Below are 57,671 nucleotides of genomic sequence, written 5' to 3'. Positions count from 1 at the left end.
TTGTTGCTTCATCCGGGCGGCATGGTCCATTACAGAGGCGAACCCCACCTCGATACCTATCTGGTATCCGCCCTTGATGGTCGATTCCAGCTCCGCCTCGCTTTCGATCAGGGATTCCGAATCATCGGCATAAAGCCTGTACAGGGAGAATACGTCTGCCTCCCATAGCTTCCGGGCATTTTCCGCCGATACAAGCAGCCACACGAAACCGTCCTCACGGGTTACCTTGACGGCGGCTTCGCTATGGCTCAGAGTCCGCCACTCCTTGATGTCCAGTGCCACCCTCCACACGATATACATCAGCGTATCGTGGCGGCTTTTAATATCAGGGGAATCGCACAGGCGGCTGGCCACATCTTTGAGTGTCCGGAAAGAGTCCGCCATGAACTGCTCCACGACATACGGCTTTTCGGCAATGGCGGAACAGGCATCGTCCGCCCTGCCTGATTCCGGAACGGTCTGAATATCCTCCTCTTCAAGGAAGATTTCACGGTGCAGGTAGTCCAAGTAGTAATATGATTTCATTCCGCTTATTCTTTGGGGGTGAAAGTGATTCTCGTGTGCCCGTCATAACCGAAGGACGGTTTCAGGCCGAAGGCTTCGGCATCACTGCTGATGCAGCAGATGTCCCAAATCTCCAACCCTCCGGCGCAGGTTATGACGGTATTGTTTTCAGATATTTGCGGCGACTTGTCTTTCAATGCAGCCCCGCCGCAGATGCCGCGTAGAATAACACCACGCTGGTGGGTAGTAAGTTCTTTCGTTTCCATAGACCTAATCTTTTGCTTTTACACCGAACATGTTCTCCATTGTACTGGCGAGGGCTTCCTTGAAACCGTCGCTTACGCCCCAGTATTCAAGTAACCCGTTGCCGATGACCTGCATCTGTTTGTCGGTGGGCATATCGCCATCATACCCGTATTCCTTGAGCAGGGCACGGCTGATGATGACACCTTTTATCTCGTTGATTCTATGTTCCTCTCCCATAGCCGTTAATACATCTTTACCCGCAGACCAGATATCTGCTTTCTCGTTATTTCTGTCATTTTCTTTATCCGTTTATAAAAGCATAGGGGCATTCCGCCCCCATAGTTGTTATTAATTCATATTATTTTGCATGATTTTTTCCGGAACACCTATCCGGCATAGATGTACTTGAGCTTGGGCACTCCGTTCTGGAGCACGGTGAAGGCGTTTTCTTCCACCTGCACGTCCTTTGCCTTTGGCCACCATAGCCACGAGAGTTTCCCGTCGGGTTTGAGGAATGCCACGGCATTACCCTGCACTTTCCCGACCTCACGCACGCCGAGGTCTTTTCCGCCCTCGAACAGCCGGACACACCGCCACTTCGAGCCAAGCGTCATTTTCCGTTTCACGTCTGCTAATGTTTTCATACTCATTGCGTTTTTATTATTGCATATAAATTCTGCATTTCCGGTTGCACCGTCTCAGGCTGTCCGCCGAGAGCGGATAACTGCGGTTCAAATGGTCGGGAAACCCTTCTCGGAACATCAGCTCCGCCGTAGCGTACTCCTTGCACCATTTCCGCCGACGTCTCCCACGGGCAGGTCTCGTTTCCGGCATCCGCCTTTTCGGAGATTTCGGCACACGCCATTTCCCACCGACAAACACCGCTTCATATTCCCGTTGTAACACGCCGCTGCAATACGCCGCCACGCTGACAGCGGGCACACTTCCGAGCTGTCCCGTCGCGGCAAGGCTGTCAAGCGTATCGGTGGCAGCCTTGAAACTGGCAAAGCACCCGTAACTGCGGGTGCGCTTTGCGTCAAACACTTCTATCATATTTATTCGTTTTATTATTGGCACATCCGTTCTCCGCTTCCCCGCACAGGATAACAGCGGAAGCACGGCAGGCGGTTCCGCAGAACGCCAGACCGTGCTTAACCGTGTTATATACAAGGTAGGCACAACGCCTCACGGCGCAAGGAAGTCATATCGGAGGGAATTTTAGAAAAGTGCGGGCATTTCAGGGTGCAATCCTGACACAGTGTATATCAATGCCCGAAAAAGCGCGCACGCCCCGCAGTTTCCGCAGCACGTGTGCGCGTCATGTCACTCGCCATCGTCCCCGCTGTCAATTCCTGCGGTGATGTTGCATATCTCCTGCAATGCCGATTCTATCTGCACAAGGTCGTCGATGTCGAACTTCACGGCATCGCAGTCCTTCTCCCACACTTGGCGGGCTATGAAGACGGCATCATGCAGCGACCGCTCGGACTCTTCCAGAGCGGTCTTCAGGTCGTCCACGGTGTACTCCCCGTCCTGCGGCGGAGGTACAGTCCCGGCACCGTTTTTTGCCGGGAAATTCTTTTCGCCTATCACGTTACAGTTGCTTTCGCCCGAAATGAAAAGCGCGTATCCGTGGCATACGTCACAAGAACACGCGCTTACGACGGCAGATACGAAAAGGGCAGGCAGTCCCACACGTTCAGCGGGCTGCCTGCCGTCCTTTTGCCTTTTTCGGGCAGGTTTCAGTTACTCCGTTGCCCTTATGCCGCCTTTTTGCTTTCGTCGGCAACCGTTCCGGCAGGCTGTTCCGCCACCTTTTCAGCCTTGCCGGTCTTGGTCGTTTTCTCGGCAGGCTTTTCGAGGCTGGCGAGGTTCGGGGCGAAATTCATGGCGTTGCGGATAGCCTTTGCAGCGGCATGGATTGTCTTTTGGAAATCACGGTTTGACTTCTCGAGGTCTACTTTGGTCGGCACAAGACCGATACGCGCCCAAACGCTGTCGGTAAGGTCGTACTTCTTGATACGATTTCCCGACTTCTCGCAGATGATGATTTCCGCAGGGGTTGTGGCACGGAATTTCGAGCGTATGCCGTCGGCATCGGCACGCAGTTTCTTTTCCTCCGCAATGGTGTGCCACATAGTTGCGACCATGTTTTTAATCACACGGAAAATCTCGTTGTCCGACATGTCGGCAGGCTCAAAGTCCGCACCGAAAAAGTGCTGTGCCGTCTGCACGAGTTCACCGTCCTTGTTGGTAGAGTTGTAAACCAACATGATACCTGCAAACGAACCGATGTTTGCATACTGTTCCTTGTTCAATTTAGAAGTTGCCATAATGATAAAATTTTAGAAACACTGCGCAAAATCACGCATTGCGGGCACTCGGGGAGTCGAACCCCGAACTCTGCACCATAGCGCAAAGTGTGGCATTTCCTGCCACGCGCCCAAAAATTTGCCGTGCATTTCACCCTGCACGGCAAAATTTTTCGTAACTTTGTCGCACTTAAAACGTACCCCATAGCAGAGCTATCCAAATGAGCGCATTTTCGGCATATCGTATCTTTGCACGAGTTCTACTCATCGTGTCGTGGCTCTGCGCTGCTTTACTCCAATTTCGGCAAGACGCTTCTCTGGCACGTTCCGGATCTTTTCCAATCCGGCAGCTAACAGTAAGGCGGTGGGCGGCTGGTGATTATGGGCATAACATTGGCAATGCTCTTTTCTCAAGCTCCGTGCGGACTGTTTTTCCGCTACCGTGCATTTTATCTCCGTGCGCACAAGGGCGCAATTATGGCATTATTCTTGCACGTCCTTTTCAGTGGCGGTATTCTCAATACTCCCAGCGACTTGCAAAAGTCTTGACGTATTTCCGGCACTCGGAATAAATACGATTTATCCCGTTCCATAAATTTCCCTACTTTCGTAGGTTGGCAATACTGGTATTATTGCCCCGTGCGAAGCGTGGTTATTTAACGCACTCTTTAAGCGTACCTAAACGCACACGGTGTTGTTTCGGGTGTTACCCTTTGACGGCTCAACAACTCACTTTCGTGTAAACGCCGTTTTTGTTTCTCGCTCTCGGCGGTCTTTGCTTTTCTGTTTTTTAATTCTGTTTTTTACTATCTATTTTTTTATTCGTTTTTCTCCGTACTTGTTTGCCGTTTGTTTGGCTTTCGAGTACATGACTATTATAAAACCGTTTTTCAGAACTGCAAAACTTTTTGAGAAAAAAAATTTGGAACGTTCCAAAAACAGCCTTTTTGCGAATATGGAACGCACGCGCGCGAAGTAAATTTGTAAATAGCTGAATATCAATAAAATAGAAAAAATGATTTTCTTTGAAAAAAATTTTTCCTTTGCAAAAATCAAAAAAGCCCCGTTTCAACGTATGTATAAAATCAAAATCAGTTTTGTCTATTGATTATCAGATTATTAGCTGCTTAAAATGGATAAAATAGGACTGAAAAGATTTTTTTACTTTCAATTTGTAAGCAAAGATAATGTAAAAGACGTTTTTAGGCTTACTTTATACAAAAGTAAACCTAATAAATTATTGATATTCAATGGTGTAATAAAAATAAAAAGATTAGGGAGGGTGTACCCTCGGGTGCGGATTCGGTCTCTGTCCTCGGGCCGTTTTTTCAAGTCCGGTTTTCCAAAATGGCTCAAAATGCGGCTTTCGGATTGAAACTGTAAGCAGGTATCAAAAAATATACAGTAAAGTACTTGTATTTATCATGGTTGCTTAAGGTGCTGGTGTTCACCATGTCCCATATTTTTGAAATATTCTCATTTGTGGATGCCTGTCCTTTCAATTTTCACGGGTGTACAGACTTTCTGCACGATTTCCGGGTTCCGGCTTGAAGTTGTTTTTTAGATACGCTGAAAACGCATCAAAAAATATATAGAGACACGTCGGTATATTGACTGTTCTTAACCGGATTGGACGACGGAAAAGGAGGATGTGTATTCCTGTCATTCAGTATGTTCGGATATGCTTTTCACAATCGGACAATCTTGTAATGTTTTGTTCCTTAATCATATAGAATATACAGAACGAAGCTATCCACATGGATTCCGACTTATTTGTACGGTTTTTGTGACTTTATACAGGAAACCGTGGAAATGCAGAAGAAATGGGGTTCAGTCACCTGCCTTTTTGGTGAATTATACGTATATTTGCCGTATTGTATCCACTTATGTATGAAGTATGGCATTTTGCTGTTACAGGAAATATCTGGATAAAGAATCGAAAGAATGGAATCATATCATAAGAAGAAAATCGGGAGTATTCCGAAAGACAGCACGGGTGGGTCGTCCATTCGCAAGGGAATGGTCGTCTTCAACGGTGGGACATCGGAAACCGGACTTGTGGGAGATGTCACGGGTAATTGCGTGTCGGTTCCGGTAAGGATGACTGCGGGCAGAGAACTCGTTACCGATGACGCGGTCATGTTTCTGAATGATTGCCGGGAAGCGAGCGCAGAGCAAAAGATTGCCCTCCAACGCCTGCTGAACGAAGGCCATCTTGCATGGGACAAGCGCCGGGGTGTATGTTCGGAATCTCTCTATGCTCCCAAAGACGGACAGTTGGTAAAACTCAGTATCCTGGATGAGCATGTAATACTGGGGGCTTTCAAGGAAATCGACGCAAAAGGACGTGTTGTGCTGTATTGCCTGCTGGACGAAGACGGGAGCCTGCGCTATTCCCTGCATGAAACAGTCGGGTACGCGGTGAATCTCCAGATACTGCCTATCGGAACCAGTGGCCGTAGCAGGCTTTCCGATGCTCTACGCCAGAAAGGGCTTGCATGGAACGGACGGCTGAAGGAACTCGAACGGCTGGCAACACGTGTCAGACGCGGTGACAAGTACTATTACCTGAATGACATACTGGAAATCCGTGAATGCAGGGACAACAACAGGCCGGCGGACAGGAAACGGTTGGAATGCGGGAACTATTTCATGGAGCGGAGGGATGCCGAACTGGTACGTGACTGCGTGCGCTCTGTCGTAAGGCTGAACCGCGACAAGGATGCCAGACGGTAAGAGGGTGACGGTATAAGGTATTCGTTCTGTTTCTCTCTCTTGTATCTGGGGAGGAAGTGGTCCTTTAATCCTCATCTTATCCGTTTTCAACACTTTCCGATTCAAAAAAACAAAAAAACAGACGGCGTGCCGTCTGTCATGATTTGTTTCTTTTTTGGTATCTTTTTTCTTTGCGTCAAAGAAAAAAGTACATCTTTCTTCTTTCTTCTTGTATAATACTACTTATAGTATTGTTGCTACATTTGTAACACCCCTCCTGTCAGATACACGGTACATTTGTACCACATTGAGGGGAAAGATGTGGCGAATTTCGCGTCTTTCCACCCAAATTCCACTATCGGGAGCATGAATCGCAAGCCGATGTTGCCGCTTCGGAAAATTGCAGTCGCCTTTTGCAGGGCAGCATTGCAAGAACGAAAACGGTCTGATTTTCACGTGCAGGAAAATAACCGCAAAAAGAGATCCGATAAAACATCTATATATGAAAAATATCCCCTATATTTGCATAAAATTTACATATAACTGCGATATAATATGATTATTCAGTTCACAGTCGAAAATTTCCTTTCGTTCAAGGAGCCGGCGACCTTGTCTTTGGCTGCTTCCGCGCTGAAAGAAAAACAGACCCGGTCCGATGAGATTGTTTTTGAGCTTGAAGGTACGAACCTCTCTTTGCTGAAGAGTGCGGTCATCTACGGGGCCAATGCCAGCGGGAAATCGAATCTGGTCAAAGCACTCGATTTCTTCAAATGGTTTGTCATCAATTCCTCCAAAGGCGTGCAGTCCGGCGAAAGCATACGGGTGGAAAGTTTCCGTCTCAACCGGAGGACGGAACAGGAGCCCAGTTATTTTGAGGCGGTCTTTGCCGACGAAACGGTCCAATACCGCTATGGGTTCGAAGTCGATGAAAAACGTGTACACCGGGAGTGGCTTTATCAAAAGGGCAACAAGCGCAAGGCAAAGGAGGTGGAACTGTTCCTGCGTGACGGCGATGAGTATGAACTGCATCCCAAATTTTCGGTCGGCAAAGAGGTTGTCGCCAAAAAAATGGTGCGCGACAATGCGCTGCTTCTTTCCGTGGCAGCACAGTTCAACGAAAGCGTCTCGGTGGAAATCATGGGATGGTTGGCCAACACCACGATTGTTCTTGGCAGCAGCGACGAGCGGATTTGGGAAATGGCGATAGCCCAGATCGATGATCCGTCCATGAAAAGGCGTATTGTGGAGTTTGCCCGGTTTGCAGACTTCGGAATCGACGACATACGCAAGGTTGACAATACAGTCATCAGTTCACACCAGCAATATGACGAGGAGGGCAACGCCACGAAGACGGTCACTTTCCCGTTCCGCGTAAACGAGTCGGAGGGTACGATCAAATACTTCTCGCTGGCTTATCCTATAATCGACGCGTTGGATCATGGCAAAAGGCTGGTTGTCGACGAGTTCGACTCGAAAATGCACCCTCTGTTGACCAGTCGCATCATCGGGCTGTTCAATTCCAGAGTGACAAATCCCAGGAATGCACAGTTGATTTTCACGACACATGACACCAACCTGCTTAATGCAAGCCTGTTCCGCAGGGATCAGATCTGGTTTACACAGAAAGATTCGTTTGGAGCCTCGGAACTCTATTCGTTGGCGGAATACAAGGTTCGCAACAGTGCACCTTTCGAAAAGGAGTACCTGATGGGGAAATATGGCGGTATCCCTGTCATCGGCCAGTTTGAACGGTTATTTGACCTGAGGGAGGAAGAATATGGCAGCACGGACGAACAAGCGTGATCCACGCGCGGCACGGACACTCAGGCGTATCAGTTTTGTCCGTGAGGTCAAACAATCCTTCCTGATCATCTGCGAGGGGGTAAATACGGAACCGGATTATTTCAATGCATTTCGCCTGACTTCCGCCAATATTAAAGCGGTAGGCCAGGGACTCAATACGGTAGGTCTTGTCCAAAAGGCTTTACGGATGAAAGAAGAAGAGCGGAAGAAAGGACGCGAGTATGACCAGTGCTGGGTGGTATTTGACAAGGATGACTTTCCCGATCGGGATTTCAACCGGGCTATCGGTATGGCGGAAGCCGGTGGCATGAGGGTGGCATACAGCAACCAGGCTTTCGAGTATTGGTTCTTGCTGCACTATAACCTGGTACAAGGCCCGATGCACAGAAATCAATATGAAACAAAGCTATCCGGCTTGTTGGGCTTCTCCTACAACAAGGAAGCCGGTACAGGCGGTCGTGTTTTCAGGGAGCTGGGCGGTAAACAGGCTCAGGCCATCACGAACGCAAAAGCCGTATTGCGCCGAATGGAGGGAATACCGCCGGCACAGGCGGAATCTTCGACAACGGTGCATCTTCTTGTGGAAGAACTGAATAAGTATATTTAGCATATTCTGTCGTTTGCCCGGATAATATTGTACCCGGCTACCACCTCCTTCCGGTTTTATCGGATTTTATGTCGCAAAAACACAAAAACAGACGGCAAATCACAACGATGCCGTCTGTTTTTATTCATTTACGTTCCGTGGACAGATACGCTCAAACTTTTCGGTGTCTCTCTTTCCATTGGCTGACCTCTTCGTCAGAGACGGATGCCACGGTCCTTTTTTCCACATCGAACATCCGATGACAGAATGCCCTGGTAGAAAAAGGATTTCCAAGTTCCGCCAATATCCCTACAAGCCGGTTGTAGGAATCCATGTGCCACAGGTAATCGTACATCCCGCTGACCGGCACCCGTTCAAGCAATCCCATACGCGTTGTCTTTTCCACGCACTTGTCGAAAATCCGCGAACCCATCTCCATGTTCTCCATGTAGTACCGCTTGCTGCGCAAGGTGTCGTAACCTTTTTCACGCAGGCGTGTACGGTCTGCCATGTACAGCATGAAGATGACCTCTTCCGGGGTGAACGCGCCGACCAGCCCGGTGAAGCATTTCATAAACGGTATCACGTGTTGCCTTTTGTCGTCATTCCCTTTCATGTCCGTTTTCGCGTTCGTTCGTCCGTAATGTTTCCGCTTCCCCGTCATCCTTAATCGACGGATTGACATAGAACTGGCATATCCTGCCGTTTATCATCGGTTTATACACGGCGTATCCCAGTTTTTTGGCGTAACGCCCCACGGATACGCGGTTGGCGAACTTGCCGGTATGTTCCGTCAGGTGTTCCGACATCTCCCCGACGGTCATTCTGCTTTTCAGTTTCATATCATTCGCGTTTAAATGTTTTCCTGATAAAGGATAGCCGCGACTAATACGAACTGTTTGCAAATGGTATGAATTAATAAGAGGCGGTTCCATGAAATCGGCAAAGGAGGAATCAACCGGTTATACTGATACTTCATTCATGAAACCGTCCCTCATCTATTTTCCCATTATCCGGACAATCTCCCGTATCGTGTCGAAGTTCCGCTCGTCCAGCCATTCTTTGGCCACGTTCCACGAGAGCGACATTCCGAACTTCAGGTTCTCCATGGTGATGGTATGGTGCGACAACCTGCCTTCAGTGGGCTTGAGCCCTGCCGCATGCAGTTCACACAGTCCGTCCTGAAAGAATGTGCACCCGCCTGCTTCCTGTTTCGCCTGTACCATCGGCACGATATACGGGATTTTTCCTAACAGCAGGCCTACCGCCCACCGAGTGGGTGCAAGACGCTCCCTGTATCCGGCTTTCAGCAACCGGAGGATGTCTTCCGGCGTACCGAGGCACGGTATCCGGCATTGCTGCCTGCACAGACGGCAACGGCACTCTACCGGCCGTCTTCCTGTCTTGCGGATGATCCGCTGTAATGCCGTTTCCATCGCTATGCACCCGGTGGGCAGTATTCAGGGTTCCTCTTGCGCCACAGTTCTATGATACACTCCCGTCCGGCCTGTGTCCATCGTTTGGTGGATCCGAAAGTATATACCTTGCCCCGGCTGTTCTCCCACGTGTAAGGCACATCGCATTGCCAGGCCCGGCAGGAAGGAAAGACCACCCATTGCCGCTTCTCGTACTTGCAGATGCCCTCTTCGGCAAGGAACTGGTGCAACTGTCGCGGCGATATGCCGAGTTCGTCAGCGATGCGCGTGCTCTTGAACCAGTCCCTGTTCTCGATAAACTCCTCGTAGAATACGATTTTCGGCAGGGATTCACTCACCACCTTCCGCAGTTCCAGAATCAGTCTCGTCGCCGATTCCATATCCTGCGGCATGGGACAATCCATACAGGGCAGACCGGGTGCCGCCACCCTGGGGCGTTCGCGTACGATTGTCTTCCCTCGTTTCACGGAGAGTTTGCCGATAGCCTCGCCCAACCATTCCGCCAAAGACAGGTCAGGGGCGATCCATCTGGCCAACGGTATGACAAGCGGTGATTCCAACCAGGTCGCACCGTGCCCCCGCCCCCGTGTGGTGAAGACTTGCGACTCGTATTTCCCGGTATGTCCGTTGCCGGCCATTTCCCTGCGGAGCATATCCGTGGAAGCGATGCGTAGCCATTCAGACGGGATTTTCCCGAAGTGCATCGTGATCTGCGTGGCGTTGACCATCAGCTTGTCGCCGACACGCCGGAACGTGACGGGGAACCCTTCCTCGAAGTGCATGACGATGTCGTCCTGCGGGACGGCGTGCAGCTCCCCGGCTTCCAGTTCCAGAAGCTTGTTGCCCCACACTTCCAATTCATCAAGCAGGTCACGGGGTATAATAGTCTCCTTGCGTACCAGTTGTAAAAGCCGGCGCATATCGATGGGACGGAAACCCCACTGTTCCCTGCCGTTTTTCCGGAAACTGATTTTCAATGCCGTCGGGCAAACACGGGCGATGGCGCCGTTTTCAAGCAGTTCGTCCCGCTTGAGTATATCGCATATATCCACGGCGCAGATATGGAGCTGGCCGTTATGGTTCCGGGAAACCCTTATGTTCCAGTCCCGGAACGGAACATTCCTATTTTCCCTCATAGGTATTTCCTCCTTTCTTTTGGTTATCAGACTTACGTTTGTTTTCAAGCAAGGCTCTCTTATGTGCCATCTTGCGCACCGGATAGTACGTGCGTTTCTCGCCGCAAAGGGCGTCATAATCTTTCAGCATCAGTGTGCCGAGGTCGGCCAGCTCGATTTCCACATCCGGATGCAGATGCCTGAAATAGAGTCCGCCGCTGCATACATACTTGCCCGTGCAACAGAATGAGATAGCCTGCAAGTTGCCTTTTGTCAATTCCGCCGCGCTGTGCAGCGAGCGCGTGACCGCTACAAGAACCTGTGCCCCGTTGAAGATGAGCACCATCTTGGGTCGTTTAAATGTGCTGCGTCTCATGTTGTTCTAAAATTTGCGTTAATTCCTCCTTTGTAAATCTAAGACCGGCAGCCTGTACCAGCCAAGTGTCTGAAACCGTAAATCCACCGGACAGCAGTTCGTCCACGCGCTCCAGAAGGTAGACACCGAACGCGGGATCGATGTAAACGACAAATAATAGAGCCAGACATTCATCAATTAACAGGTGTCCCGACGCCTCGTCACGGATGATCATCTTTTCCCTGTCTATTCCGTAGGCGTCTGCCAACGCCGTTGCCCAGTGATGGAAAGCGACACGGAAATCACGGACATTATGCCGGCGTGCATCTCCTTTGGCCTGGATGAAGCGTGTCGCGTCGAAATAGACCGGTCCGTCTTCCCGTAACGTTCCGAAAAGCAGATCGGGGAACTCCCTGTACCGGATTATCCGGCAGGGAATCTTTTCTTCTTTCATGTTCTCTTTTTCATTGTTCTTGGATTTGTATCTAACGTGGTGCAAAGATATATCTTTTTAATATGAAATACACTATAAATATATACATAAATTACACTTTTAATAAATTGTTAATCACTGATAATAAGATATTTACAACATAAATAAAACCGAAATATCTATATGTTTAAGTTGTATATTTCGGTTTGTAAATCAAGCATTAAGAGTCCCGTTCTCCATATATTCTTTTAGCCGTAAAAACCTCTCTTGAGGATTGTCTCTACTCTTTGAACAAGAAACAAAAAAATTATGGCTACATCGGACAAATCATTTAACGGGGAACTCTTGGAGAGTATTTTTAAGACCTCCAAAAAGACAATTCAGGAGTATGTCCGCGAAATCGAGCGCAACAACCGCTACCGTTCATGCCGTCAGGATACCGGCTCGGGATATATTCTCGATGACCGCGCCCGGCTCATTGACCTGTATGAAGCCTGCCTGCAACAGGACGCTCATATACGTTCCGTTGTCGAGACACTGGAAAGCCAGATTCTCGGCGACCGCTATATGCTTGCCCGTGTAAACGAAAAGGGAAAATACATCAAGGACGTGGCGAACTCCCTGAAGATACAGGGTTCGCAGTTCGACAAGATAATCAAGGGCATAGTGGAATCCAAGCTCTACGGGTACACCCTGCTTGAAATCATGCCGCATACTGACCCCAGAACGGGCAGGCTGGCGGAAGTCAACATCATCGAACGGCGTAATGTGTTGCCGGACCAGAAAACGGTACTGAAGCGGCAGGGACTGTGGGAGCCGCATTGGGATTTACATGACCCGGCATATTACCGTTGTTATGTACTGGTAAACTCCGGCGACTTGGGACTTTTTTCCGCCACGACCCCTTTGATACTGGCCAAGAAATTCACGGTGGCCAACTATGTGAACTTTTCCCATACTTACGGACAGCCGATTATCCACGGAAAGACGGTCAGCGAGAGCAACGCCGACCGCAAGAGGCTGGCTAACGAGATAGCCAACGCGGCACAGAACAAGGTGGTGGTTACCGGCATTGAGGACGAGGTCGATATCAAGACATTCACCATGTCCAACTCGGAAAAGATATATACCGGGCTTATCGAGTTTGTGAACAAGGAAGTTGCCAACCTCGTGCTCGGCTCCGAGTCGATGGCCGGAGGGATGCAGTCGTACGTGGGTTCCACGAAAGCACACCAGGACATTTTCCGCGACCGTATCGAAGTCTACCGTCGGTATATCGAAAACGTCATGAACGAGGAGATAATCCCCCGCCTGGTGGCTATCGGGTATATCCCCGGAGGATTGGAGTTCCGGTATTCGAACCGGATAGAGATGAGCAACGAGGACCGCATCAAGCTCTATTCGCTGATCACGGACAAATATGAAGTGGCGGCCGATGAGATCGAGAAAGAGTTCGGTATCAATGTGGGCCGGCAGCTCAATGTTATCCCGGGATTAGGTTTCGGAGCCGAAGGCGGCTCATCCGGTCTCAGCCACAACGACCGGGGCATCATGTCGGACGAGGAGTATTTCCGGCGTTACGGACGCCCCCGGGGGGCGAAGGTCGGAAATTTTCTGCGGGGAGCGGAATAGAAGCCCGTCTTCCGCTCCCGGACAACGCTCCGTTCAGGGCTGTCAGGGCATCTGCAACCACGGAATCCGATACGGAAAAGGAGTATCGTGTCATTTTCGATGCATTCCGCAGGCTGATCCTCTATTGGGAGAACAGCGCGGAACGTCTCGACATTATAGAGGACATCATCACCCTGCGTGCCTCTTTCCTCATAGACCGTGCGCTGACAGGTCTGCGAATCGATATGGACCGGGCATTGGAGATACTGAAAAATCACAACTCCTTTACAACAGAGAGGGAACGGCAGCAGCGTGACATCCTGATTGCAGCTATAGACAACCTGGTGGATTTTGCCGCGGCAGAGGAGTATGCCATGCTCGGGGAACTGCCCGAGACAGCGGATGAACAGGACATGGAAGCATACGAAAAGATATGCCGCAGGTATAACCTCGTCCATGCGGAGGAAGAGAACAACCAGGTATTCTTCGCGGCCTCGATGGCCGCATGGTGGATGGCGGTGGATATGGATACCGTGCTTACCTACATGACACAAGGCGATGAACGGGTACGTGCCTGGCATCTTTCATTGGAAGGGATTTCCTTCCGCAAATCCGAGTTTCCTCCGGAGCTGATACCGCCGATCGAATGGGGATGCCGCTGCTTTCTGGTCGCGGAGGGGTTCGCCGCTGTCCGGGCGGCTTTGCCGGATAAGGGAGACTATCTGGAAAAGGTGGATCCGGTCTTCCGGGAGAGCCTGGCAACCGGCGGGCGTATCTTTTCCGATGCGCACCGCTATTTCTCCGTCCCGCTTCCGGGTTACATGAATGATATTGTGAAACGCATTAAAGGAAAGTTCGCCTATGCCCAAGATAACGCTTGATGAGTTTTGCAGCCACTGGGTAAGCAGGACCAGTACGCGCGTCATGGCCAGCCGGCTGGAGTTCAACGTATTCGACTTCGCAACTGCTGCCGGTGACTATACCAGGCAGCAGTTCGTGTCCTCATTCGCTTCGGGGGGATTCAACGGTAGCAAATGGGCGCCTCGTACCTCCAAATGGGGAAAGAGGTTCACCCATCCTCTCATGAACGATACGGGGACTCTGGCCCGGAGCATACAGTCGGAAGCCGGCCGGACAGACATAGTGGGACGGCGTTCGGACCGTACGCGCATCTTCCGGAAAGGCGCCAGGTATTGCATGTGGACTACGGAAAAGAGCTTTCCAGTCAAGGGCAAGCGGGGACGCAGCAAGGAGCGTTACGGGCATTATGCCGCCATACACAATACCGATCCGAAGTTCGGGCTGTACACGGTAAACCAGTATTCCACGCGCCGTCCCGTACACCGGCAGTTCATCGGATTCTCACCGAAGACGGACGACTATATCGCCGCCCATTTCATAGATATGATTTTTAAAGGATTTCCACACCAGCCGTTATGATAAAAGACAAACACCCAGCACCACAGCCCGCACAACCGTCGGCACCGGCGGAGAGCCTGCCTGAAGAAGTTTCCGCGAACCCTTTCGTGGAGATATACCGGGCCGTTAAGCGGGCTGTCCTGACCCTGCGGGAGAATCCGGACGACCCGTTGTCGCCGCCCCTGTTCAAAACCGTCGCTATCGACAACGGCCAGTTCGCCCGCATTGTCCGTGACGATAACACGGAGTATGAGACTGTGTTCCCTGCCGTGTTCATCCACTTTATCAACGTGAGGTACCTGGTACAGCAACAGCGTATCGGTGAGGGACGCGCCACCATGCGCGTGCGGTTTATCTTGAATACGCTCAACAATGCGGACGAAGACAAGGAATGCGAGGCGTTTCTGGTCTTCCAGCGGCTCAATGTAGCCATACAGGATGCCAAGAACCATGAGCCGGCGCTGAGCGAGCGGTGCAACCTGACCTATTTCGACATGCCGCTTTCAACCAATATGTTGCAGGCGTACTGGATAGACTACGAGGTATGGTTCAGGGAATCTTCCGCGTGGAAATACAGGGACTGGGTAAAAAGGTATGTGGTCATGCCCCCGTTCACCCAACACAGCGATGCGCCGCAACATGACAGCGGCGGACACGGCTTCCATCCGCGTCCGGAACATGACGAAGTATCTGGTTTTTCGGATACCGGATCGGAAAATTGAAATCCATGCAGGAGATTTATCCGCACTGCGTATAAACAGACATGAATCAGCAGATAATACAAGACTCATGATACATTTTCTGTACTTGCTGAATTTAGAATGTTCAGCATGCCGGTCTTGATACAAATAGTTGCAACCGGTCTGTAATTTGAACAATCTATTATACTGTAAAGATAATCGCATTTCCATAAATGGATGGATTCTCATATTTCCACTTCCATAAATAGCAGTGCAAAACCTTTTCTTTTTCCACCGCCTACTCTTGTTCAAATAACCCTTGCATATGGATATGAACACACTTCAATATGTCGTCGGAGAGGCGAAGGCAGGCCAGCCGGCTGTTATCCGTTTCTTCGGTCGCGTGACGGAAGAGACGACCTCACGTTTCAATGACGAGTTCGACTTTTTGGAAAATATCATCCGTCCCTCCTGTATCCGCGTGTTGATCAACTCGGAGGGCGGCAGTGTCCTTTACGGCATGTCCACCTATTCCACCATCGCCAATGCCACGGTGGATACGGAATGTATCATCGAAGGGGTCGCGGCATCGATGGCCTCCATCATCTGGGCGGCGGGCAAGCGTTCTCTCATGCGTGATTATGCCATACTGATGATTCATAACCCGATGTTGCCGGACGATGACGGAGGGGAACCGTCGGACATGGTAACGGCTTTTACCAAACAGATCGAGACGATTTACCGGAAACGGTTCGGCCTGAAAGCGGAGCATGTGCGGGCCATCATGGACGGACAGGCAGGAAAGGACGGGACCTATTTCGACGCACAGGCTGCCGTCAAGGCCGGCATCATACCTGCGGAGCATGTCATCCATACCTCGAAGCAGCTTTGCCGTAAAGTGCATGACGAGATAGAAGGATTGACCGATACGGCCGCCATCCAGGAACTGATGAGCCGTGTCAGCGCGGGAAATAAACCTTTCAAAGGCATTGAACCTACTCTTACAGAAACGGAAAACGATATGGCAAACGAAAACAAGACACAAGGCTTTGAGTACGGGGCGATTGCAGCCTCGCTGGGCATGAAGGACGGTGAGGTCAAGGACGTGATGGCACGTATCTCTGAACTGGCCGCGATGGAACCCAAATACAGAGAAATACAGAAATCACTGAGCGACGCGCAGACCGTCATCGCCGGAAAAGACGCCTCCATCCGGAACTTGCAGACAGACCTGGCCGCAGCGACGGCACGCCTTTCCGCCTACGAGCAGAAAGAGAAGGACGAGCAGGCTTCCCGTATCGAGACATTGGTGGAGAATGCCATTGCAGAAGGCAAGATTGACCGTGAGGCGAAAACGCAGTGGGTGGAGATGGCCGGTTCCAACTTCGAGTTGGCGGAAAGCACGCTGGCTTCCATTCCCGCGCGGGAGAAAATCTCGAAGGAAATCGCCGATGACCCTGCCAACATCCAGGCCACGGCGGAAGCGACAAAGACCGCCGAACAGCTGATGGCCGAGAAGGTGGCGGAAGTGGTCGGTGCGGATTTCAAGTTCCGAAAGCTCTGACAGACTATCCGCGGGCGTCCGCCCGATTTTAACTGACATGCCGGAGACCGCAGTGTCTCGCGCGGAAACAGCAGGTATCCGCCAGTCGGCCGAGTTTCATTCTTCAACGGAAAACTTAAAACGACAATGGCTGATACAGTAAACTTTCTTCAAAACGGGTATAGCGGCGAAGTACTTGAGGACTTGCTGACCTATACCGTGCAGGGCAATGATACGGTCCGCGAGGGACTGATTCATATCAAGACGGGCATCCAGCACCGCTATACGCTTCCTGCCATCAAGCTGGGCAACATTATCCAGGACAACGTGCCGACCCCACAACCCATCCACGGAGCCAAGGGCGATGACGGCACGAACGAGTACCAGTTCACCGAACGCCATCTTGAGCCGTCCGATTTTATGGTCTATCTCGAGTTTAACCCGAGGGACTACGAGAAGTACTGGCGTTTCGCGCAGCCGGAAGGCAATCTCGTGTTCCGCGAGCTCGACCCGAAAATCCAGGCGACGATGCTCCGTCTCCTTATGGACAAGAAAAACGAGTATATCGGAAACGCCATCTGGACTTCCGCCCGCGGAGGAGAGACGGTGGCCAAGATTACCGCACCGGAAGGCTGCACGAAAATCGGAGCCAACAAGGAGAAATATTTTGACGGGGTCATCAAACGGATCCTCGACAATGTGAACTCCTCCGATGCCGAGGTGGTTGCCGGAGGGCAGTGCATCATTTCGGGAACGACCGAGCTGACGGACGGGGCCGCGGTGGAGGCGGCGCTCTATGCGATGTGGAGGAAATGTCCGAAGCAGATCCGAAAGAAGACATCTCTGACCTTTGTGGTCGGATGGGACGCCTGGGACGCGTATGACCAATATATCTCGGACAAGCAGGTCAAGTATTCCGAGAATACCGAGGTCAACCGCTATCGCTTCAAGGGCAAGCGCATCGTCCCGGTCGTGGGAATCCCCGAACACACGATGGTGCTCGGCGAGTTCTCCACCGGCATGGACTCCAACCTGTGGATGGGGTGGATTACGCGAACGACACGGACATCCTGAAAATCGACCGTCTGCAGGCCAACTCCGAGCTGTTCTTTTTCCAGATGCGCATGAAAATGGACGTGAACATCGTCCGCCCGGCGGAGATCGTGGTCCATACCGCCTACAAGAAGAGCGAATAACACACCTTTCTTCATTCTCAATATCCACCCGGGGAGCGGAGGCAAGGCCCCGTTCCCCATTTTCATTCTACTGTTATGGCAAAGAAAATCAACACGGAGGAAACTCCGCAGACAGACAACAATAATATTCCTGCACCGGAGGCTCAGGCGGTGCCCGTTCCGGAAACGGCATCGGAAAACCTCGGGACAGGCGGCGAGACTGAAGACAGGCTGCCGGCCAAGACCGCGGGGAAAGGGAATGCAGGGTCGGAGGAGACGACAGAGCCTCACATCCTGTCCCTGTTGAAAAAGTTCCCGGCATATCCGTCGCTGTACATCGACACGCACGGAGGAACCTATGCGCCGGACACGGCGGCCGCCATCAGGGGCAAGGCCGTACTCTACAGGAATCCTTTCTACAACGAACTTAAAAAGAAATCATAATGGCACTCGGTAATGTATTTATCAAGGATGTGGACGGCAATATTCCTTACGATACCGGCTCGTCGGGCGAGAAGGTGACGGGACTGCTGTTCGACGTGTCCCTCCAGCCGACGCTTTTCACGGAGGGGTATGGTAAAACCAATGAGACCAGGCTCAAGCCTGGCGATGTCTGCTACATCACCTCGTTCAAGTCCGCCGTGAACGACTTCGGTATCATCGAACGTGTGGAGGCAACCGACGAGGAGGAGATGAATGTCAATTTCCTGCACGGCATCCCGGCATACCATATCCGTGAATTTTTCCGCATGTCCGGCAATCCGGGCGGTTCAGGAAAACTCTACGTGATGTTCGCGGACTGTTCGGCGAACTGGGATGCGCTGGAAATCATGCAGCGTGCTGCCGGGGGTATGATCAACCAGATAGGCATATGGACGGAACAGCCGCTGTGGAAAGCGAACGGCGCATCGGAACAATACAACCTCAATCTGGTAAAGGGGCTCAACGACGTGGCCGTGGGGCTTGCGGAGCAGAACCAGCCGCTCTCGCTCATCCTTTCCGCCAATCCTTCCAATACGGGGGCGGATACGACTGAGGGGCGTCAGATTGACCTGAATAAAATACCTTCATGCATCTGTGAATCAAGCCGTATCAGCTGTATATTCGGCCAGGCGCATCACGAAAAGATCTCCACGATGCAGATGTGCAACAGGAACCATACGCCCGTGGGATTTTTGGGAGCGGTTATGGGAGCCATAGCAAAGGCCAACGTGCACGAATCCATCGCATGGGTCAAGCAGTTCAATCTCTTCGCGGACGATTTCCAGGAAATAGAGTTGGGGTTCGGGGACATCAACCTCGACGAGGCAGAGGAGAACTTCCTCAGCCTGAACCGGTACGAGTCACTCTCCCCGTCACTGCTGGACGAACTCGACGATAAGGGGTATATTTTTCCCATCAAGTATGCCGGCCGCGAGAACGGGATCTACATCTCGAAAGACCAGACATGCTCACATGGGGATTTCCGTACCATTGCCCGGAACCGCACCATCAACAAGAGCCGCCGTGCCGTGCGTGCAGCCCTGCTGCCGTATGTGAACTCACCGCTGATGGTCAATCCTTCAACCGGGTTCCTCGCCCCGTCGAAGATTACAGCTTTCAAGACACTCATCGGGGATATACTGGCCAAGATGCAGGCGGCGCAGGAAATTTCAGGATACGCCGTCACTATCGACCCGAACCAGAACGTGTTGGTGGACGACACGCTGCGCATCTCCTATGTCCTTGTCCCGGTGGGCGTGGCCGTGAAGATTTATGTAGAGGAAGGACTGTCATTAACCGCAAATAAGACATAGCATATGGCAATAATCAACAATGTAGCATACTCGTGGTCGATGATAACCCTGTCATCGACCGCCCTGGGAATCGATGAAGGTTCCACGACCCTTGAAGGCGTGTCGGCCATCAAATGGTCGAAGAAGCGCAAGGTCGAAAGTAACTACGGCATGGGAGGACGGCCGGTGTCGAGGGGGTTCGGGAACATTACCTATACGGCGAGCATCACGATGGACTATGCCACGCAACAGCTGTTGCGTTCGGTGTACGGCTCGCTGCTCGAAATCGGCGAGTTCGACCTGATTATCAGCTTTGCCAACCCGATGGCCGGCGAGGACTGGACAACGACGACCGTAACGCTCAAAGGTTGCATCTTCACGGAGGATTGTCTCGAGTCACAGCAGGATGATACCAATATCACCCATGAATTCGATCTCAACCCGTTCGATATCCAAATCGGCTCGGGTGATACAATCTAAGCTGTCATGGATGTAACTTTCGAGGGGAAATCTTCTACCGGAAAGAACGAATGGCTCACGCCTCCCTGCCTGCTTCGGAGGCTGGGGCCGTTCGATTTGGATCCGTGTTCGCCCGTAAACCGCCCATGGGATACGGCGCGACATCACTATACCATTGAGGATGACGGCCTGCAACAACCCTGGTTCGGACGTGTGTTCTGCAATCCTCCCTATGACACTGCACTGATTGTCCGGTTTATCCGCAGGTGTGTCGAACACAGGAATGCCGTCGCGCTCACTTTTGCCCGCACGGACACGCGCCTGTTCCACGAACTGATATTCCCAAACGCCGATTCAATACTCTTTATCAAGGGACGGCTCAGTTTTTACCATGTTACGGGGGAACAGGGTGGTACGGCCGGAGCGCCGTCATGCCTGATCGCCTTCAACAAAGAAAATACCGCGGTTCTGGAAACATGCGGTATCGACGGGAAGTTGGTGAAGCCACGACTTCAATAGTCAACCATAAATTTGTTACATAATAACCCGTCTGTTTGCCGGATATTGACCTTGGCTGACAGACGGGATTTATGTATGGCAGACTTAAATCGAAATATGCGCTTCCTTATCGAATGACGTATGCTCGTTACTGAACACATAGCCCAACTGGTTGCATATGCACCGGGTGTTTCCGATGACCTTATTGATATTGCGGTGCGAGTGGCCATATATCCAGTATTCAATCGGGCTGTCTGCAATGAAACCGCCAAGCTCCACGGTAAATGCCCCATTGAGCGGACTGCCCTTGAACTCCGGCGCCATCAGTTCGAATGACGGTACATGATGAGTGGCGACAATGAGATGTCTGGCAGTACTTTGTTTTACGCTCTGTTCCAGAAAACGGAAACAGCGCGAATGTTCGTCATTGAACCTTGTCCAGTCCAGCGGTTCGCTGCCGTAACGCATCCTGCGGAAATCTGTGATGGCTGCCTCAGTTTCATAGGCATCCTGCAACAGGATATGTGACCACAGTGTGGTAGCGATCAATTCTATATCGTTACCCAATGGGATAACGGCATTATAGTGGCAGGTGATGTTTTCCCTGATTTTGAGCGACCAGCCGTTATACAGCTTGTCTATGTCGAACATCTTGTAAAACTCGTGGTTTCCGGGAACCACGATGACCCGGCTGTAATTTCCGGAAGCCCAGTCCCAGAACGGATGTCTGGAGTAGTTCTCATCTCCGATATATCCTATATCTCCGGCAAGGACAAGCACTTCTCCGGCAACAGCCAGCGGGTTGTGCTTCAAAAAACTGCTGTTCTCCCGAAACTCGAGATGCAGGTCGGATGCGTATTGGATTCTCATTGTTGTGTTATGAAATTGGCTTCAAGTTGTTCCAATAACTGTTCTCCGGAAATGCTTTTAAGTCCTGCCGATTTGAAAAAATCAGAGTTTGGCACTTCTTCTTTGACAGCCAGGCAAAACCTGTCAACATCTTGTTTAAGCGAATCAGGAACTTCGTAGGTGTCGGCAGGAGCAAGCATGGCAACCAGCCGGAATACATCTTTCTTGTGCTTGACGATATGTTTGCTGTCCACTTGTTCTCCATTGCTTTTCCGCTCGGTCATTTCTAAATAGGCCCTGCATTTCAGACAGATAAGACTTTCAATGTTCGCAATATGTACGCCCTCCTCCAACGTGCTGTGTTCAATGGTATAATTATAATAGTCATCATCCATCAAAATGGCTGACAGACTTGACAGGTCATCATCAACCGGAATGGGGGTAATGTGGGCATCGTCCGGGAATTTGACAACCCCGATATTTCGTGAAAAGAGTTCTATCTGATACGGGAAATCCGGATTTCCCGGTTCCTTGAACCTGTAATATTCATGCCTGCATTCCCCGTTCCCGGTTCCCTTATTCCTTTGTCTGTACCCTGCGGTTTTTACAAACTCCCAGAATTTTGCAGCAAAATCCGAAGACAGCGCCTCCACAATCAGTATAATGTCTATGTCCTTGGTCGCCCTTGGAGTTTGTGCATATATTTCTTCATGCATTTCACAGGCAGTACCACCTATGATGACATAGTTTCCTTCATATCCGGTGAAAAACTCCCTGAATTTATCAATTCCTCTTACCATATCATATTATTTATCATAGTTTCCAATTCTATTTGAATGCGTTCATCATCCATATCCTTCATGGCCAGAAATAAAGACAATTTGTCTACAATGCCGTTTTTTGAGAAAAAACATGGATTGTAACGCCATATCTCTATGCGGGTCTCGCCATATTCCTTGTCTGTCCGGATTTGCAACCGTCGAGCTTCTTCTTTTGCAATGGCATAAGTGTCATTTTTTTCCTTGTTCAGCATTGAATATTCCGACAAGGCATTTACTCCACTAATACAAAATACTTCATCAGGCAGACTATCGGTATATACAATCCGCTCGATGGGGTTCGCCAGGAACGGCAACATCCTGTCCCATAATTCACGCTTTTTGAACTGAAATATCATACTCTTTGTCTTGCCGCCGGATAAAGCGATAACTTCTTTATCTTTCAGCCATCTGACCGCCCGGTTTACATTGGCATACGACACGTTGAAAAGATCTGCAATATCATAAGTTCCTTTCCCTTCGAGAGACTTTACTTCAAGATGATAAAGGATTATGCATTGGGCAATTGCAGGAATCTGCGTTTCTTCACCGCCCCCGATATTATTTTTATGCGGTTTCAAATCTATCAACAAATCCGGTATGAACATTTGCTTTTGCGGTATGATGAAATTTACACGATGTCTGACAAGACGCCGTACATTATAGGCCGCCACTGTACGCAATACAAATATTACCGGGCATTGGGCTTTTCGCTCAACCAGTTCTTTTTGTTTCCGCATCTGCCCCGGAGTATATGCAGAACTGTCTGCACTATACAGAAGAACTACGTCATGCCCCAACAAGTTAGCCGTACAAAATGTATAACCGGCAGTAATATTGGCTGGGAATGTATGCAAGACATCCTTTTCGACCGGCCTGATGTCCGCCCTCAAATCAAGCAATTCAGCGATGTACCGGCTTGTCACATCTATAAAATCATCTATTTTGCACATAATCATTTATGTTTGAGAATATGCAAAATTAACGATTATATACTATATATCAAAGAAATATATGAAATATATTCAGCGAAATTTCCTTTAAAGACTGATCTGGGAATATCAGGAGCAAAGAAGTTTTTTGTATAACATATGGATTACAAGTGAATAAGAACCGTGTCTTCAACCTTTCCACGATTCTTTGTCCTACTCTTTCGGTGAATCAAAACAAATTCGATATGGACGAAAAAATGCTTTCATTGGAACAGGAGATCAAGATCAAGGAAAAAGCCCTCAAACTGAAAGAGGAGAAGAAACTCCGCAAGATTTGTCCGATGGTCGTTTTCGGAGACACCGCAAACGGCGAGAAAGAGATTTATGTGGCCTACATGTCCGAACCGAGCTTTCCGCAGTTCAGCAAATTCATGGCCGCTTCCAAAAAGGACGAGGTAATCGCCATGCGCACGTTGGCCCGCGACTGCTTCGTGGACGGAGATAAGGAACTCGTGGACGACGAGTCGCTCTTCCTGTTCGGTCTGATGGGACAGCTTTCCGAGCTGATCACCACCCGCCAGAGTGTCCTGGTAAACTTATAAGCCGGTGGGTAGTGACCGACGAGCAGCGCATCCGCCAGCGGATGATCTATGTCCGCCACTACTTTCCCGGCGTCAACCTCGACACGATTTCCGACGAGGAGTTCGCGATGCTTTCCGAAGAGGCGTTGTGGCTGCACGAGCAGATGCTCATCAGCCGTATGCCCGTTCCGATGTCATTGCCGGAGAGGACTCCTTGACCTGCCGCCGTAAGCTTCCGGTTTGCGGCGGCCTTCGTTTCATAATCTCCGCCCTTGCGGAAAGACTATTCTTTTAACGCAGTACCCATTACCATGGCTCAGGAACAGAACTATCAGGTCAACTACTCCATCAACGTGGATGCCTCTCAGGGCACCAAGCAGGTTATCGCCTTCGGTGAGGCGGTAGGCAAGCTGGTACAGGCGAAAGCGTCCCTGACTCCGGCCGTCACGAACATCAAGAATATGATGGACGAGATAGACCGCGTGTTCCGCACCAAGAACGGCAAGAAACGTAATTTCGATTACCGCCTGACCATCGATACGAAAAAAAGCGAAGAGAAGCTGGAACGTATCAAGGGGTTACTCACGGATATTTCCACGCTTTCCAAAGGCATCAGCCTGACCATCAATGCCGGTCAGGCTTTGGACAGCAAGAAAATCAAGGCCAACGCCAAAAGCCTTTACGAGAAAAAGGCTGCCGAGATGCGCAAAGCGGAGATCGAAAAGAATGCCGCCTCGTCCGTTGGCACGATGGCAGACGCGCAGAAACGCATTACCAAAGCCATCGGGAAAATCAACTCCGCCCTGGTTTCCATGGAACGTGACCGGGAACTGCAAATCAAGACCGGGACGGCGGAAAACAGGTTGCAGCAGATACTTTCCCTATTGGGTCGTATCAAAAGTGCTTCTGTCATTTCTTTCAACATGCAGGGAGGCATACCATCCGAAGGACTCACACCTTCCGTTCCGGTGCCATATGCTCCGCAGGCCTTCGTAATGCCCGAAAAGGCCCGGCAAAAACTGATGGAACGGCTTTATGCAGGACAGCAGCTGCATCGCCAGAAACTGGTCCACGCGGAGGAGCTCTTTACCGCAGACCAGCGCCGTAAGGCGGCTCTGGCAGAAACCGCCGCGGCGGAAAAGCGGCGTGCCGATGAAGCGCGGGCTAAAGAACGGGAGTGCAAGAATGCCGCCCGTGCTGCGGAGAAAATACGCCGGCAGGCAGAACAGGCACGCCGTAAGGCAGAAACGGAACGTATAAAGGCCGAGCAGGCTGCAAGACGGCAGGAACAGCGCAATGCGATGCAGTCCGTCAGGCTCATGCAGCGGGAACATACTGCAGCCGGTACGCTCTACCGCAGTAAACGCCGTGCCGCCATCAACCGTATCCAGTATTCGAAAGCGCCGTCACTCAGGAACCTCCCGTTCGCTTCGATGCTCAATGCCTATATGGGTTACAGCCTGATCCGTTCGGAACTGACGAAGGCCATCGACTATTCCAACATCATGGAATCGGCACATTCCATCCTCCGTGTGGCGGACAGCGACCTCAAGACATTCGAGACCCGTTTTGACAGTATGGCCCGTCATGTCCGTAAAATCGGCATCGACACGAAATACACAGCCGTGGAGATTGCCGGTGCCGTCAAATACCTGTCGATGGCGGGCATGAATATCGAGACAATCAACAAGTCCATCCGCCCGATCACGAACCTGGCACTTATCGGTGACAACGACGTGTCGTATATCGCCGACCTGGCCACGAACATCATGGCCGGTTATGATATCCATAACGACAGCATGGACAGCGTGGCGGACATTATCTCCTCCACCATTTCCCGCTCGAATGTGAATATCGTGGAGATGGCGGAGTCATACAAGATGGCTGCCGGTTACCTGCGTATGGCGGGCGTGGACTTCACGGAAAGCAGTGCCGCCATCGGTCTTTTGGGCAATATGGGTCTGAAGGGAACGCTGGCGGGAACCTCGTTGCGTGCTCTTTCCACACGTTTTGCCAAACCTACCAAGGAGGCACAGGAAGTTCTGGACCGCCTGGGCATCCGGTTCACGGAAATGCGCGACATCGAGGGGGTGCAGGTCGAGAAACTCCGTCCTATAGCGGACATTTTCGAGGAATTGAACAAGAAGGGCGCGTCGATGGCGGATGTCCAGGCAATCTTCGGGAAAATTGGCGGTAACGCGGCGATGATGTTCCTGAAGAACTACGACAAACTACGAGAACTGACTTCATATAACCGGGGGTCCCAGGGCGTTTCCTCAGAACTGGCATTGGTAAAGCAGAATACGACCAAGGGATTGTGGGCGCAGGTGACCTCCCAGCTGACCGAAGGGTTCATGCAGGCATACGAGGTGTTGGAACCCTCTATCCGCACTGTGCTCCGCACTTTTCTGGCAAAGTTCAAGGCTCCGGAATTTACCCGTGGCCTGGTGTCCATCGGGAATGCCTTGTTGGACATCTTCACCGTGATCGGCAATATCGGCGCATGGGTGACCCGCAATTTCCATTGGATAGACCCGCTTGTCTTTACAGGCGTTGTCGCGACCCGGCTGTTCAAGGTGGCGGGAGCCCTGACGAATATCGGCATCGCCATGGGGTTTATCGGCAAACAGTCTGCGGCCACGACATCAATCAGTGCCGTGCAGGGGCTGCTGGGGGCGGGTGGTATCGGTAAGGTTTCGTTTGCCCAGAAGCGGGCCATCGTGTCGGCCATGCAGTCCGCAGGCGTGGCGGGACGGGGAGCGATGAACCGCGCCTTGATGGCCGGGGGCGGTGTCATCGGAGCCAAAGGAGTCCTGCAGTCGCTGTTTGCCACACAGGTGGCTACCGGCAGCGGACTGACCGGTGCTGCCGCCTCGTTGAGTGCCATCAGTACAGGCGCGGTTGCCGCCACGGCAGGTATAGCCGCATTGGTCGGGACTTTGGGATGGGTGGCTTACAAGACCTGGAAGATAAAGGAGGCGAAGGATGCCGTACTGGAAGAGATCGAATCGAACCGCAAGTACCGTTATCCGTCCATAGAGGCACTTTACTCCTCCCTGAGCGAGACCTATAACATGGCTGTCAAGACAAAGCGTGCCGTGGACGAGGTCGTTGCCGGCAAAAGTATCGAAGAGGCTTCGGGACATAAAATCGGAGCCTTCACATCCAACTGGTGGGCCGGGTTCTTGGGGGAATTTGCCATCGCTTCATCTGAGGGGATGGTATCGCGAGACCATGTGTATAACATGGACAAAGCCCGTCAGGATGACATAAGGGATGCGCTTGTCACCCTTGCCAAACGCGACAGCCAGACACGTATCGATGCCGCGTACGCCGAGTTCGGGAAGATGGGTACGGTATTGGAAGTGGACGCTTTCCTCAAGACGGTAAAGGAGCGTTTCGGGCAACAGGAGAAGGATCTCGACAAGTCTTTGTGGCGTATGCAGGATGGCAAGGCCGTCTATGTGAATGATATCGGGGACAGGTCGGAAGCGGTTGCCGCCCGCACATACGACTATGCCCGGTACATGAACACGCAGACCGTTCCGGAGATTGTGCGTGCCGCCACCGCTTATCGGAATGCCATATCGAGTGCCGCCAATGCGCATGAGCTGATGCGTAAGGGAGGGTTCGACTTTGACCAGTTCAGGGCCTGGGGATTCGAGCAGGACGAAAACGGGCTATGGAAACAGCGGGCACTGGGGCAGAACGCCACCGATGCGCAGCGTATAGACAACATCGCGCATCGCAAGCTGGCACATACGACACTCGTGAAGTTCTTTTCATCGCTCCGGCAGACTTTCGGAGGTTCGGCGGAGGCAGCCGAGAACATCCTCCGCGTGGCGGGCTTCACTCCCGACCAGTACGGCAACGAACCGGATTCCAACGATACACGTCCGTTTGCTGCCAACCCGATTACCAACACGCATCTGGATGACGGAGGGGCCGGCGGCAACTATTCCGGCACGGGGCGGTTGTCCTCGGCGGCACCTAAACAGGTCATCGTGAACATAGAGAGCCTGCTCAGTGTCAGGACCATCGACCTGATGAAGTCGAAGGAGGGGCAGACGGAAGAGATACAGAACCTGAAAGAACAACTGGCACAGGCGCTCATCGATGTCGTGCATGACTTCGATGCCTCCTGGAACGCATAAAATGAAAGGATTATGGGAAGACTGATACAAATCGCGGCCTCGACTTTGTTGAGCGGAGGCATACTCAACCACGGTTCGCTTGGCGGATACATCAGCAACGCCACGCGTCTGGCGTTGGGCATGGGGCTTGCCGAATTGCAGGACGGGCAGGTACATTACTTCTCCAGGCACCATGACCTGCTCAAACGGGCAGCCATACAGGTTGCCTCGCAGACGGCTTACGGGTTGCTACGTTCCTATCCCCGATACCTCAAATACTGGGAACAGCAGGTGCGGGACAAATATCTTCAGACACAGTCGCAGTCCAGCCTTGCGAACAAGACCGGACAGTACTACCAGCTCATCAGGGAACAGCAGGCGGTGGCGCAGAAGAAAAACCATATCGATTCCATCGTCGGCCGGACAGTGGCGGATTTTCTGGAACTGTCCATATCAGAGGAGGGGAAGTATTATGACAACAGCGAGTGCAAGGTTTTGCCGAACAGCCGGTATGGACTGGTGACATTCGTGGACCTGGGACCGCAGGTACAGGTCAGCAGCCGGAACAATATCCTGCTGACCCGGGTACAGGGGCGGGACTATACCCGCAAGGAATATATATCCGGGGGTGACCTCGAGATTACCATCAACGGCAAGATCACCTCCAAATACCCGGACGTGTATCCCGAGGCGGAAGTGTCCAAGTTTATCAGGCTGGTACAATACAAGGGTGTCATCGATTGCGACAACACGGTATTGCGCCAGTTCAACATTTCACGGTTGATTATACAGGGCTATACCTTACAGCCTACGGATTGCCGGAACGTGCAGCCGTATTCGCTGAACTGTGTCGCCGTGGAGCCATCGGAAGCCGTGGAACTGAAACTGGCGGAACAGGAAAAGGTGGACACGGCCATCAAGCACACGAACAAGTGGATCAAGTATGTTAAATTCGGTACGGAGGTCATCGACCCCGCCTCGTTGCTTAAACTGACACGTTTATGGGTATAGCTGCAATGGATATCCTCTGCTGTCGCATCACCATCGGGGATGCCGACCCATCCAATCCGATGAGGATACAGAACGGCGTGGAGATTACGGAAGTCCAGTCGCTCGAAATCAACGAGAGTTACAAGAAGCTGATCGGAACGGCCAAAGTGATATTCCCGAAAGGGTCGGTATGCCGCTCCACGATTATCGGGAACGTGACATTGGAGGGCAAGGACGTGTCGAGGATAACGACGGAGGTGATGCAGGACGGTGTCATCATCGAGAAACGCAGCGCGCAGCGTCTGGTTGACGAGACGACATTCAAGGTCGGACAGCGCATCAATATCAAGCTGGGCTACAACGGCGTGCTGAAAAATATGTTCGACGGATACATTACCGGATACAATTCGGACAGCACGCTGGAAATCCAGTGTGAGAATATGGCCTACAAACTCAAACTGAAACAGGCACCTCATTTCGAGACCCCGGCGAAAGGGACGACGGTGAACGAGGTGCTGGAAGGCAAGTATAATATCCTGAAAGATACCGGCTTCAGGATACACTCGGATACGAAGCGGTTTGAGATACATATCGGCAAGGTAAAGGTCACGGACAACTTCACGGTAGCGGATATCCTTTCCGAATGGTCGAAGTACAAGGTCTACTGCTTTTTGAAATACGATGCCGATGATGACGGGGCCATGCCGTCCATTGCCGTCGGGCGTCCTTATTCGTCCAGCAAGGCTCAGCCGGTATTCCCGGAGGACGAATCGACAGGACCGTACAGGATATACTTCAACGAGCATGTGGCGCAGAGCAACCTGAAAGTGGTCAAGACCGATCCGAAGTTTTTGGCGGTGACGGGCAAGGCACTCGGGACGGATGAAAAATTCTTTGAGGTGACAGTACGCATGAATCCTGAATACGACCCGGAGATGCCGGGCAGCAAGGAGTTTCAGACGGTCAATGCCACGCAGATTTCAAAAAAGACGCACAAGGTAACTGGCAACACGACGGCATCGGGAGCGAAGACCAGGACCAAGGTGGATTTATCCACATATACCATCGTACCATATATGTCACCTCATGTCGGAATCAATTCCGACCGGCTTGTAGAAGAGACGACGGAATACTTTCGGAATTACAATCTGAACGGAATCACCGGCAATGTGACAGTATTCGGGGATTTCGGACTGTCTCCTGCCGTACAGGTGGAACTGATCGACTACCGTAATCCTTCCAAGAACGGCGTATACCTCGTGGAGGAGGTAACGACAACTTTCGGAGTGGGTGGATACAGACAACAGCTGGGCATTCCGTACAGGATTCGCAAATGACCATATTGTTTATTAATGGACATTCTTTCCTTCCAGAAAATACCCGAAAAGGAAAAACGGCATTCCGTGCCGCTCCAAGGAACATCACTGCTTTTTATTCATAATTAATCCACTGCATTTTTACAAATCCATGTCTTTAAAAATATTTTACAACAGGGGCGTTTCGGCAGGAAGAATAATATCTGCAAATACCTTTGATATAAATCAGTTAATCATCTTTTTGATTCTCTGAACCAGTATGGTCTTTCGTTTTTCTACAAAATCAGAAAAATTAGACAATGAAAGATCCGTATCCGGAATAAGGTGGTCCTCCATGAATTTCTGCATGTCCTTGTTCCGGGTCTGTTCACTAACCCACTTGTCCAATGGCTTGGCGTTTTTAGACTCGTTCTCATTGGCATCGAGCATCTGCAGGTTTAGGATGGAATTGTAGACCTGCCAACCATATTTTTCCTTGTCTTTCTCTTCCAGATCATTGTATGCAGAGGCTGGGTGCAGGTGGTCCTGATGGAAATTATTGTTCCTGTAATCAAGATTCGGATACAGCATGGCCAATATTGGGAAACTATATCGTGAGTCTTTCTGGCTGTAAAGCAAGTCTTCTATAAAATCGTCACCTACATCCGACAGTTTCTTGATTTCAGAGTTTATTTCTGCTGCCGGGAACAATGTCACGGTTTCTTTTATATAACAGCCGGTGATGTCTGTAGTATATGCCCTTCTTGACTGTGCAAGAACGGAATCAGCACTTGCTCCGAATGCCCTGCGGAGCAGAATTGAGAACAACCATTTTTTTATGATTTCACAATCCTCTCTATTTCCCATCTTTTTGTAAAAATCCTGATATATGTCCTTGTGGTAAAGATAATATAGTATGGGCATGGCGGCATTATATGAAGTCATTGTGAAATCCGTCAGTCCGAAAGATCTCAGCAAGTCGAACAGGTTTGAAACAGCATCCCTGATCCTAGTCCAATTATTTTCCACCAGTTCAATAAAACTCAGATTGAAACTTGTTATAAGGGAACGCACATCTTTATGATATAAGTACAGGAACGATTTCAATATGAAATCGTGAGATATATTAAATCCTTTAGAACGTATGTGCTCAACCAGATTCTTGATTTCTGTCTTTGCGTCCATCTGTTTACAATTGGCAATGGCGATGGACATCAGAATATCCGAAAAACTTAATGCAGTACCCCCGGAATTGATTCGAATAAAAATATTCACAGCTTTGTCAGGTTTCTGTTCATCCTCCTCGTAAAAATTTATATTGAGCTTGGTATGAATGACATTGTCCAACAGTCTCAGTAGTCTTTTGGATTCTTTGTCTATGTTATTGTCCTCGGCAAATTCATCGATGCCATAATTGTAATCCTGATGCAAAGCCAAAATCTTGCCTACACGGAACCATTTTTCACTAGACTTGTCAATAAATAAATCTTTTTCTTTGGATATGTTCTTGTCAACAAAGGAAAAGATGAACTCCCTGTCACTTTCCTCCTGTGTGTATTTACGGGATATATTGAGATATAGATGCCGGGTAGGAAAATTAGATTCAGAATAATCCCAACGTTTCCTATAATCTTTGTACGCATAGCTGCCGCACAGACCGATATATAATGATGTCAATCTCTGTTGTCCGTCCAATATTGCATAAAAATCGTTGATATTGTCCGTAGGAATCGGATCGTTGCATATCCGATGATACTGTATGAAAGCTGATAGAAACTTATAAAACCGGAAATCTGTTTTTGTGCCTCCTTTTACCTTCCAAAACAACATGGAACTGATTGGATAGCCTTTCATCAGAGAATCAAACAACTTTTCTATCTGTTCTGCCGACCATACAAAATCTCTCTGAAAAGCCGGCAATAGGTATTCATTCCGGTGGATACGTTCTATAGCCTGCGCTATCGTTATTGGTGATTGGAAACCTGCCATACTACTAATCAAGTGTTTTTTTACAAAGATAGAAAATTCTAATTTCATGTTTAATTTTTGAAGAAGGAAAATGCAAACCTGAATATATTCCAACGACCTATTCTTCTATAAAAAAATCAATGTCTTCAGATAAGTCGAATCAGTTGCTTATCCGTGAGGCTATCCGCAAGATAGCCTTGGGGCGGAGTATGGAGCGTATCAATCTGGCTCCCGGAGGCATGTCCGGTATCGGGACGGCCCGCATGATACACGGCTATGTCGCTAAGATACACGATAACCCCTCGGACGAGGAGTTTTCCGACTACGGCGGTACCATTGATGTCGGCGAGTACCCGGACGAGACGGCCTCCGCCGAACCAGTCATCCATAAAGGCGTGCTGCTCTCGGCCGCCACCAACAGCGAAGGCGGCTTCCTGATCGTACCTGCACTCTTTTCCGACGTGACCATCTTCATGGATGCCGCCACCCGCTATGCCTATGTGGTTAACTTCTCCCATGTGGATATCCTGCGGCTCAATGCCCGCACGGAAACCGTCATCGGCGTGACCGAAATGGAGGAGCTGGATCCGGAAAACGACTCCTCCCCGGACTACGACGAACTGGAAACCACCGGTAACGAGACCTCCACCCGCTATACGCCGACTGCCGTCACAACAACCGTCAGGAATGACAAGGACAAGGAAGCGACAACCGTTATCGATGCGGAAAGCATCACGCATACGGTGGACAAGTCTGAAGTCAGACAGACAGCAGATAAAGTGGTACAAAAGGTCAATTCCACGACCGTTGCCGTTGCCGACAACAAGGTGACGCTCGGTGACGAAAATGCCACCGAGCCGCTGGTTCTAGGTAATGAGCTTGCCCGGCTGATGCTCGACTTCCTGACAGAATGTTCGAAAATCATGACCCCCACACTGATGGGCACGATGTCGCCGATCAATATGCCGAACTTCATCTCGCTGACATCACGTATCCAGAATTTTCTTTCCAAGACCAGCTACACCAAATGAGCGTACAACTGCATCCCGATATAGAAACCCTCGACAAGGAGAGCCTGTGCTATTCCATCTATGCACAGCTGTACCATAACTTTTTCAATGCCCAGCAGAAAAAGGACGACGAGCATCCTTACGGCATCGAGGAAGGCGACGAGACCAGTCTGAGACTGAAGAATACCGCTTACGGTTTTGCATCCGCCATTGCCGGAGCCGTTGCGGGAGAGGGCGGTTCCGGAAGTGGCGGTTTGCTGTTGGATTACCTGAAGAAATCGGGCGGTGACATGACCGGCAGGCTCAGTGCCAATTACGGTTTCGAAGCCGGCATTGGAAACACCCGTATCCTGGAAACCTATTCGCAGGACATTACCGATCCGGAAGGTGTGGTAACTGCCGTCGAGTACGGTATCAGGATTACCGGCAACCTGAAAGTCGGGGGTGACAGCCTGCATATCGGCGGCAGGCAGTTGCTCCGTTACGACGCGGACAAGGCCACCGCTACAATCAATGCCTCCCATATAGACTTTCTGGATGCGACGGTACATTCCAAAGGGGCATGGATTATCGGGGACGAGGATACAGGAATATTCATCTCCCCGACACGGCTGGCCGTGGGCGGGCAGGATGTCTACCATCGTGGCAACGCCAATACGGACACGGCGGATTGGACGATGCGGGACGGCATGGTGAGACGGAATCTGACGGTGCGAGGGAGTACGGTCATGGACGGCGGACTGAAAGCCTTGCAAGGCGTGGAACTGGGCGACAAAGGGAAATGTCTGCTTTCGTTTTCGGAAGAGGATGTCGCGCTCGGCGGATTCCTCTCGTTCCTGGACGGGTTCGGCATCCGGATCAGAGATGTTCCCGTACTACTCCGTACCGACAAGGACAAGATACAGTTCGGGAGTATCGGCGGTGACCTTCTTTTAGGCGGCGACCATACCCCGAAGATACGCCTGTTCTCCGGCATATCGGACGTGGACGGCGAGTGCCTGATGCTTTCCCCTTACGGAAAGGCGTGTTTTCCGGGCTCGCTGACTGTCCGCCACAACTACGGCGCCGACCTGCTCTCCTCATACCGGGTAGACACTTCCGATGAAGGTATCGTTATCCACAAGCGCCTGCGAATGGGCACGGCAGAGGGATTCATGCTCACAGGCGACAGGGAGCGCGTATCGCTTTCTTCCGAGGTAATCTACGAGGAAGAAGGCAAAAGGACGGCTATCCCTCACAGCACGGATTTTTCACACCGTCCGTCCGTGAGCTGTTATGCCCCGCAGAACCGTCACAGCGAATCATTCCATATCTGCACCGATGCCGATTTCCTTACGGTCGGCGTTCCGTTGGAAGCAGCCGGGCATATCGGAATCCATGCGTCGCCCACCCGGATTACTGACAGAACCCTATACTTGACAGAGGCGTTACGCCTGCAAGCGGTGGAGGACGGTATCCGGCATTACGGAAACAGCGTCTTTACCGGGGCGCTCTCTTCGGAGTTCTTTTCCCCGGGCCTTTCCGGAAGCGGATGGGCTGTCCGCCGGAACCGGACGACAGGAGGCGTCTCCGCCACATTCGACGAGGTGGTGGCCCGCCGTAAGTTCCGCGCCTATGAGTTCGAGGTCAAAAAGACTTCGGTAACCAACGGTTCCTTCTGGATCAGCGACAGCTGTTCGGGAGACACCGTGGAAAAACTGTCATAATCCATGTCCGTATTCCGTTATCCGACATACAAGATCCGTATCGCCCCCGACTCGCAGAAGACACAGGGACTGCAAGCCGGGGATATCATCCGCAGGCAATATGCCGAACGGGAGCGTACCGTCTATTCGCTGATGTGCGTGACAGAAACCGGAACGGAGCTTGTCGGAGACAAGGACGCTCCTTATTTCATCGGGGCATTGCTGGACGGGGACGAACCGCAGGGCGGTGAACTGCTGGACTTCGTGCGGATTACCAACCTGTTCGATACGGCACGCAGCGGAGCCTTGTACCTGACGGCTTCTGACAGCGATTCACCCTATATGGATGTCATCGACGGCATGGCGACCGAACGCTCCCTGTGCTATCCCGTCATGGACGGAGGCATGGCGGGAGTGCCGGACAAGTCCAGATACGCCGTTTATGGCAGCATGCTGCAAACGGAATACCTGGATGCCGATTCGGAAGCGACACGCGTTGTCCGCATCATCCGCAATGCGGAACCGGCAGGAAACGCTTCCTTCGGGCTGATGCTGACATTGGAAGAACCGGTCGGATACCCGGAGCACCTGCTGGTATCGTTCAAGGTCAGGTCTTCCAAAACATCAGGTTCCGTACCGATCCGGTTCGGCTATACGAACCGTGAAAAGACGGATGCGGAAGATGAAATCTCCATCGGCCGGGAATGGAAGTACAAGTTATGGGTCATCACCGTGGATTACCCGGCACAGTACAGCCGGAGCCTGTTTCTTGAGCTGACATCAAGCCTGGCCTCCGAGGGGGACTGGTGCGAGGCCGCCGACCTGAACATTGTCCGTCTTGCCTCCGTATCCGCTTTCAGCGAGGCGAGCAAGGCCCGTGTGGGAAAGGTCAGCGGCATCATCGATCCGGTCTTCGGCATGTTGGATGGTTACGGGGCCTATTTCCAGAATCTCTATGCCACACGCAATGTCAATATAGCCGGCACGCTTACCGCGGGAGACGAGAACGGTTTTTCAAGCACGTTTTATGTGGGCAAAATCCACAAGAATGTCATACCCGACAGCCTGTCCTGCCGGTTCAGCCATTCGGAAGAGCTGGATGAAACATCTCCCGCCGGACTCGGGCGGTGTGTACGGATAGCCGGAGACAGTCTTCTTGGTGCGCAAAGTGCCGCCTGGCGGGAGGCTCATACAGGAGTCTGTTATTGTTTCTCAGTCTGGATAAAAGCGGAAGATACGGCAGCCATCCGGTTCTATCAGGATGAACATCTTGTCGGTGATCGGACGGTGGCTGCCGGTAAAGGATGGGTCCGTTATAATGTCCCGTTCCTCATACGCGGGTCAGATTCCCCCGTCATGTGTCTCGGCATTGCCGCTTCCGTCCCCCTGTCGTTGTCCGCCCCTCAATTGGAGGCCGGAAGGAACGTGACCCCCTATCAGGCGACCGATGAAGCCTTGTCCTACACGGACGATTACGGTGCCTGGTTCAATAAGGGAGGTATCGGGGGTACCATACAGAATCCCCTGTTGCGGCTGAACGAAGACGGCTCGATCGTTTCACGGGACGGTTCTTTCGTCATCCATCCGGACGGGACGGGCCATTTCGCCTCGGGACGGTTCAAGTGGGGCAAGGATACCATCGAACTGCGCGATGTGACCATCCGCTGGGAAGACCTCGATGAGGAGGCGCAGGAACTGCTCAAGCCCCGTTCCGTCTCCCTGACAGGCGGCACGGCGTTCCATTTCAAGGACGAGCTTTCAGGCGCATGCGAGCCGGAGAATATCCCGCTTGTGGCGACCGAATACAATTTCGAGCCGGAAAGTCGGCAGTGGGAATACCTTGCCGTTGACGGCATATGGAAAGATGCCGGATGCAATGCCGCCGTATTTGAAATGACACCCCCGTTTCATGGCTGGGAAGGGCGCGACGTGCTGACCCTCCGCTACACGGCAACATACCGTAATGAAAAAATCAGTGCGACCCATACCTTTTTCAAACTTTACGACGGATCTCCCTCCTATACTGTTTATGTGGAGTCTGAAAACGGCACGACATTCCGCAACGGAATCGTCTCGACGGTACTCCGTGCCAGGGTGTACAGGGGCGGTGAAGAGATTACATCGCTCATTCCCGACGGCAATTTCCGCTGGATACGGACGAGCCGCGATACGGAGAGTGACAGGATATGGAACGCCGCACCGCGTTACGGCAGGGAGATAGAGATAACCGGCGGGGACGTGTGGCGCAAGGCCGTTTTCGATTGCGAAGTGGAAATAACAAATAACCGATAATCTATTATGGCAGTAAAAGTAGCCCGCGGGCAGGTCACCATCATCGACCAGAACGACGCGGTATCGTTGCAGGCATTCATCGGCTCCTCGCAGCCCCTGACACAGGTGTACAACAGAGACAACAATGCCTATGCCCCTTCGTGGGCGGCTTCTCCCTATCTGGTACTTACCCCTTCGCTCTTCGTCAGCGGTCAGGCGGCGACCGACCAGATCACCTCGGTAGGCAATGCCGCGACGCTTACGGCAGGCGTGAAGAGCGGCTCGGCCAAGTGGTACAAGAACGGTACGGCGATCGTCTCCGGACAGGACAGCTGCACCATCGGCGCGGCATCGGCCAAGTATGCCCTTACCGTCAAAGCCAACCACATGACCGTTTCCGCTCCGCAAGTGCGTTATACTTTCGAGGCGGTTTACATCGACGCCAACGGGCTGGAGATTCCGTTCCGGGCGGAGATTCAGTTCACGCAGCACCTGAACGCCGGAGCGATGATCGCCGCCGTGGCGTATGCACCCGACGGCATCGTATTCAAGAACGACGAGGTGGCGACGCTCAGGGCGCATTGCGACCTGTGGCGCGGAGCCTCTATCGACACGACGAACGTCACCTACGCGTGGGGCATCAAGGATTCGGCGGTATTCGCGGGCACGACACTGACAGCTGCCGCGGCAGCCGGAGCCACGACCATAACGGTCGCTTCGGTAATGAACATGGAGGCGGGAGGCAGGATAACCATAGGATCGGCACAGTACACCATTTCGGCAGTCAACGCCTCCACGAAGGTCGTGACGCTGACCTCCGCACTGAGTGCCGCAGCCGCATCGGGAGCCGCCGTTTCGTGTCCCTACTACAACTCCATGCTGGGTGCCGGCTGGGCATGCCTTACCTCGACCAATCCTCGGGGCGTGACGGCAGGCTGGACGACAAACGAAATCACGATTACGGCAGATGCCGTTCTCAACTTCGAGACCTTCAAGTGCGCCATCAAGGATACGGACACCTCGGCGGGCAACGCCTCGGCGAACAAGGTCGTCTGCGACATCATCTCCTTCACGGATATGTCCGACCCCATCACGGTTGATCTGGTCAGCCAGAAGGGGTTCACCATCAAGAACAACGGCAATGACGTGGATGCCAAAGCCGTGTTATACAGGGGCGGTGAGGAAATCGACACGGGCGGGACAGCTTATACCTATACATGGAAACTGTGGAACTCTGCCGGGACTTCCGTCGTGAAGACCTACACGGGAAAATCCATCACGGTCTCGAAAGCCGATGTGACGGGGAAAGGCGTGCTGATGTGCGAGGTATCGAAATAAACGACATGTCTTACAACGAATACGAGGGTGCCAAATACTTTTTGGGACACCCTCATTGCGTCTGACGTGTTTCCCGACAGGAAAGTCAGTCTCTTGGCATGGATTTCACGATCCCGCTCACGGGGTCGAATTGTACGGCGGCATTGTTGAACAGCCGCTCGATATGCCCGCTGCGGATCATTTCGGAGGTCGGCAGACAGTGAAGGACGGGCGTATCGATAAGGGCTATTCTGTCACTCAGCGAGAGGGCTATATCCAGTTCGTGAGTGGAGAACAGAATGCATTTGCCCTCAGCATGCGCTAACCGTGCGAGCAGGGAACACAATTCGTAACGGTTGGGCATGTCAAGAAACGAGGTCGGCTCGTCCAACAGGATGACGGGCGTTTCCTGAGCCAGAGCACGGGCTATCATAATGCGCTGGCATTCACCGTCCGACATCTTATCCATCGTGCGGCCGGCATACGCCTCCATTCCGACCGAAGAGAGCGACCGCATGACGATTTCCCTATCTTGAGGCTGCATGCGGCCGATCCAGTTGGTGTAAGGGGCGCGGCCGATAGCCACGACATCCTCGCACCGCAGGTTGGCGATGCGTGTGCGCTCGGTCGTGACAAATGCCAGTTGCCTTGCCTTCTCCGGAGTTCTCATGTTTGCGATACAATGTCCGTCGAGCAGGATTTTACCGCAATAATTATGATTCAGTCCGGCTATGGCACGGAGAAGTGTAGATTTCCCCGTGCCGTTCCTGCCAATAAGGGCAGTCAGCTGTCCTCTTTTGAAAGAGGCATCGACCTTATCGAGAAGCCTCTTCTCTGCGTAGCCTATGGAAAAATCGCACAGTTCTATCATACCGTCATCGATTTATTGCGTAAAACCACCCATACGACTATCGGGATTCCCAGCAGTGCGGTAATGGCATTTACGGGCAAAGTGAACATTTTGGAAACGATATCGCAAAGAAGCAATACCGCCGCCCCCGAGAGAAGGGTTCCCGGCAGGAGCACGCGGTGGTCGGCCTCGCGGAAGAGCATCCGCGCGACGTGAGGCATGGCAAGACCGATGAAGCCGATCGGGCCGCAGAAAGCCGTTACCGTGCCGGCCAGCAGCGTCGTCGAGAGAAACAGCAGACCGCGCGAACGGCGGATATTCAGTCCCATCGTTACGGCATATTCCTCGCCGAAGAGCAGGAGGTTGAGCGGTTTGATCGTCCATACGGCCAGCAGCAACCCGACGATGACCGACGGAAGGAGGATGGCGAGCTGCGGCACCGTCACGTCGCCGAGCGACCCCATCGTCCAGATGACGAACGCCTTTAACGCCTCCTCTTTGCTCAGATATTGCAATATCTGCACGACAGCGCTCACGCCTGACGAGAACATCATACCCAAAATCAATATCACCATAATGTCCTTTATGCGGTGTCCGACGGCAGCGATTACGAGCAGCACGACGGCCGCACCCAGCCAAGCCGCTCCGGCGATGCCTATCGACGAGCCGACGCCTGCCAGCACCACGAGCGCCACGCCGAGGCTTGCACCCGAGCTGATGCCCAGCACGTAGGGGCCGGCCAGCGGATTGCGGAACAATGTCTGCATCTGCAAGCCGCTGACCGATAGCGCCGCCCCGGCCAGCAGAGCCACAACCGCCTTTATCAGCCGTATGTTCAGTACGATTTTCGCCGTAGTCCGCGGGCAGTCGCCGCCCGTCAGGGCCGCCCATACGTCGCCGACGGGAATGCGAACCGCGCCCACAGCCAAATCCAACAGGAAGAGGCCGACCGTAAGCACGGACAACGCGGTGAACAGGATGACGGGGCGTGAACGCATCTATTTCAGTTGTTTGTAGTATACGAAATCTTCTTCGACCAACTCGGGGTGGAATATCTTCACGAGGTCGCGCAGAAGAAGGTCGGGATTCACGATGGCCGATTCGTAGTAGTCGTTGCCTCCGGCGGCATTGGTGCGGGCGTTGTTGTTATAGACATAGCCGTTTCGGACGCAGCGGGTATCGGCGAACTTCGGGCAGGCGGCTTTCAGTTCGTCGAGTGTGTTCGCCATGCCGACGTTCAGCCACATATCGGCCTCCGAAGCGAGCAGGTATGCCTCCTCCAAGTCGATAGGCGTCGAAGAGTTGCCCGTGTTCTTCTTGTAGATGTAGTCGCCTCCGGCGTCGGTAATCAGCCGCACGGCATAGTTTTCCGTCGAGGGCATGAACCACGAATCGCCGTAGGGCGTATTGAGCATGACCGACGGGGCATCGAGAACGGCACCGGACACTTTCTGTTTCAGCGCATTGTATCGGATCGGAATATCCGCGAATACCTTTTCGCCCTTCGCGCGTTTCCCGACGACCTCCGAAAGCGCCACCAGCCATTCGGCTTTGCCCAGCGGAGATTCTTCGAGATAATCGCCGACATACATGAACGGGATGCCGAGCTCCTTGAGTTTGCTCTCCATCGCACTGGCCCCGTTCACGCCGAAAAGCAGCACAAGGTCAGGGTCGAGCGACAACAGAAGTTCATAATTGATATTTCCCTCGTAACCCACGTCGCCGATGCTGTCGCGGCGTGCCTGAATGTCGGGATTGGAGATATAGTCGAGTCCCGAAACGCCGACCACACGTGCCGTCTCGCCGATGGCGTCGAGCATGGCGATATGGGTCGAGGACATCGCCACGATGCGCTGCGCATCCCCTTCGAGGACCTGCCCGTCGAAACCCTCGGGAACGGGTTCCCCGTTACGGGAGATGAACAACCGGGTGGTGACGCTATCCGCGCCCTGCCACGGATTCATGACGGAAACCAGCACGCTCTGTCTGCCGTCTGCTCTTTCAATCTTGAATCCCGAGGCATATTCGGGAGCGTAAAGCTGTTTGTTGAAATCGGCAAGTTGGGAACTCTTGCCACGACAGCCTGCAAATGCCAGCGCAAGCAGCACCATCAGGCTCAAATTCTTTAATACTTTCATATCATTACCTTATTTACGTTTACATTATTTTCTGCTTTTCCCGAATTTCGGGGTGATGCCGATGAAGAACTCGAAGTTGATGCCGGGCATAGGACGCGACAGCACCGAGAGATAGTCCTCGTTGAACAGGTTATTGACGGCAAGTTTCAACTGTACATCCAGCGGTTTGAACGACAGCATTTTCTCCAGTGAGATATTGCTCATGAAATACCGGGGCAGGTGGCCTGTCAGCGTGTAATCGTTGCTCGACATGGTGAAACGTTCCGAGTAGTAAGCCCACTTGTAGAGGAACGCCCACGTCCGCCATGACAGCCGTCCTGTCAGCGAGGCGGAGTGCTCCGGCACGTAAGGCAGTTGTTTTCCCACCGACTGGTCGGCGGGCGACATCTTTTCGCCCTCGTTGATGGAGGGGGTCCACGAATAGGAACCGTTCAGGTCTATCAGCCAGTCCTTTGCCGGCTGCACGGCAAGGTTGGCCTTCACTTCGACACCGTAGGCATGGACTTTCTTCACGTTGCGCGGCGAGAAGAACCCCTTGGTCGTCGGCAGCCAGATGATCCAGTCGTCGATGTAGGAGTCGAACCAGCTTGCGCTGCCGCCCAGTTTATATACCCCCTTTTTGCCGACATCGAAACTCACTCCGGCGTCATAGCTGAAGCCGTGTTCGTTTTTAAGGTCGGGGTTGCCGCCCGGCAGAAAGTAGAGGTCGTTCAAAGTCGGAAAACGATAGTTGCGCGATACGGAGGCTTTCACCATCACGTTCCCTTTGCGCGAAATCAGTCCGTCGATGAAGAATGCCGGGATGAGCGGAGCCCATTTGTCGCCCGACATCTCCTCGCGCAAGACCAGCGACAAGCCCAACGGCTCGACAGGCTGCCATTTGGCCGATACAGAACCGGAGAGCTCGACACGCCCCTTGTCATATCCGACGACGGCTTTGTTGCCATCCTGAAGGATGATGTTCTTGTCTTCGCTGCGCACGAGATGCTGGTACACGGATACGTTCGAGGTGAAGAACCATTTCCTGCCGGGCGAGTATTCCGCTTCCGCCTGTCCGTAGAACGTGTTTATCTTGCTCCGCGAACGGGTCATGGAGGCCCAGTTGTCCGGCGCCACCTCACGACGGTAGTCGTAGGCCATCCACGTATGGATATAACCGCCTTTCACGCCGACTTTCCATTTCTCTTTGATATGGTCCCATGACAGGACACCACGAAACGTCTGCTCCCGCTGGCGGTTCTCGAAGGCGGTCTCATCGCCGTAATCGGTCGTGAGCATCGGCAGTTCCCGGTTGGAGTTGATATACCATGCGTTCAACCCGAAACGGTCGCCTTTCAGGGTGTTGTAATATACCTCCTGCAACAGGTGCAGGTCCTTGAACGAACCCGATCGGTTGCGTTCCTTGGGATGATACTGTCCGATGATGTTCTTCTCCTCGTCGTAGATATTTATCTTCTTGTCGTGGTTGGTGTACTTGTAATCGTTGGGCGACGACGAATAGACCGCGCGGGTCGAGACCTGCCATCGGTCGCTGCCGTAGGTGAAGCGGGCGAACTCGTCGAACGTGCGGAACGACCCGATGCCCTGCACGTATTGGGCATGGAAGCCCTCGCCGACCTGCGGCGTAGTACCGAGTTTGACAAGTCCGCCGAGTCCGCCGCCCGTTTCATTCACCGACGACGTGCCATGAAGCAGCGAGGCCTGATCTATGAAGTAGGACGGTATGGTGGAAAAGTCGGTCATACCCAGCATGGGATTGTTGATGCGCATGCCGTTCCACGTCACCTGCGTGTGGCTGGGCGACGTGCCGCGGAAAGCAACGGTGGAGAGCGTGGCGCGTCCGTAACTCTTGACGAACACGGACGAATTGAACGTCAGAATGTCGGCCATCGATAAGGCAATGTTCTCTTTCAGTGCGAGCGAGTCGAACTTCGTCTTCTGCACGCCGATTTCTTTCATCGGGCGTTTGCCCCACACCGTGACCTCGTCTATCTGGTGGATGCGTCGTGTGATTCCCTGCGCGGACAATACGGACGGACAGACGAGCAGTAGCGAGAAAAGTATGTATTTCGTATAAATCATTTGATTCCGTTTTTAGGGTGGGTATTCGCGGAAAAATGTACCGTGGAGGATGCCGGCACGGACGTTTGATGCGGGTCGAACCCATTCTCTTCAAGCAGTTGTCCGTATTCTTCCTCGAACGAGATCTCCTGATGGATTGTATGCTGCTCCTCGATGTGCCGTCTGAGCCGGTGAAGGTCGCTGAACGACACGCTGAACGAGTCGAATCCGGCAGCCCAACCGGAGAAGTCGGCATATTCCGGGGTTTTCTGGTATACCGTTCCCGTGGCGCCTTTCACCTTGTTCACGATCTTGCTGAAATCCCCGGAATTCGGAATCTCGACAAGTACATGCACGTGGTTGAGAAAGGCATTGGCGGCATGTACGCGGCAACCTTTCCCTGTAAAAATCCGTGTCATCCGCTCGAGCATCAATCCTTTTCCCGTTGTCGGAATCGTCATCTTGCGTCCTTTGGTAACGAAGATGAGATGGTATAGGTGTCGTATCCTGCCCATCACTTCCAACAAAATGCGCCGGGGATTATCCCGACATAGAATTCATCGATCAGTTCACCTTCGGACGAGTAGCGGTAGACAATGCCCTGCTGCTGGTAGTCGATGGCATCGGCCACGTAGACATCGCCACGCACGGGGTCGACGGTCAGGCCGTAATAAATCGTACCGCTGTATTCGAGGAACGGGCGCACGGGAACACGTTCCGCATCCACGTCCATCGACCATATGTCCTTGTTGATCCAGTAGAGCTTGTCGCCCGTACCGTTGAGCTGCACCTCCGAAGGCCAGTCGCCCATCTTGAACTTGAACTGCTTCTCTACGGTGAACGTCTCGGCATCGATGCGGTAGAGAGACGGGGCTTCGTAGCCGTAGGGCGAACCCTCGTACCCACCGTCGGTGATCGTCCACATCTTGTGGTTCTTGTCCATTACCAGCGAGGTGGGCTGGATGCCGACTTTCAGTTCTTCTACCACCTGATCCGTTTCGGTATCGATCTTGATGATGCGGTTTTGGTACGACCAGCAGTTGCAATAGACATATTTGCCATACTGCACCATCTGCTCCGTGGAGCCGCTTTCCATCGTCATGTCCGGCACCTGGATGTAACCGGTGATTTCATATTTCTTGGGGTTGATGATGAAGATGCGGTTGTCCCACAATTGGGTGACATAGGCTTTCTCGTCGCTGAGGAAATGGATATAGCGCGGCGAAGTCAGGTTCGTGATACGGCCCACCTCTTTGAACGTATTGAGGTCGATGGCGAAAATCACGTGGGAATTGTTCACCACGACCCAGCCCTTATTGTCGTGGATGCACATCGATTGCGCCACGTCGCCCAGCTTCATGCCGTTGGCACGGAAGAACACTTCATTCTGCACCTGTTGGGTTTCGGGGTCGTAGTACGACAACGTGGCATTGCCGTACTGGAAGTTGCCCTCGTTGGTGATGAACAACCCGGCTCCGGTAGCGTTGAAATCTTCCACCGCATCTCCGTAGTCCCACTCCATGCAGCCCGCCAGCAACAGCGGCAACCCGCATAGAAGAATGATATGTCGTATCAGATGTTTCATTGGCTTGTTATAAACGGGAAAGAGTACCGGTCTTTCGGCCAGTACCCTGTTCCCTTGTAAAATAATGGGTGTTACTGCTGGGTATAGCGACCGGCTTGCATATCCTCGTAGGTGGGGTTATAACCGCAATTGGTTACAAGCCAGTCTTCTTTCTTGATTTGCTCTTCTTCTACAAAAGATTTGAAGAACGTATAATCAACAAACCGTGTCAACCGGATAAATCGAACTCCTGAGAGTTTTGTTAAAGTTGGCATATTGAAAGTCGTAAGCGATGCTGCATTTGCAGCACAAAGTGTTCCATCAATGGCCTGCAATTTGGGGCATGAAATAGTTTTTACGGCACGAACAGTCATACCAACACCCCCGACATGTTCCAATGACGGAAATGTAAAATCTTTATTTGATGCCATAAAATCTAAAGAACCATATAAAATATTATTAATCACCCCTTCTTTGATATATTGAGGATTGCTTGAACAACCGACTGACTTTAAATTCGTAAAATCATAATCATAGTTAGAAACAGCGTTCAGATTACCGATAATACATAACTGACCTCCGACAATTTCCAATTTCGGGAACGAGATATTGTTTGCCATTGTAGTTTCGATGCTTAAATATCCATCTACACTTACCAAGTTAGGGGCTGAAACGCCTTTTTTTGAACCTCTTATAATTTCCATATTCCCGTAAACTCGTTCAAATTGGAATACAGGATCTGTTGTCATATTGCTAGAATACTTAAAATTCTTAATACTCTTAAAATTCAATTCTGGATCTATTCCAACACTTGAACCGGTAATACCGCTCGGAGCTAGAAACATGCTAACTTGCGACATATCCTCTTTTGTGATAATTTTTGAGAATATAGTCCCGTCTGTAATAGAAATTAAAGGTTCGTTATCCTCAAAAGGTACAAAATTTACTTTGCTCAAATCTAAAATTCGATCAGAACACTCCAATAAACGCAGCAAGGTCAGTCCTCCGAGTTGTTCTAATTTACTCCAATCCGGCAATTTTTTCAAGACTTGGAATTTAGATATTGTCAATGTGCCTTTAACAATCGACAAGTTAGACAGTCCATCTATTTCTTGTAATTTATTATTTCCCGTAGATGTAAAAGCATCGGACGCAATATAACTGGAAACGAGATTAAGGTCGCCGTTTACTACCGATAATTCCGGCAATGAAAGGGTCTCCAACGGAATCGGTATAGAAGCAAAATCCACACTTCCAACTTCTTGTAATTTCGGAAATTCCAAAGAAATCATTTTGCCTAAATTATTAACCCCTAAGCGACCGTTTACTTTTGTCAATTCAGGAATTCTCAAAGATGTGATTTCTCCTCCTGGTTCTCCGTCACTTGTCAGACACTGGAGATCAAAATCCTTTACGACAGTGGTTAATTTAGGGAATTCAAAACTTTGTAGAGATGAAGTCCTGAATATTATATTTCCATCAATCGTTTCAAGGTTGTCGAATTGCACATATGCTACTTGATTGTTGCAGACAACGATGTCGCCAGTAATATGCTGCAAAGATCTCATACTGACCATCTGCAATTTACTGTTGGTCGCAAAGGCAGTTTCAGTTCCTATTTGCAAACCTCCAATTGAAGTGATATTATCAAGTCCCGTAAGATCTTGTCCAACATAACTTTTCCGAATGATGATGTTTCCTTCGACTTCCTTCAATATTTTTAATGCGGCGATATCCGACAATTCTTCTGCATCCTCAGCATCCGACCCGATAATCAAATCACCTTTGATAACCGTTACGTCCGTATCAATGAAAGCCGTAACATCCGCTGTTGTCTTCAATTCCACATCCCCTTCATAGCGAATCTCGTCTTTAATGACTTTATATGTATAATCATTCGCTTCTCCATTGTAAGAGGTTACACGAAACGTTCGTTCCGTATCCCAGTCAGTAATGCTTGCCGGATCGGGAATAATTGTTGCCGAGGATGTGTATTTGAATTCGACTTGAGCATTATTTAACGAAACAGTATATGGAACTGTTATGGTAATTATATTGTCAATTATTTCCGCTGTATAGGATTGACTTGCCACAGTCATCACGACTGATGTGATAAAATTGTCATCGGCATCAGCAGGACTTTCTGGAGTCTGATTATCTTCTGAACATGATAAAAAAAGAAATGGGGCAATGAATAGTAAAAGCCAAAACTGTCTCATATTATTGATTATTAGTTATTGATAAGTCTTCAAATGAAAATACTTCTGTGGATATCTCTCCAAGCCAACCACTTTTCGATAATACTCCACACTGAACTTTGATAAAGTCTATATATTGCAATTTTACTGGAGTCCCGTCATGATATATTGCATTGGCTATTTTGAATCCGTTGCGCTGACCGCTACCATCAATGACATTTCCTCCTACCAGATTATCTGAACCCATATTATCCACATACCCCCACTCATAAGCGTTATTCGCCCAATATCCTGTAACGGGATCTTGATTGTTGCGAGGAGTCAGACGCGTCCCATATAATGTATAGCTATCTTCTTTAATCCAATTGGGATAATAATATTCTTGGCCATGGTATGCATTCATATCGACAGAACCTGAATTACCTTCACTATCTACCCACGGAGTATGTGCTCTGGGTGCAGGTCTATAGTAAGTTACTTCGTAGTCTTGTATTGTACCATCGATGCCGGTTTCAGATCCTTTTAATTCATACCATTCATCGTCTGGCTGGCCATTGCCATTTATATCTTGCATTACCCAAACAATGCCCGGCTCATTTGAGCCACCGCTCGAACTGTTAAAAGCATTTCCTTGTATTGCAAAATCGTATTCTCGGCCACTCGGAGCAATACTATGGTCAAAACCGATGATGATATAACCACCGAAAGATCCCAGTGAAACATGCGCTTTTTTGTTCAATCGTTTCGTTGCATACTCTATGGCTTGTTGGGGCGTCGTTTCATTTCCTATAAATCCGGTATTTTGGGATAACTCATTAATAAACTGTCCGGGAGCAGGAATGAATTCATAAACCTTATCCCAAATACCTGAACTTGTCGCTGTCGCTTGCCGATAGCGTTCTTGTTCCGTTTTTTCTTCACAAATAACCTTAACTGTCGTTGTAATTGAAGTATTACTACGTGTTATGTTACGTGAAAGTGGCTGTGTGTTGGGCATTTTTTCTGTAACAGTAACAGCAACGAAATATTCTCCAGGAGTCGTCGGCGTGAATTTAAAAACCCTGTCGGTAGCGGCTTCCATAATTTTTCCATTGACCTGCCATTGATACTGTGGATAATCGAAATATTCCAGCAAAGGCCGCAAATATACAGGACGCCCTGCAAAAGTATAACGATCCGTAGAAGTTTGTGTATAGGATGGTGTCGGAAACCGTACGGAATAAGGCATTGTTTCCACAACTTCTACGTCGAAATCACGGATTGTTTCTCCGTCTATATTGGATGCCCGGATTGTTATCGAATATGTACCGAGTTCTTTTTCGTGAAACGTATATGCTTTTTCTGTTCCGACGATTTCTCCATCGCGTACCCATTCAATTCTAAAATTTTCAAGATCGTCATGTTGAATATCTGGAGATAAAATATAATCCGTGTTTTGAGGCACTTTTAATCCTTTAGAGGGGATTATGATTGAAATTGTAGGTGGAGTTAACTCCAATACTTCTACTTTTAACTCTTCTTCCGCATAACCCTCTGGTGTATCAACTCGCAATTTGATATATAGATGTTGTTCCTGATTCCATGTATACTTCAATATTGATTCAGATGAAAGAAGTTTTCCATCTACTGTCCATGCATAAAGTGCATTATTCGCATATTTATATGTCGGGGCAATTGTCAGTTCACGCCCAACTTTGATAGTGTAAATGCCAGTCTCACTATCGAGTTCAATTATAGGAGCTTGTTTTATTTCTTCAGTAATTACATCGTTCTTATTACAGCTTGTAATAAAAAACAAAAGTACAAGAATACTAAATATGAAAGCCTTCATAATAAAAAGGGCATAGAACTGAAATCAGTTCTATGCCAAACTATATTAAATTGTTATTCTATTGTAACGTCGTCTATACAAAGATACGCCGGAGTATTGAGTCCATATATAGGATCGACATCAGATCCTTCAAAATTGAATTTTACACTTTGCACATCCGCTACATTAATATCCCAATATGTCCATGTAGTTACGGGGGACACTGTTGGTTTATCATATCGGTAGTCGGCCAACAATTTCGATACAGTGGTGATCAAATTTCCATCTACGTCATAACATTCGATGTTGACTTGGAAATATCCTATATTGTTGCCGTCAGAATCTTTCAGATTACTCAACGGTGTTGCAACACCCGATGTTCCGAACTGATTACCATTTATAATCACACCATAGGTATATGCTGTGTTACAATACCATAAACCCTTGAATTTGCGAGGGGAGTCAAAATAGAATTCAGGTTTGGCCATCCACTCCGTATTTCCGAAATCAGAGTAGCCGTATACAACAGCAAAATTGGAACCGCTGTGACCTGCCCCTGTATTGGCCCCATCTGTGGATGCTGTATTATAGACACTACATTGATTCTCCCAAGTATACCACCAATTAGTTCCAGAAGTCTTGCCGGCAGCAGAATCAGAACGATAATTGTATTTCGACAACGCAATGGCACCACTGGAAAATTCAGTATACGCTCCATAAGAATTGGTTACAGTATTCATGTCGGAGACAAACACAAAATCGGGATCGTATATTTCCCTGATTTGGTTCTCTGCAGTATATCCATAAAGCGTGTAGTAGTTCTCTGCTTTAGGCGAAACCGCCATGAATGTTTCATCGAAGTCATCGAATGTAATGGTTGTAGTGCCATCATCATTAAAGTTGGCTCGGGTTTCGGGAGTTACTGAATCAGTTTGAGGATTCATCAAAAAGTCATCGTCTGAATTACAGCCGGTGAACAGGGCGGTTGCCGTCAACAGGAAAGCTCCCGCCAGAAAGCGTAAATTTCTTTTCATAGCTTACTTGTTTTTTAATAAAACATATTTTTAACAAACACAAAAAATCCCGTTCGCGCAGGTTTACACGAACGGGATTATGTTTGTCTTCAAATATGAGAATGACTCCTACGGCATTCCGTATCTGATCGCAACCCGATTTTCTCCCGCGGGTGTAAATCCTTTTCCGGTCATGGCAGGTCTTCTGACTCGTCCCAGTCGTCGCGCCTTCCCAGCATTACACCAGTGGCAGGTTGCGGCAACCTTGAGGGGACTTACAGCAGCGGGTACTGTCCCGGATTCTCACCGGATTCCCTTTTCATCCGTGGCGGCGAACCGCCCGGAACCATTTCCAATTACAAAAATACAAATATTTTTTATAATAATATCATTTACACGAAAAAAAATCCGCAACCTGCCGGAATCATTCCGCACTATACTTTCAGAAAAAGGTTTCATGGCAAAGATTCTCATCGCCCGGGGACAGGCGACCATCTATGTCCAGAAGGACGGGTATACCATAACCCAGTCTTTGGGTGAATACGTGTTCCCCGCGGATGACACGGGGAAGATTCTCTCGTCCGTCACTCTCACCTCGACCGTACGGGTGATGTGCGGGGACGAGGAACTCACGGCCTTTACCATCGGTGCGGTGGGTAAGCCGGCGGGATTCTCATCCGTTACCGTCAATAACGGCACGAAGACCTTAACCTACGTTATCACCGCCGGTACGACGACCCTCGCCGACCACGGAACAATAGATATTCCCGTGACAATTTCCGGTATTGTCTATCATCTGTCGTTCGTCTGGTCGAAAGCCAAGGCGGGTATCCCGGGCAAGGACGGGGTCGATGCCGACATGCTCGACTGGGTCAAGGAGTGGAATACGGGTAAGACGCTCATCAACGGCAACACGGTCATCACCCCCAAACTCTTTGCGGGCACGAAAAACAGCGACGGCACCGTCTCCGGGATAGCCATAGGCTCGTTTACACTCAATACGAAGACCTCCTCGGGAACGATCGCCGCAGAGGCGGTAAACGGCATCTATGGATTTAGGGATGGCTACAAAACCTTCTATGTAGATAACGGCGGTAACGCCCAGTTGGGTTATGGCGACCAGTATGTCAGGTATAACGCCACGACAGGCAAGGTCGAGTTCGGCAGCGGAGTGAGTCTGAACTGGGTCGGTGCGACCTACATCGACAAGGACGGCGTCTTTACCGGAACACTCTCGGCCGATACGATTAAGACGATTTCCATCAGTGCTTCCCAGATCACATCGGGGATTATCGCTGCGGCACGCATCGACACGGCGGCGTTGAAAGCCTCCTTGATTACCGCCGGAAACATCGAAGCTCTGACCTTGAACGTTACAAAAGGGAAAATCGGCGGCTGGACGGTGGATGCCGACTCCCTTTACCGGGGTACGAAGAACAACACTGTGGGGAGCTGCACCTCTGCCGCAGGTAGCATTACGCTCGGCTCGAACGGTATCCGGGGCTATAAATGGCGGCTGGATGCCTCGGGAGCCGGAGCGGTCGCGGGCGGCAACATCGCGTGGGACGCTTCGGGCAACGTCACGTTCGCCTCGACGGTCAGTGCCTTGTGGACGGCACCTATCGGCTCCCTCACCACGGCTTTGGGCGGCAGCGGCTATCCCAAGCTGACGAAGATCACGGCCGACGGAATCTATACCGGCAGTATCACCGCCTCGCAGATTACCGCAGGAACCATCTCCGCCGACCGCATAGCGGCAGGCAGTATAGCGGCCTCGAAGCTCGATGCCGCCAGCATCAGGTCCTCCATCATCAACACGGACTATATCAACGGCCTGAGCTGTACCTTCACCAAAGGAAAAATCGGCGGCTGGATGATCGGGGCTTCGGCCCTCACTGCCACGCATATCTCGATAGACAGCGGCAACAGACGCATCGCGGTGTACGGGGCCAATTCGGGTGTCGCTAGCGGGCAGCGGGTGCAGCTCTACTACAACAGCGACACGGACTTCGGGCTCTATACCACGGACAGTGCAGGGTACTGCGTGGCACAGCTGGGTTCGAGCAACAGCATAGCCGGCTGGACGATCGACACGACTTCCATTCGCAAGGGCAACGTGTCGCTGGGCAGCGACGGCTCGATCATCAACTCCACGAAATGGAAACTGAACAACGACGGTTCGGGGCAGATCGCCTCGGGCAACATTGCATGGGACACTGCCGGGAACGTTACGTTCGGGGCTTCCGTATCGCTGCAATGGAAGAACGACATCGAAGCGGCCAAGGTTACGAACTTCGGCTATCGATATTACAAGAAACTCATCATCAACGGCGACGAAGCGACCTATTATCCAGTCGTTTTCAAAGGTGGCGACCAGAACATCAAACGTACCATTCTCGTCCGTCGGGGATATGCCGAGCAGGCTCCGGTCTCGTGGAACACATCCACGCACAAAGGAGGTCTGATCGTACTTATCAAAACCAACTTCGGCGGTTGGGGTGGCATTGCCTATTCATGGGATATCTATGACCTTTCCGAGACCTACTGCCGGATGTTCGCCGGGGCGCAGCTGTGCGGCAACTACTGCATGTTCGCCGTCTTCCTGCGTGGCGGCGGCGATACGGGTGCCGTGTACCACCTCTACTCCGACCAGCCGATAGAGAGCAGCAGTTATAGTCCTTCGCCGATTCCGGCAGCTCCGCAAATCGCTTACGGCAACGACCTTATCTTCCAGAGCGGTTCCACACAAGCCTATGCCCCCGCGCCGCGCACCCTCACGGCTGCCGTCGAGGAGGAGATCCGCCGCCATCGGTTCATTGCTCTGGCGCAAAGCACGGACAGCACGCTTGCGGCGCACCCGCTGACCTATATCGGCTCGACAGGGATTTACACGGGCACCCTTACCGCGGCGCAGGTCAACGCCGTGGCGATCGATGCCGGCAGTATCAAGACGGGAACACTTTCGGCAGACCGTATCGCCGCGGGCAGCATCAGCGCCTCGAAACTCGATGCCGTGGGTATCAAGTCGTCCATTATCAATACCGATTACATCAACGGTCTCAGCTGCACGTTCACGAAGGGCAAGATCGGCGGTTTCTCCATCGGCAGTGACAACATGACCATAGGGAACGTCGGAGCTGTGGGTGCCATCCCGTTGCAAATCCGTTCCGCCTCCACGGGCAGCGGTTACTGGTACACGGGAGCCTACAAGCCGCTGGGTATATGCCTTACGTGGTATCAGAGCAGCAATGCAGGGCATATCGTCCTCGGGCAGGTGGCGGCATCCGGCAACAGTGTCAAGACCGGATTCATAGGTCTTCAGATGATGTCATGGGACAATCTGGAATACTTCTGCCTCTCGGTGAACTATACCAAAAGCGGCAGCAAGGAGGTATACAACCGTATCGCGGGGTGGGCCTTCGACCACAACCATATCTGGAAAAACAACATCTCGCTGGGCAGCGACGGATCTATCGCCAACTCCACGAAATGGAGTCTGAACAACGACGGGTCTGGGCACATAGCCTCGGGTAATATCTCATGGAATGCCGCCGGCACGGTTACCTTTGCCGCATCCGTATCCGCCCAGTGGACTACGGGCATCACGACGGCGCAGGAACTCGCTTCGGCCATGGCGTTCGGGAAGATGCTCTACCGCGACCCGACTTTCTGGAACGGAAACAACGGTGTCGTGGTTTACAACAACTCCCAGAACGGTATGGTGACCGTTACCCGGCAGCAGGATGCCACGGCACCCAATGACAGCAAGTATGTCCTGAAAATCCAGACCAGCGGCAGTGCCAGCCCTCGCAACGGAGGCTTCTATTTCGGGGCGAAATGCGGTTACCGCAAGGTGCTCGTCGCCCGCATTATCGCCAAGATCCCCGCCGGCAGAAATCTCTGTTGGGCGACGAACAGCGTCGGCACGGGAGGTTCGCACCGGTGGCTTACGTCGAACGCCGGCACGGGCGACTGGAAAGAATACGTCTACAAGGTCGTGTGCGGCACCGCCGATTTTTCCAGCACCCATTTCTTCTACGTGGACGGCACGCAGGGGACTTCCGATACGCCTGTCATCTGGTATGTGGCCTATGCCACGGTCTTCGACCTTACCTCCACGGAGAAATACACGACCACCATCGATGCCAACGGCATTTACACGGGAACCGTACGCGCCAACCAGATTATCGTGGATTCCGCCCTGACTGTCGGAGGGAGCAGCTATAACGGCAGCATCTCCGTCAAGGATGCGAACAATAGCGTAAAGGTCACGCTGGACAGGAACGGTATCACGGCCGTGAGCGGCAAGATCGGCGGCTGGATTCTCGGAACAAGCGCCCTGACCGCTTCGGCTCCGGCCTCGGGGCACCGCATCGTTATGGGGGCTTCAGGATATATTTACCACGACAACCCTTCCACCGGAGTAAACTATTGGGCGCTGAACACGGACGGTTCCGCCACGTTCGGGTGCGGGAAAATCTCCTTTGCCAATGACGGATCGGGTTATCTGGCCAACCAGAATATCAAATGGGACGCCTCGGGAAATGTCACGATGACGGGCACCATCAACGCCAATGCCGGCACCATCGGGGGATTCGTCATCGGTCAGGGGCGCATCGGCTCGACGGCGACAGGAACCGGCTCAGGCGGCGGCCTTGCCATCTACGACGACCTGTTCCGCGTGGGGGACACCATTTCGTATGTCCTGTTCGGCAGCAACACCATACCGGCATCCGCCGGCGGATCATGTGCCACCGGACGTATTGTGAACAACAAGGTGAACAGCATCTTTAATAACAACTACGGGCTTTATATCGATGTCAAAAACGGTAACCGTAACTACGGAATATGGTCCAATGCCTCTGTTATAGCCCCTGCCTGCATCGGCAACAAGATCAAGAATGTCTATTTCACAGGCAGCGGTTACACGATCGATTTCTCGCAGTTCAACATCTTTTTCGTTTATGCCAACCAGAAGTACAGCGTGACCCTGCCGTCGGCATCGTCCGTGGCCACCATGTTCGGTTACTCGACTCTGCCGTCGGACTTCGCCTGCATATTTACCCTAATTTACAACTACAACTGGGGGAATAGCCTTGTATTCACCAATATCCGTAACCACAACGGGGATCTTGCCAGTTACACGTTAGCCAAGGGAGACTCCATTACGGTATTGTGCGCCAATTACCCCTCGTTCCATTACCAGATATTAAATCACTCTTATTAAAAACTTTTCTGCTGGGAATATCCCTACACTTAATAAAAACAGAAGCGAATTATGAACATCACCAACGTAACGGTAACCAAGGTTGCCGAAGAGAGCACGGAGAATGCCGACTACCAGTTGGAATATTCCATCGTCAATGACGCGCTGACCCGCGTCCACGCCTCCATCCGCAAGAAGGATACGGATGGCTCGGGGAACGCTCCGCAGATAGGTATCATCTACATGGAACAAGGCGTTATTTCATGCAACATTCCTATGGGAGAGCCGCTTGCACCCCTGTTTCATGATTTCGATACCATGATCGACGAAATAAAAAAGAGTAACGTACAAAATGCATAAATAATATGGAACTGTCAGTCAAAGACCGCCTTTACCTGCCGTCCTTTTTGCCGGCACGGGGCAACTTCAAGGACTTCAACCTCAAAAAAGAGATTCTGCGCAAGATCGCCATTCCGGACGAGGAGCGCAAAGCCATCGGTCTTCACGAGAATGCCGAGGACAAGCGCATCGAATGGGATGTGGAGAAGGAGAAACCGCTTGCCGTGGAGTTCTCGGGGGACGAGATGGAGTATCTCCGGAAAGCCTGCGAACGCATCTCGGACGAGGAGCTTCCGGACGATATGTGGGCTACCGTGTCGCGCATCTACGATTTCATTCAGGAGAAGTAAACCATCCTTTCTTTCTGCCGCTACTCTTTTGAAAAGAGTGCCCGGTCGTACTCTGATGTATGGTCGGGCTTTTTGTTGAAGTATCGTTCATGGCAAGACAGGACATAACAATGGACGCCGAATACGGTGAGGTGGAGACTTCCGGCAATATCGCCGGCAAGAGTTTCTACGACTTCCGCCTGCTCGATGCCGTCGCGGGTGCGGACAACGACACCTTCCGCTACGGAGAGATTACCGTCCCCGTCGGCTTCGTGTACACGTATAACGACGGCAAAGGGTTCCATGTCAGGATTCCCTATACGCCCGACATGCGCCGCCTGACGGTCCGTCTGGTTATGGAAAGCGGTTCGGGCGGCACGGAGTACCTGAGAAATCCTGCGACGGGCAAACATTGGTTTCCCGTCGTGGCGGAGACGGAAGCCGGCACGGCCGATATCGCCCTGGCCGCATTTTTCTCCCTCAATGAGAAGGGAGTCTACAACCTGCTGTCACGGGACGGTTACCTTGCCGTGTACAGCGGCTCAGAGACCGACTTCGAAATAGGAGCCGCCAAAGCCCAGAACGAGACGTTTCTGCTGAAAGCTTCAGCCGGAAATCTCTACCAACATTCTACGACAGGTGTCGGCCTCGTCGACTACCTGCATTCGAGTCTGGAAAACAACGGTCTTGCCGCCAAACTGCAGTCGGAATTCCTGTCGGACAAGGTCGTCATCAAGAATGCCTATATGGATTCTGCCACGGGAGAGCTGCTTTTAGAAACCGAGGAAAAGGAGGAGAACGATGGGTAAGTACAGGGTCGTAGCCGGACAGAATATCTACGATGTGGCCCTGTACCTGTACGGCAGCATCGAGGGAGTCGTGGATTTGCTCATCAACAACCCCGATCTCTCCTTCGCCACGACATTGACTGCCGGCCGGGAACTTGTCTACACGGACGATTTCGTTATCCGCGCCGATGTAGTCGCCTATAACGGGTTGCACGGCATCGTCCCCGCTAACGGTGAACGGCATGTCTATCCCAAAACGTTCACCTTGCCGCTTGCTGTCGTCCTCACGCTCGCTGCCGGGATCATCACCGTGCAGTGTGCCGTTTCCGGTGCGGGACAGCTGGAAATCGACTGGGGCGACAACAGCGACACCGAGACCGTCCTCCTCGCGGACACGCCGCAGCTGCTCACCCATACCTTCGACAACAAAGTCAGGGACAGGCGTCGTATCCGTTGGTTTACCGATGCCTGCTTCCGGAGTATCGACTGGAGCGGGCTCAAACCGCGGTCGTTGGTACTGGTGCAGACACTGCCGGTGGAGGAGCTGACGCTCACGCACGCCACACTCTCCTTGGAGAGCCTGCGGCTGCTTTCCGGAACCTACAGCCTGAACCTGTCGAATTGCGCGTTGGCCGATCTTGCACCGCTTGCCGAATGCCGGGAACTGATGACACTCGACCTCTCCGCCGCCCGACTGAAACCGACAGTCATAGATCATTACCTGACAACCCTTGTGGAACATTACGGCGACCGACGGAATTGCACGGTCATTTTACCTACAGCCCCGACGGGAACCTATCGGGAGCCGGACCGGGATACCGAAACGGGGCGCTACCGTATCGCCTCGGGCATGGAAGCCGT

53 protein-coding genes, 1 pseudogene and 1 riboswitch (2 of these 55 only partly in view) are annotated in these 57,671 nt (G+C 51.5%); of the genes and pseudogenes, 27 read left to right on the top strand and 27 right to left on the bottom strand.

The genetic code is table 11. The features are described from left to right. From AB5062_RS04680 to AB5062_RS04650, 7 genes are all read right to left on the bottom strand, one after another. Positions 1-525, bottom strand: the 5' portion of a protein-coding gene (locus AB5062_RS04680; protein WP_117917424.1) for a hypothetical protein. Its footprint begins 3 nt before the window's first position; 525 of the gene's 528 nt are visible here — the first part of the coding sequence; its start codon is at positions 523-525; its stop codon lies beyond the left edge, outside the window. A gap of 5 nt (positions 526-530) precedes the next feature. Next, on the bottom strand, positions 531-770 hold the full coding sequence (locus tag AB5062_RS04675; RefSeq protein ID WP_004293629.1) for a hypothetical protein: 240 nt from the start codon (positions 768-770) through the stop codon (positions 531-533). A 4-nt stretch (positions 771-774) separates the two neighbouring features. Next, on the bottom strand, positions 775-987 hold the full coding sequence (locus AB5062_RS04670; RefSeq protein WP_004293628.1) for a hypothetical protein: 213 nt from the start codon (positions 985-987) through the stop codon (positions 775-777). A 149-nt stretch (positions 988-1,136) separates the two neighbouring features. Beyond that, positions 1,137-1,394 (bottom strand): hypothetical protein, encoded by a 258-nt coding sequence (locus AB5062_RS04665; protein ID WP_004303959.1) that lies wholly within the window; start codon positions 1,392-1,394, stop codon positions 1,137-1,139. Positions 1,395-1,410: 16 nt separating this feature from the next. Further along, the gene (locus AB5062_RS04660) at positions 1,411-1,803 is read right to left on the bottom strand and encodes a hypothetical protein (RefSeq protein WP_004303960.1); all 393 of its coding nucleotides are present in this window, start codon (positions 1,801-1,803) and stop codon (positions 1,411-1,413) included. 270 nt (positions 1,804-2,073) lie between these two features. Further along, positions 2,074-2,343, bottom strand: coding sequence for a hypothetical protein (locus AB5062_RS04655; RefSeq protein WP_008143004.1), 270 nt, complete (start codon positions 2,341-2,343; stop codon positions 2,074-2,076). A gap of 167 nt (positions 2,344-2,510) precedes the next feature. Further along, positions 2,511-3,083, bottom strand: a complete 573-nt coding sequence (locus tag AB5062_RS04650) for a hypothetical protein (RefSeq protein WP_117917425.1) — start codon at positions 3,081-3,083, stop codon at positions 2,511-2,513. Positions 3,084-5,006: 1,923 nt separating this feature from the next. On the opposite strand from AB5062_RS04650, the gene AB5062_RS04645 reads away from it, so the two are divergent. The 3 genes from AB5062_RS04645 (at position 5,007) to AB5062_RS04635 (ending at position 8,187) form a co-directional block, all read left to right on the top strand. Then, the gene (locus tag AB5062_RS04645; RefSeq protein ID WP_004293621.1) at positions 5,007-5,798 is read left to right on the top strand and encodes a hypothetical protein; all 792 of its coding nucleotides are present in this window, start codon (positions 5,007-5,009) and stop codon (positions 5,796-5,798) included. Positions 5,799-6,332: 534 nt separating this feature from the next. After that, entirely contained in the window at positions 6,333-7,580 is a 1,248-nt protein-coding gene (locus AB5062_RS04640; RefSeq protein WP_004293619.1) for an ATP/GTP-binding protein, read from the top strand. After that, entirely contained in the window at positions 7,555-8,187 is a 633-nt protein-coding gene (locus AB5062_RS04635; protein WP_004293618.1) for an RloB family protein, read from the top strand. Before AB5062_RS04640 ends, AB5062_RS04635 begins: the two co-directional genes overlap by 26 nt. A gap of 151 nt (positions 8,188-8,338) precedes the next feature. Here the strand turns inward: AB5062_RS04635 and AB5062_RS04630 are convergent, their stop codons facing one another. The 6 genes from AB5062_RS04630 to AB5062_RS04605 form a co-directional block, all read right to left on the bottom strand. Next, entirely contained in the window at positions 8,339-8,782 is a 444-nt protein-coding gene (locus AB5062_RS04630) for a hypothetical protein (protein WP_004293617.1), read from the bottom strand. Next, positions 8,769-9,008: a hypothetical protein gene (locus AB5062_RS04625; protein WP_004293616.1), complete on the bottom strand. Its 240-nt coding sequence runs from the start codon at positions 9,006-9,008 to the stop codon at positions 8,769-8,771. The genes AB5062_RS04630 and AB5062_RS04625 overlap by 14 nt, the downstream gene beginning before the upstream one ends. A 156-nt stretch (positions 9,009-9,164) precedes the next feature. Further along, positions 9,165-9,602 carry a hypothetical protein gene (locus AB5062_RS04620; protein WP_004293615.1) on the bottom strand — a complete coding sequence of 146 codons (438 nt, stop codon included), beginning with the start codon at positions 9,600-9,602 and terminating at the stop codon, positions 9,165-9,167. Positions 9,603-9,604: 2 nt separating this feature from the next. Next, positions 9,605-10,384 (bottom strand): phage antirepressor KilAC domain-containing protein, encoded by a 780-nt coding sequence (locus tag AB5062_RS04615; protein WP_227225046.1) that lies wholly within the window; start codon positions 10,382-10,384, stop codon positions 9,605-9,607. Between the two features lie 340 nt (positions 10,385-10,724). Then, a complete protein-coding gene (locus AB5062_RS04610; protein WP_004303967.1) occupies positions 10,725-11,063 on the bottom strand; it encodes a hypothetical protein in 339 nt (112 codons plus the stop codon). 10 nt (positions 11,064-11,073) lie between these two features. Then, a complete protein-coding gene (locus AB5062_RS04605) occupies positions 11,074-11,571 on the bottom strand; it encodes a hypothetical protein (protein WP_004303968.1) in 498 nt (165 codons plus the stop codon). Positions 11,572-11,814: 243 nt separating this feature from the next. On the opposite strand from AB5062_RS04605, the gene AB5062_RS04600 reads away from it, so the two are divergent. The 10 genes and pseudogenes from AB5062_RS04600 (at position 11,815) to AB5062_RS04555 (ending at position 20,686) form a co-directional block, all read left to right on the top strand. Beyond that, the gene (locus tag AB5062_RS04600; RefSeq protein ID WP_008142945.1) at positions 11,815-13,137 is read left to right on the top strand and encodes a DUF935 family protein; all 1,323 of its coding nucleotides are present in this window, start codon (positions 11,815-11,817) and stop codon (positions 13,135-13,137) included. A gap of 224 nt (positions 13,138-13,361) precedes the next feature. Continuing rightward, positions 13,362-13,997 carry a phage minor head protein gene (locus tag AB5062_RS04595; RefSeq protein ID WP_008142943.1) on the top strand — a complete coding sequence of 212 codons (636 nt, stop codon included), beginning with the start codon at positions 13,362-13,364 and terminating at the stop codon, positions 13,995-13,997. Next, the gene (locus tag AB5062_RS04590) at positions 13,978-14,556 is read left to right on the top strand and encodes a hypothetical protein (protein WP_008860784.1); all 579 of its coding nucleotides are present in this window, start codon (positions 13,978-13,980) and stop codon (positions 14,554-14,556) included. Before AB5062_RS04595 ends, AB5062_RS04590 begins: the two co-directional genes overlap by 20 nt. Next, on the top strand, positions 14,553-15,257 hold the full coding sequence (locus tag AB5062_RS04585) for a hypothetical protein (protein WP_004293608.1): 705 nt from the start codon (positions 14,553-14,555) through the stop codon (positions 15,255-15,257). The genes AB5062_RS04590 and AB5062_RS04585 overlap by 4 nt, the downstream gene beginning before the upstream one ends. Before the next feature lie 283 nt (positions 15,258-15,540). Then, on the top strand, positions 15,541-16,779 hold the full coding sequence (locus tag AB5062_RS04580) for an ATP-dependent Clp protease proteolytic subunit (RefSeq protein ID WP_004293607.1): 1,239 nt from the start codon (positions 15,541-15,543) through the stop codon (positions 16,777-16,779). Positions 16,780-16,905: 126 nt separating this feature from the next. After that, positions 16,906-17,954, top strand: a pseudogene (locus AB5062_RS04575) (hypothetical protein). Positions 17,955-18,029: 75 nt separating this feature from the next. Continuing rightward, positions 18,030-18,377 carry a hypothetical protein gene (locus AB5062_RS04570; RefSeq protein WP_004293605.1) on the top strand — a complete coding sequence of 116 codons (348 nt, stop codon included), beginning with the start codon at positions 18,030-18,032 and terminating at the stop codon, positions 18,375-18,377. Beyond that, entirely contained in the window at positions 18,377-19,729 is a 1,353-nt protein-coding gene (locus AB5062_RS04565) for a DUF2586 family protein (protein ID WP_004303973.1), read from the top strand. The genes AB5062_RS04570 and AB5062_RS04565 overlap by 1 nt, the downstream gene beginning before the upstream one ends. A gap of 3 nt (positions 19,730-19,732) precedes the next feature. Next, positions 19,733-20,188 carry a hypothetical protein gene (locus AB5062_RS04560; protein ID WP_004293603.1) on the top strand — a complete coding sequence of 152 codons (456 nt, stop codon included), beginning with the start codon at positions 19,733-19,735 and terminating at the stop codon, positions 20,186-20,188. A 6-nt stretch (positions 20,189-20,194) separates the two neighbouring features. Next, positions 20,195-20,686, top strand: a complete 492-nt coding sequence (locus tag AB5062_RS04555) for a DNA N-6-adenine-methyltransferase (RefSeq protein WP_004293602.1) — start codon at positions 20,195-20,197, stop codon at positions 20,684-20,686. 84 nt (positions 20,687-20,770) lie between these two features. Here the strand turns inward: AB5062_RS04555 and AB5062_RS04550 are convergent, their stop codons facing one another. From AB5062_RS04550 to AB5062_RS04540, 3 genes are read right to left on the bottom strand one after another with little or no spacing between them, the layout of a single operon-like run. Further along, on the bottom strand, positions 20,771-21,535 hold the full coding sequence (locus tag AB5062_RS04550) for a metallophosphoesterase (protein WP_004293601.1): 765 nt from the start codon (positions 21,533-21,535) through the stop codon (positions 20,771-20,773). Then, entirely contained in the window at positions 21,532-22,314 is a 783-nt protein-coding gene (locus AB5062_RS04545) for a hypothetical protein (protein WP_004293600.1), read from the bottom strand. Before AB5062_RS04545 ends, AB5062_RS04550 begins: the two co-directional genes overlap by 4 nt. Further along, positions 22,308-23,285 (bottom strand): hypothetical protein, encoded by a 978-nt coding sequence (locus tag AB5062_RS04540; RefSeq protein ID WP_004303975.1) that lies wholly within the window; start codon positions 23,283-23,285, stop codon positions 22,308-22,310. Before AB5062_RS04540 ends, AB5062_RS04545 begins: the two co-directional genes overlap by 7 nt. 224 nt (positions 23,286-23,509) lie before the next feature. Here AB5062_RS04540 and AB5062_RS04535 point away from each other — a divergent pair, with 224 nt between their 5' ends. From AB5062_RS04535 to AB5062_RS04515, 5 genes are all read left to right on the top strand, one after another. Continuing rightward, positions 23,510-23,866, top strand: a complete 357-nt coding sequence (locus tag AB5062_RS04535) for a hypothetical protein (RefSeq protein WP_008860783.1) — start codon at positions 23,510-23,512, stop codon at positions 23,864-23,866. An 11-nt stretch (positions 23,867-23,877) separates the two neighbouring features. After that, positions 23,878-24,063 (top strand): hypothetical protein, encoded by a 186-nt coding sequence (locus AB5062_RS04530; protein WP_004293597.1) that lies wholly within the window; start codon positions 23,878-23,880, stop codon positions 24,061-24,063. 93 nt (positions 24,064-24,156) lie between these two features. Continuing rightward, the gene (locus AB5062_RS04525) at positions 24,157-27,999 is read left to right on the top strand and encodes a phage tail tape measure protein (RefSeq protein WP_117974407.1); all 3,843 of its coding nucleotides are present in this window, start codon (positions 24,157-24,159) and stop codon (positions 27,997-27,999) included. Between the two features lie 12 nt (positions 28,000-28,011). Continuing rightward, positions 28,012-28,989, top strand: coding sequence for a DUF6046 domain-containing protein (locus tag AB5062_RS04520; protein WP_004293595.1), 978 nt, complete (start codon positions 28,012-28,014; stop codon positions 28,987-28,989). Then, positions 28,980-30,305: a hypothetical protein gene (locus AB5062_RS04515; RefSeq protein WP_117974409.1), complete on the top strand. Its 1,326-nt coding sequence runs from the start codon at positions 28,980-28,982 to the stop codon at positions 30,303-30,305. Before AB5062_RS04520 ends, AB5062_RS04515 begins: the two co-directional genes overlap by 10 nt. 204 nt (positions 30,306-30,509) lie before the next feature. Here AB5062_RS04515 and AB5062_RS04510 read toward each other — a convergent pair whose 3' ends face one another. Then, positions 30,510-32,300 carry a DUF262 domain-containing protein gene (locus AB5062_RS04510; protein ID WP_198418188.1) on the bottom strand — a complete coding sequence of 597 codons (1,791 nt, stop codon included), beginning with the start codon at positions 32,298-32,300 and terminating at the stop codon, positions 30,510-30,512. 71 nt (positions 32,301-32,371) lie between these two features. Here AB5062_RS04510 and AB5062_RS04505 point away from each other — a divergent pair, with 71 nt between their 5' ends. Continuing rightward, positions 32,372-33,262, top strand: coding sequence for a hypothetical protein (locus AB5062_RS04505; RefSeq protein WP_117974413.1), 891 nt, complete (start codon positions 32,372-32,374; stop codon positions 33,260-33,262). Then, positions 33,259-34,947: a hypothetical protein gene (locus AB5062_RS04500; protein ID WP_117974415.1), complete on the top strand. Its 1,689-nt coding sequence runs from the start codon at positions 33,259-33,261 to the stop codon at positions 34,945-34,947. Before AB5062_RS04505 ends, AB5062_RS04500 begins: the two co-directional genes overlap by 4 nt. Before the next feature lie 312 nt (positions 34,948-35,259). On the opposite strand, the gene AB5062_RS04495 is transcribed toward AB5062_RS04500, so the two are convergent. Beyond that, entirely contained in the window at positions 35,260-35,514 is a 255-nt protein-coding gene (locus tag AB5062_RS04495; protein WP_368326825.1) for a hypothetical protein, read from the bottom strand. Between the two features lie 441 nt (positions 35,515-35,955). On the opposite strand from AB5062_RS04495, the gene AB5062_RS04490 reads away from it, so the two are divergent. Both AB5062_RS04490 and AB5062_RS04485 read left to right on the top strand, forming a co-directional pair. Further along, positions 35,956-37,218 (top strand): hypothetical protein, encoded by a 1,263-nt coding sequence (locus AB5062_RS04490; RefSeq protein WP_368326826.1) that lies wholly within the window; start codon positions 35,956-35,958, stop codon positions 37,216-37,218. Between the two features lie 6 nt (positions 37,219-37,224). Then, positions 37,225-38,535, top strand: a complete 1,311-nt coding sequence (locus tag AB5062_RS04485) for a hypothetical protein (protein ID WP_004293589.1) — start codon at positions 37,225-37,227, stop codon at positions 38,533-38,535. An 85-nt stretch (positions 38,536-38,620) separates the two neighbouring features. Here AB5062_RS04485 and AB5062_RS04480 read toward each other — a convergent pair whose 3' ends face one another. From AB5062_RS04480 to AB5062_RS04440, 9 genes are all read right to left on the bottom strand, one after another. Continuing rightward, positions 38,621-39,385, bottom strand: a complete 765-nt coding sequence (locus AB5062_RS04480; RefSeq protein WP_004293588.1) for an ABC transporter ATP-binding protein — start codon at positions 39,383-39,385, stop codon at positions 38,621-38,623. Continuing rightward, positions 39,382-40,362: an iron ABC transporter permease gene (locus tag AB5062_RS04475; protein WP_004293587.1), complete on the bottom strand. Its 981-nt coding sequence runs from the start codon at positions 40,360-40,362 to the stop codon at positions 39,382-39,384. Before AB5062_RS04475 ends, AB5062_RS04480 begins: the two co-directional genes overlap by 4 nt. After that, positions 40,363-41,502 (bottom strand): ABC transporter substrate-binding protein, encoded by a 1,140-nt coding sequence (locus AB5062_RS04470; protein ID WP_117974421.1) that lies wholly within the window; start codon positions 41,500-41,502, stop codon positions 40,363-40,365. A 24-nt stretch (positions 41,503-41,526) separates the two neighbouring features. Continuing rightward, positions 41,527-43,584: a TonB-dependent receptor gene (locus tag AB5062_RS04465; RefSeq protein ID WP_004293585.1), complete on the bottom strand. Its 2,058-nt coding sequence runs from the start codon at positions 43,582-43,584 to the stop codon at positions 41,527-41,529. After that, positions 43,581-44,078: a transposase gene (locus AB5062_RS04460; protein WP_004303978.1), complete on the bottom strand. Its 498-nt coding sequence runs from the start codon at positions 44,076-44,078 to the stop codon at positions 43,581-43,583. The genes AB5062_RS04465 and AB5062_RS04460 overlap by 4 nt, the downstream gene beginning before the upstream one ends. After that, positions 44,078-45,148: a glutaminyl-peptide cyclotransferase gene (locus tag AB5062_RS04455; protein ID WP_004293583.1), complete on the bottom strand. Its 1,071-nt coding sequence runs from the start codon at positions 45,146-45,148 to the stop codon at positions 44,078-44,080. The genes AB5062_RS04460 and AB5062_RS04455 overlap by 1 nt, the downstream gene beginning before the upstream one ends. Positions 45,149-45,219: 71 nt before the next feature. Beyond that, positions 45,220-47,346 (bottom strand): hypothetical protein, encoded by a 2,127-nt coding sequence (locus AB5062_RS04450; RefSeq protein ID WP_004303979.1) that lies wholly within the window; start codon positions 47,344-47,346, stop codon positions 45,220-45,222. Between the two features lies 1 nt (position 47,347). Then, a complete protein-coding gene (locus tag AB5062_RS04445; protein ID WP_004293581.1) occupies positions 47,348-49,156 on the bottom strand; it encodes a PKD-like domain-containing protein in 1,809 nt (602 codons plus the stop codon). Between the two features lie 53 nt (positions 49,157-49,209). Further along, positions 49,210-50,169 (bottom strand): DUF4465 domain-containing protein, encoded by a 960-nt coding sequence (locus tag AB5062_RS04440; protein WP_004293580.1) that lies wholly within the window; start codon positions 50,167-50,169, stop codon positions 49,210-49,212. Between the two features lie 156 nt (positions 50,170-50,325). Next, a riboswitch (cobalamin riboswitch) is annotated at positions 50,326-50,514 on the bottom strand. A 91-nt stretch (positions 50,515-50,605) separates the two neighbouring features. Here AB5062_RS04440 and AB5062_RS04435 point away from each other — a divergent pair. The 5 genes from AB5062_RS04435 to AB5062_RS04415 form a co-directional block, all read left to right on the top strand. Beyond that, entirely contained in the window at positions 50,606-55,375 is a 4,770-nt protein-coding gene (locus tag AB5062_RS04435; protein ID WP_004293579.1) for a hypothetical protein, read from the top strand. A gap of 51 nt (positions 55,376-55,426) precedes the next feature. Further along, positions 55,427-55,714: a hypothetical protein gene (locus tag AB5062_RS04430; RefSeq protein ID WP_004293578.1), complete on the top strand. Its 288-nt coding sequence runs from the start codon at positions 55,427-55,429 to the stop codon at positions 55,712-55,714. A 5-nt stretch (positions 55,715-55,719) separates the two neighbouring features. Beyond that, positions 55,720-56,043 (top strand): hypothetical protein, encoded by a 324-nt coding sequence (locus tag AB5062_RS04425; RefSeq protein WP_004293577.1) that lies wholly within the window; start codon positions 55,720-55,722, stop codon positions 56,041-56,043. Positions 56,044-56,153: 110 nt separating this feature from the next. Beyond that, the gene (locus AB5062_RS04420; protein ID WP_004293576.1) at positions 56,154-56,831 is read left to right on the top strand and encodes a hypothetical protein; all 678 of its coding nucleotides are present in this window, start codon (positions 56,154-56,156) and stop codon (positions 56,829-56,831) included. Then, positions 56,824-57,671, top strand: partial view of a hypothetical protein gene (locus tag AB5062_RS04415; protein ID WP_004293575.1) — the 5' portion only. Its footprint extends 85 nt past the window's final position; the window shows 848 of its 933 coding nt (coding positions 1-848); the start codon lies at positions 56,824-56,826; the stop codon falls past the right edge of the window. The genes AB5062_RS04420 and AB5062_RS04415 overlap by 8 nt, the downstream gene beginning before the upstream one ends.

It is taken from the genome of Phocaeicola sp. RTP21359st1_B8_RTP21360_211022 (assembly GCF_040911965.1).
GTDB classification, from domain to species: Bacteria; Bacteroidota; Bacteroidia; order Bacteroidales; family Bacteroidaceae; genus Phocaeicola; species Phocaeicola vulgatus.
The sequence above is the reverse complement of the archived record's forward strand: the minus strand, read 5'-3'. Positions and strand labels throughout refer to the sequence as shown.

What these genes read in the sequence shown, in the direction of transcription:
- AB5062_RS04620 (WP_004293615.1), bottom strand. Translation starts at nt 9,602, where the DNA reads ATGGAAACGGCATTACAGCGGATCATCCGCAAGACAGGAAGACGGCCG.
- AB5062_RS04555 (WP_004293602.1), top strand. Translation starts at nt 20,195, where the DNA reads ATGGATGTAACTTTCGAGGGGAAATCTTCTACCGGAAAGAACGAATGG.
- AB5062_RS04625 (WP_004293616.1), bottom strand. Translation starts at nt 9,008, where the DNA reads ATGAAACTGAAAAGCAGAATGACCGTCGGGGAGATGTCGGAACACCTG.
- AB5062_RS04585 (WP_004293608.1), top strand. Translation starts at nt 14,553, where the DNA reads ATGATAAAAGACAAACACCCAGCACCACAGCCCGCACAACCGTCGGCA.
- AB5062_RS04425 (WP_004293577.1), top strand. Translation starts at nt 55,720, where the DNA reads ATGGAACTGTCAGTCAAAGACCGCCTTTACCTGCCGTCCTTTTTGCCG.
- AB5062_RS04600 (WP_008142945.1), top strand. Translation starts at nt 11,815, where the DNA reads ATGGCTACATCGGACAAATCATTTAACGGGGAACTCTTGGAGAGTATT.
- AB5062_RS04430 (WP_004293578.1), top strand. Translation starts at nt 55,427, where the DNA reads ATGAACATCACCAACGTAACGGTAACCAAGGTTGCCGAAGAGAGCACG.
- AB5062_RS04630 (WP_004293617.1), bottom strand. Translation starts at nt 8,782, where the DNA reads ATGAAAGGGAATGACGACAAAAGGCAACACGTGATACCGTTTATGAAA.
- AB5062_RS04610 (WP_004303967.1), bottom strand. Translation starts at nt 11,063, where the DNA reads ATGGTGCTCATCTTCAACGGGGCACAGGTTCTTGTAGCGGTCACGCGC.
- AB5062_RS04480 (WP_004293588.1), bottom strand. Translation starts at nt 39,385, where the DNA reads ATGATAGAACTGTGCGATTTTTCCATAGGCTACGCAGAGAAGAGGCTT.
- AB5062_RS04565 (WP_004303973.1), top strand. Translation starts at nt 18,377, where the DNA reads ATGGCACTCGGTAATGTATTTATCAAGGATGTGGACGGCAATATTCCT.
- AB5062_RS04635 (WP_004293618.1), top strand. Translation starts at nt 7,555, where the DNA reads ATGGCAGCACGGACGAACAAGCGTGATCCACGCGCGGCACGGACACTC.
- AB5062_RS04560 (WP_004293603.1), top strand. Translation starts at nt 19,733, where the DNA reads ATGGCAATAATCAACAATGTAGCATACTCGTGGTCGATGATAACCCTG.
- AB5062_RS04670 (WP_004293628.1), bottom strand. Translation starts at nt 987, where the DNA reads ATGGGAGAGGAACATAGAATCAACGAGATAAAAGGTGTCATCATCAGC.
- AB5062_RS04475 (WP_004293587.1), bottom strand. Translation starts at nt 40,362, where the DNA reads ATGCGTTCACGCCCCGTCATCCTGTTCACCGCGTTGTCCGTGCTTACG.
- AB5062_RS04435 (WP_004293579.1), top strand. Translation starts at nt 50,606, where the DNA reads ATGGCAAAGATTCTCATCGCCCGGGGACAGGCGACCATCTATGTCCAG.
- AB5062_RS04545 (WP_004293600.1), bottom strand. Translation starts at nt 22,314, where the DNA reads ATGGTAAGAGGAATTGATAAATTCAGGGAGTTTTTCACCGGATATGAA.
- AB5062_RS04535 (WP_008860783.1), top strand. Translation starts at nt 23,510, where the DNA reads ATGGACGAAAAAATGCTTTCATTGGAACAGGAGATCAAGATCAAGGAA.
- AB5062_RS04665 (WP_004303959.1), bottom strand. Translation starts at nt 1,394, where the DNA reads ATGAAAACATTAGCAGACGTGAAACGGAAAATGACGCTTGGCTCGAAG.
- AB5062_RS04520 (WP_004293595.1), top strand. Translation starts at nt 28,012, where the DNA reads ATGGGAAGACTGATACAAATCGCGGCCTCGACTTTGTTGAGCGGAGGC.
- AB5062_RS04550 (WP_004293601.1), bottom strand. Translation starts at nt 21,535, where the DNA reads ATGAGAATCCAATACGCATCCGACCTGCATCTCGAGTTTCGGGAGAAC.
- AB5062_RS04485 (WP_004293589.1), top strand. Translation starts at nt 37,225, where the DNA reads ATGGCAGTAAAAGTAGCCCGCGGGCAGGTCACCATCATCGACCAGAAC.
- AB5062_RS04650 (WP_117917425.1), bottom strand. Translation starts at nt 3,083, where the DNA reads ATGGCAACTTCTAAATTGAACAAGGAACAGTATGCAAACATCGGTTCG.
- AB5062_RS04450 (WP_004303979.1), bottom strand. Translation starts at nt 47,346, where the DNA reads ATGAGACAGTTTTGGCTTTTACTATTCATTGCCCCATTTCTTTTTTTA.
- AB5062_RS04455 (WP_004293583.1), bottom strand. Translation starts at nt 45,148, where the DNA reads ATGAAACATCTGATACGACATATCATTCTTCTATGCGGGTTGCCGCTG.
- AB5062_RS04645 (WP_004293621.1), top strand. Translation starts at nt 5,007, where the DNA reads ATGGAATCATATCATAAGAAGAAAATCGGGAGTATTCCGAAAGACAGC.
- AB5062_RS04590 (WP_008860784.1), top strand. Translation starts at nt 13,978, where the DNA reads ATGCCCAAGATAACGCTTGATGAGTTTTGCAGCCACTGGGTAAGCAGG.
- AB5062_RS04515 (WP_117974409.1), top strand. Translation starts at nt 28,980, where the DNA reads ATGGGTATAGCTGCAATGGATATCCTCTGCTGTCGCATCACCATCGGG.
- AB5062_RS04540 (WP_004303975.1), bottom strand. Translation starts at nt 23,285, where the DNA reads ATGTGCAAAATAGATGATTTTATAGATGTGACAAGCCGGTACATCGCT.
- AB5062_RS04570 (WP_004293605.1), top strand. Translation starts at nt 18,030, where the DNA reads ATGGCAAAGAAAATCAACACGGAGGAAACTCCGCAGACAGACAACAAT.
- AB5062_RS04460 (WP_004303978.1), bottom strand. Translation starts at nt 44,078, where the DNA reads ATGGGCAGGATACGACACCTATACCATCTCATCTTCGTTACCAAAGGA.
- AB5062_RS04675 (WP_004293629.1), bottom strand. Translation starts at nt 770, where the DNA reads ATGGAAACGAAAGAACTTACTACCCACCAGCGTGGTGTTATTCTACGC.
- AB5062_RS04465 (WP_004293585.1), bottom strand. Translation starts at nt 43,584, where the DNA reads ATGATTTATACGAAATACATACTTTTCTCGCTACTGCTCGTCTGTCCG.
- AB5062_RS04580 (WP_004293607.1), top strand. Translation starts at nt 15,541, where the DNA reads ATGGATATGAACACACTTCAATATGTCGTCGGAGAGGCGAAGGCAGGC.
- AB5062_RS04595 (WP_008142943.1), top strand. Translation starts at nt 13,362, where the DNA reads ATGGACCGGGCATTGGAGATACTGAAAAATCACAACTCCTTTACAACA.
- AB5062_RS04510 (WP_198418188.1), bottom strand. Translation starts at nt 32,300, where the DNA reads ATGAAATTAGAATTTTCTATCTTTGTAAAAAAACACTTGATTAGTAGT.
- AB5062_RS04445 (WP_004293581.1), bottom strand. Translation starts at nt 49,156, where the DNA reads ATGAAGGCTTTCATATTTAGTATTCTTGTACTTTTGTTTTTTATTACA.
- AB5062_RS04525 (WP_117974407.1), top strand. Translation starts at nt 24,157, where the DNA reads ATGGCTCAGGAACAGAACTATCAGGTCAACTACTCCATCAACGTGGAT.
- AB5062_RS04500 (WP_117974415.1), top strand. Translation starts at nt 33,259, where the DNA reads ATGAGCGTACAACTGCATCCCGATATAGAAACCCTCGACAAGGAGAGC.
- AB5062_RS04615 (WP_227225046.1), bottom strand. Translation starts at nt 10,384, where the DNA reads ATGCACTTCGAGGAAGGGTTCCCCGTCACGTTCCGGCGTGTCGGCGAC.
- AB5062_RS04420 (WP_004293576.1), top strand. Translation starts at nt 56,154, where the DNA reads ATGGACGCCGAATACGGTGAGGTGGAGACTTCCGGCAATATCGCCGGC.
- AB5062_RS04470 (WP_117974421.1), bottom strand. Translation starts at nt 41,502, where the DNA reads ATGAAAGTATTAAAGAATTTGAGCCTGATGGTGCTGCTTGCGCTGGCA.
- AB5062_RS04505 (WP_117974413.1), top strand. Translation starts at nt 32,372, where the DNA reads ATGTCTTCAGATAAGTCGAATCAGTTGCTTATCCGTGAGGCTATCCGC.
- AB5062_RS04440 (WP_004293580.1), bottom strand. Translation starts at nt 50,169, where the DNA reads ATGAAAAGAAATTTACGCTTTCTGGCGGGAGCTTTCCTGTTGACGGCA.
- AB5062_RS04640 (WP_004293619.1), top strand. Translation starts at nt 6,333, where the DNA reads ATGATTATTCAGTTCACAGTCGAAAATTTCCTTTCGTTCAAGGAGCCG.
- AB5062_RS04660 (WP_004303960.1), bottom strand. Translation starts at nt 1,803, where the DNA reads ATGATAGAAGTGTTTGACGCAAAGCGCACCCGCAGTTACGGGTGCTTT.